The sequence below is a fragment of the Algibacillus agarilyticus genome (genome assembly GCF_003286125.1).
Lineage (GTDB): Bacteria > Pseudomonadota > Gammaproteobacteria > Enterobacterales > Alteromonadaceae > Algibacillus > Algibacillus agarilyticus.
Map to the genome: position 1 here is coordinate 403701 of NZ_QMED01000001.1, position 51482 is coordinate 455182.

General features: G+C 38.7%; 44 protein-coding genes (1 of these 44 only partly in view). 16 read left to right on the forward strand and 28 right to left on the reverse strand.

Annotated elements, in window-relative coordinates:
- Positions 1–1425: the 3' portion of a CHASE domain-containing protein gene (locus DPX34_RS01855; RefSeq protein WP_269815497.1), read on the forward strand. 1305 nt of this gene lie to the left of the window's left edge; the window shows 1425 of its 2730 coding nt (coding positions 1306–2730); the start codon falls outside the window, past its left edge; it ends in the stop codon at positions 1423–1425.
- Positions 1426–1562: 137 nt separating this feature from the next.
- Here the strand turns inward: DPX34_RS01855 and DPX34_RS01860 are convergent, their stop codons facing one another.
- Complete coding sequence (locus DPX34_RS01860) at positions 1563–1901, reverse strand: P-II family nitrogen regulator (RefSeq protein WP_111976697.1); 339 nt, start codon at positions 1899–1901, stop codon at positions 1563–1565.
- Between the two features lie 204 nt (positions 1902–2105).
- Between DPX34_RS01860 and nadE the strand changes: the two genes are divergently transcribed.
- The gene (gene nadE / locus DPX34_RS01865; RefSeq protein WP_111976698.1) at positions 2106–2936 is read left to right on the forward strand and encodes an NAD(+) synthase; all 831 of its coding nucleotides are present in this window, start codon (positions 2106–2108) and stop codon (positions 2934–2936) included.
- Positions 2937–3193: 257 nt separating this feature from the next.
- Positions 3194–3709 carry a GspH/FimT family protein gene (locus tag DPX34_RS01870; RefSeq protein ID WP_157964588.1) on the forward strand — a complete coding sequence of 172 codons (516 nt, stop codon included), beginning with the start codon at positions 3194–3196 and terminating at the stop codon, positions 3707–3709.
- A gap of 18 nt (positions 3710–3727) precedes the next feature.
- On the opposite strand, the gene DPX34_RS01875 is transcribed toward DPX34_RS01870, so the two are convergent.
- Both DPX34_RS01875 and DPX34_RS01880 read right to left on the reverse strand, forming a co-directional pair.
- A complete protein-coding gene (locus DPX34_RS01875; protein ID WP_111976700.1) occupies positions 3728–4459 on the reverse strand; it encodes a UDP-2,3-diacylglucosamine diphosphatase in 732 nt (243 codons plus the stop codon).
- A 499-nt stretch (positions 4460–4958) separates the two neighbouring features.
- The gene (locus DPX34_RS01880) at positions 4959–5453 is read right to left on the reverse strand and encodes a peptidylprolyl isomerase (protein WP_111976746.1); all 495 of its coding nucleotides are present in this window, start codon (positions 5451–5453) and stop codon (positions 4959–4961) included.
- A 167-nt stretch (positions 5454–5620) separates the two neighbouring features.
- Here DPX34_RS01880 and cysS point away from each other — a divergent pair, with 167 nt between their 5' ends.
- Positions 5621–7006, forward strand: a complete 1386-nt coding sequence (gene cysS, locus DPX34_RS01885; RefSeq protein ID WP_111976701.1) for a cysteine--tRNA ligase — start codon at positions 5621–5623, stop codon at positions 7004–7006.
- A 268-nt stretch (positions 7007–7274) separates the two neighbouring features.
- Here the strand turns inward: cysS and DPX34_RS01890 are convergent, their stop codons facing one another.
- The 11 genes from DPX34_RS01890 to ndk form a co-directional block, all read right to left on the reverse strand.
- Complete coding sequence (locus DPX34_RS01890; protein WP_111976702.1) at positions 7275–8168, reverse strand: diguanylate cyclase; 894 nt, start codon at positions 8166–8168, stop codon at positions 7275–7277.
- Between the two features lie 222 nt (positions 8169–8390).
- On the reverse strand, positions 8391–9908 hold the full coding sequence (der, locus tag DPX34_RS01895; protein ID WP_111976703.1) for a ribosome biogenesis GTPase Der: 1518 nt from the start codon (positions 9906–9908) through the stop codon (positions 8391–8393).
- Positions 9909–10130: 222 nt separating this feature from the next.
- The gene (locus DPX34_RS01900) at positions 10131–11123 is read right to left on the reverse strand and encodes a hypothetical protein (protein WP_111976704.1); all 993 of its coding nucleotides are present in this window, start codon (positions 11121–11123) and stop codon (positions 10131–10133) included.
- 211 nt (positions 11124–11334) lie between these two features.
- Positions 11335–12621, reverse strand: a complete 1287-nt coding sequence (gene bamB / locus DPX34_RS01905; RefSeq protein ID WP_111976705.1) for an outer membrane protein assembly factor BamB — start codon at positions 12619–12621, stop codon at positions 11335–11337.
- Between the two features lies 1 nt (position 12622).
- Complete coding sequence (locus tag DPX34_RS01910; protein WP_111976706.1) at positions 12623–13246, reverse strand: YfgM family protein; 624 nt, start codon at positions 13244–13246, stop codon at positions 12623–12625.
- Between the two features lie 3 nt (positions 13247–13249).
- A complete protein-coding gene (hisS, locus tag DPX34_RS01915; RefSeq protein ID WP_111976707.1) occupies positions 13250–14530 on the reverse strand; it encodes a histidine--tRNA ligase in 1281 nt (426 codons plus the stop codon).
- 61 nt (positions 14531–14591) lie between these two features.
- Complete coding sequence (ispG, locus tag DPX34_RS01920; RefSeq protein WP_111976708.1) at positions 14592–15716, reverse strand: flavodoxin-dependent (E)-4-hydroxy-3-methylbut-2-enyl-diphosphate synthase; 1125 nt, start codon at positions 15714–15716, stop codon at positions 14592–14594.
- A gap of 6 nt (positions 15717–15722) precedes the next feature.
- Positions 15723–16703 (reverse strand): RodZ domain-containing protein, encoded by a 981-nt coding sequence (locus DPX34_RS01925; protein WP_111976709.1) that lies wholly within the window; start codon positions 16701–16703, stop codon positions 15723–15725.
- A complete protein-coding gene (pilW, locus tag DPX34_RS01930) occupies positions 16703–17485 on the reverse strand; it encodes a type IV pilus biogenesis/stability protein PilW (RefSeq protein ID WP_111976710.1) in 783 nt (260 codons plus the stop codon). The genes DPX34_RS01925 and pilW overlap by 1 nt, the downstream gene beginning before the upstream one ends.
- A 3-nt stretch (positions 17486–17488) precedes the next feature.
- Positions 17489–18619 carry a dual-specificity RNA methyltransferase RlmN gene (gene rlmN / locus DPX34_RS01935; protein WP_111976711.1) on the reverse strand — a complete coding sequence of 377 codons (1131 nt, stop codon included), beginning with the start codon at positions 18617–18619 and terminating at the stop codon, positions 17489–17491.
- Between the two features lie 219 nt (positions 18620–18838).
- Positions 18839–19264: a nucleoside-diphosphate kinase gene (gene ndk, locus DPX34_RS01940; protein WP_111976712.1), complete on the reverse strand. Its 426-nt coding sequence runs from the start codon at positions 19262–19264 to the stop codon at positions 18839–18841.
- Between the two features lie 424 nt (positions 19265–19688).
- Between ndk and DPX34_RS01945 the strand changes: the two genes are divergently transcribed.
- From DPX34_RS01945 to DPX34_RS21670, 6 genes are all read left to right on the forward strand, one after another.
- On the forward strand, positions 19689–20501 hold the full coding sequence (locus DPX34_RS01945; RefSeq protein WP_111976713.1) for a mechanosensitive ion channel family protein: 813 nt from the start codon (positions 19689–19691) through the stop codon (positions 20499–20501).
- A gap of 19 nt (positions 20502–20520) precedes the next feature.
- Complete coding sequence (locus DPX34_RS01950) at positions 20521–21309, forward strand: DUF481 domain-containing protein (RefSeq protein WP_232824621.1); 789 nt, start codon at positions 20521–20523, stop codon at positions 21307–21309.
- A 454-nt stretch (positions 21310–21763) separates the two neighbouring features.
- The gene (locus DPX34_RS01955; RefSeq protein ID WP_111976714.1) at positions 21764–22075 is read left to right on the forward strand and encodes a hypothetical protein; all 312 of its coding nucleotides are present in this window, start codon (positions 21764–21766) and stop codon (positions 22073–22075) included.
- A 188-nt stretch (positions 22076–22263) separates the two neighbouring features.
- Positions 22264–22773 (forward strand): sigma-70 family RNA polymerase sigma factor, encoded by a 510-nt coding sequence (locus DPX34_RS01960; RefSeq protein ID WP_232824627.1) that lies wholly within the window; start codon positions 22264–22266, stop codon positions 22771–22773.
- Positions 22773–23489 (forward strand): DUF3379 family protein, encoded by a 717-nt coding sequence (locus DPX34_RS01965; RefSeq protein ID WP_111976716.1) that lies wholly within the window; start codon positions 22773–22775, stop codon positions 23487–23489. Before DPX34_RS01960 ends, DPX34_RS01965 begins: the two co-directional genes overlap by 1 nt.
- Before the next feature lie 244 nt (positions 23490–23733).
- Positions 23734–23910, forward strand: a complete 177-nt coding sequence (locus DPX34_RS21670; RefSeq protein ID WP_157964589.1) for a hypothetical protein — start codon at positions 23734–23736, stop codon at positions 23908–23910.
- Between the two features lie 693 nt (positions 23911–24603).
- On the opposite strand, the gene rssA is transcribed toward DPX34_RS21670, so the two are convergent.
- On the reverse strand, positions 24604–25548 hold the full coding sequence (gene rssA, locus DPX34_RS01970) for a patatin-like phospholipase RssA (protein ID WP_111976717.1): 945 nt from the start codon (positions 25546–25548) through the stop codon (positions 24604–24606).
- 131 nt (positions 25549–25679) lie between these two features.
- Between rssA and DPX34_RS01975 the strand changes: the two genes are divergently transcribed.
- Positions 25680–26897, forward strand: a complete 1218-nt coding sequence (locus DPX34_RS01975) for an EAL and HDOD domain-containing protein (RefSeq protein ID WP_111976718.1) — start codon at positions 25680–25682, stop codon at positions 26895–26897.
- Positions 26898–27174: 277 nt separating this feature from the next.
- Here DPX34_RS01975 and pulA read toward each other — a convergent pair whose 3' ends face one another.
- From pulA to pilV, 5 genes are all read right to left on the reverse strand, one after another.
- On the reverse strand, positions 27175–29979 hold the full coding sequence (gene pulA, locus DPX34_RS01980; RefSeq protein WP_157964590.1) for a pullulanase-type alpha-1,6-glucosidase: 2805 nt from the start codon (positions 29977–29979) through the stop codon (positions 27175–27177).
- Positions 29980–30269: 290 nt separating this feature from the next.
- A complete protein-coding gene (locus tag DPX34_RS01985; RefSeq protein ID WP_111976719.1) occupies positions 30270–30722 on the reverse strand; it encodes a type IV pilin protein in 453 nt (150 codons plus the stop codon).
- The gene (locus DPX34_RS01990) at positions 30722–31147 is read right to left on the reverse strand and encodes a PilX N-terminal domain-containing pilus assembly protein (RefSeq protein WP_111976720.1); all 426 of its coding nucleotides are present in this window, start codon (positions 31145–31147) and stop codon (positions 30722–30724) included. The genes DPX34_RS01985 and DPX34_RS01990 overlap by 1 nt, the downstream gene beginning before the upstream one ends.
- A gap of 3 nt (positions 31148–31150) precedes the next feature.
- Entirely contained in the window at positions 31151–32257 is a 1107-nt protein-coding gene (locus DPX34_RS01995; RefSeq protein WP_111976721.1) for a PilW family protein, read from the reverse strand.
- The gene (gene pilV / locus DPX34_RS02000; protein WP_111976722.1) at positions 32257–32790 is read right to left on the reverse strand and encodes a type IV pilus modification protein PilV; all 534 of its coding nucleotides are present in this window, start codon (positions 32788–32790) and stop codon (positions 32257–32259) included. Before pilV ends, DPX34_RS01995 begins: the two co-directional genes overlap by 1 nt.
- A 250-nt stretch (positions 32791–33040) precedes the next feature.
- Between pilV and DPX34_RS02005 the strand changes: the two genes are divergently transcribed.
- Both DPX34_RS02005 and DPX34_RS02010 read left to right on the forward strand, forming a co-directional pair.
- A complete protein-coding gene (locus DPX34_RS02005; protein WP_111976749.1) occupies positions 33041–33601 on the forward strand; it encodes a GspH/FimT family pseudopilin in 561 nt (186 codons plus the stop codon).
- A 253-nt stretch (positions 33602–33854) separates the two neighbouring features.
- Positions 33855–34907, forward strand: coding sequence for a LacI family DNA-binding transcriptional regulator (locus tag DPX34_RS02010; protein ID WP_111976723.1), 1053 nt, complete (start codon positions 33855–33857; stop codon positions 34905–34907).
- A gap of 156 nt (positions 34908–35063) precedes the next feature.
- On the opposite strand, the gene DPX34_RS02015 is transcribed toward DPX34_RS02010, so the two are convergent.
- Together DPX34_RS02015 and DPX34_RS02020 are read right to left on the reverse strand one after the other, a co-directional pair.
- The gene (locus tag DPX34_RS02015; protein WP_111976724.1) at positions 35064–36047 is read right to left on the reverse strand and encodes a Gfo/Idh/MocA family protein; all 984 of its coding nucleotides are present in this window, start codon (positions 36045–36047) and stop codon (positions 35064–35066) included.
- A gap of 164 nt (positions 36048–36211) precedes the next feature.
- Positions 36212–43066: a glycoside hydrolase family 30 protein gene (locus tag DPX34_RS02020; RefSeq protein ID WP_111976725.1), complete on the reverse strand. Its 6855-nt coding sequence runs from the start codon at positions 43064–43066 to the stop codon at positions 36212–36214.
- A 710-nt stretch (positions 43067–43776) separates the two neighbouring features.
- Between DPX34_RS02020 and DPX34_RS02025 the strand changes: the two genes are divergently transcribed.
- Both DPX34_RS02025 and DPX34_RS02030 read left to right on the forward strand, forming a co-directional pair.
- Complete coding sequence (locus DPX34_RS02025; protein WP_111976726.1) at positions 43777–46341, forward strand: cyclic nucleotide-binding domain-containing protein; 2565 nt, start codon at positions 43777–43779, stop codon at positions 46339–46341.
- Positions 46328–46795: a hypothetical protein gene (locus DPX34_RS02030; RefSeq protein WP_111976727.1), complete on the forward strand. Its 468-nt coding sequence runs from the start codon at positions 46328–46330 to the stop codon at positions 46793–46795. The genes DPX34_RS02025 and DPX34_RS02030 overlap by 14 nt, the downstream gene beginning before the upstream one ends.
- Positions 46796–47071: 276 nt before the next feature.
- Here the strand turns inward: DPX34_RS02030 and DPX34_RS02035 are convergent, their stop codons facing one another.
- The 6 genes from DPX34_RS02035 to DPX34_RS02055 all read right to left on the reverse strand — a co-directional run bounded on the left by DPX34_RS02035 (position 47072) and on the right by DPX34_RS02055 (position 50600).
- Entirely contained in the window at positions 47072–47518 is a 447-nt protein-coding gene (locus DPX34_RS02035; RefSeq protein WP_111976728.1) for an ankyrin repeat domain-containing protein, read from the reverse strand.
- Between the two features lie 27 nt (positions 47519–47545).
- A complete protein-coding gene (locus tag DPX34_RS02040) occupies positions 47546–48019 on the reverse strand; it encodes a hypothetical protein (RefSeq protein WP_111976729.1) in 474 nt (157 codons plus the stop codon).
- A gap of 105 nt (positions 48020–48124) precedes the next feature.
- Positions 48125–48505 (reverse strand): hypothetical protein, encoded by a 381-nt coding sequence (locus DPX34_RS02045; RefSeq protein ID WP_111976750.1) that lies wholly within the window; start codon positions 48503–48505, stop codon positions 48125–48127.
- 128 nt (positions 48506–48633) lie between these two features.
- A complete protein-coding gene (locus tag DPX34_RS22225; RefSeq protein WP_269815495.1) occupies positions 48634–48762 on the reverse strand; it encodes a hypothetical protein in 129 nt (42 codons plus the stop codon).
- Positions 48763–48968: 206 nt separating this feature from the next.
- Complete coding sequence (locus DPX34_RS02050; protein WP_111976730.1) at positions 48969–49583, reverse strand: hypothetical protein; 615 nt, start codon at positions 49581–49583, stop codon at positions 48969–48971.
- A gap of 132 nt (positions 49584–49715) precedes the next feature.
- Positions 49716–50600, reverse strand: a complete 885-nt coding sequence (locus DPX34_RS02055) for a DUF4350 domain-containing protein (protein WP_111976731.1) — start codon at positions 50598–50600, stop codon at positions 49716–49718.
- A 381-nt stretch (positions 50601–50981) separates the two neighbouring features.
- On the opposite strand from DPX34_RS02055, the gene DPX34_RS02060 reads away from it, so the two are divergent.
- Positions 50982–51482: IS110 family transposase (locus DPX34_RS02060; protein ID WP_157964591.1), on the forward strand; the 501-nt coding region annotated here is incomplete at its 3' end.

A 51482-nucleotide genomic window follows, 5' to 3' on the forward strand; every position in this document is an offset into this window, starting at 1 on the left:
GAAACAAGCGTCTACAACAATGGGTTTTCTTCTAACGCAAACTTTAGTTATACCACGCAAAATACCTGGTTGAATCAGCAATTAACCTTGAGGTTCTCAAGCGCTCAATCTTTTGAGCAAAGTTCATTAGACTGGGCAAGCTGGTATATCTTAATATTTGGTTGTTTACTGAGTACTTTTGGTATGATTTTCATCATGTTAGTGACCGGTTTTAGTCGAAAGTTAGAAGAACAAGTCAAGCAAAAAACGTATGAGTTACAAAAAACAAATGTAAAATTACAACAAGCGAATAAAGCAAAAGACCAATTCATATCAAATATGAGTCATGAATACCGAACCCCGTTAAATGCCGTTGTGGGTTATAGCCAAATAGGCTTAGCACAAACCAAAGATAAAGTAGCAAAAGGGCATTTTTCGCAAATTATGAATGCATCTGAACATATGTTGAATATTATCAACGATATGCTCGATTTAGCCAAAATGGGCTCTGGACGTATTAAGCTAAAACCAAAAGAGACAAACCTAGACGACATCATTTATCGTATTAGAGATGAATACGAAATTAAAGCATTGCAAAAATCAGTTAATTTCATTGTCCATTACCCCACAACAACATTTCCAACATTCTTGGCCGATGCTTATCGTATTCAGCAAGTTATTGGCCATTTATGCGCCAACGCAATCAAATTTACCAACCAAGGACAAATAAAAGTTACATTCACATTAGAGCCACAAACTGAAACGGAATGGTTGTTAATATGCAGCGTTAAAGACCAAGGCATTGGTATTGATGAAAAGCAGTTGCCCACCTTGTTTTCTGTATTTACTCAAGCAGATGAATCTGCGACCCGACAACACGGTGGAACCGGCCTAGGGTTAGCGCTTGTAAAAGAACTCGTCGATTTGATGAATGGAAAGATTACCGTTAATAGCGAAATCAATCTAGGTTCTGAATTTACAATTAGTTTGCCCTTAGAGACTACAGTAACCTTAAAAACACAACCAACTCAACCGACCTCTAACCAACCGACTAACACAGTCGCACTTAGTGAATTATTTGTTTTAATTGTTGAAGATAACGAAATAAATCAAATTATTGCGCAAGAACAACTGAAATTATTAAACATAAAAAGCGAAATAGCGGCAAATGGTAAAATTGCCTTAGATTACCTAGCCGAGCATACTGTCGATCTTGTTTTACTCGATTTACATATGCCGATTATGAATGGTTTTGAAACTGCAGCCGTTTTAAAAGCAGACCCAAGCAAAGCCAATTTACCGCTTATCGCCTTAACAGCGAGTGTTGCAGAACACGATAGGCTACAAGCGAAAGCGCTTGGCATTGATGTATATTTAACCAAGCCGTTTCAAACAAATGATTTATTAGAAGCAATTAAGCACTATATCAAGATAAAGGAAGATTAATAAAGATTAATAAAGATTAATAAAAATTAACAAAATAACGCTGCTGAACTAAAAAAGTTATTAGTTCAGCAAAAAATAAAGGTAAGACACAATAAACCTGTAACAAACGTATCGCGTTTTACCTTTAGCAAACAGAACTATATAGCACTGTCGTTTTCTTCGCCGGTGCGGATCCGAATAGCACGTTCAACTGGTGTGATAAATATTTTTCCGTCACCAATTTTGCCAGAACTCGCCGCATTAATTATCGCTTCGACACTACGCTCGACATCGTCGTCTGCAATGATGATCTCTAATTTAACTTTAGGTAAAAAATCAACATTATATTCAGCACCACGATATAATTCGGTATGCCCTTTTTGACGACCAAACCCTTTGACTTCGGTTACTGTCATGCCCGTTACACCTAACTCGCCCAAAGCTTCACGTACATCATCAAGTTTAAACGGTTTTATGATGGCAGTTATACATTTCATACCTTTACGTCTCCATTGCCTAAAATTTAAGAATTATTATTTTCATTAGCATGCGTTAATAACGCGTTAAAATAAAGTGTTATTTTTCAATATAAGAACAGTCTATATTGCTTATAAACAATAATAGTCAACTTATTATCGTTTAACGTCAAAAAATTCTATATTATTAAAAATAATTACTCTAACAGAAGATAGTTAATCATGATGGATCAAGCATATATTGTAGAACAGATGAAAGTTAAACCGCAGATTGATACCCAATTTGAAATTGCACGTCGAGTGAGTTTTATCAAAACACAACTTCTAGCGGCTAAACAAAAAAATTTAGTGTTAGGTATTAGCGGTGGCATCGACTCTTCAACGCTTGGTCGTTTAGCACAACTCGCCATTGATGAACTCAACACAGAAAATACAGGCGAGTATCAATTTATTGCCGTTAGATTACCTTATGATGTGCAAGCAGATGAAGATGACGCACAAATGGCCTTAAGCTTTATTCAACCTTCAAAATCATTATCCGTTAATGTAAAACCGGGGGCCGATAGTATTCATGCTGAAACCTTAGCTAAAATGCAAAGCGCCGGTTTAAAGCCCGAATCTGAAACGACGATAGACTTTGTTAAAGGTAACGTAAAAGCCCGCACGCGTATGGTGATCCAATATGAAATTGCCGGCCTTGTCGGCGGGCTCGTTTTAGGTACCGACCATTCCGCAGAAAACATCACCGGTTTTTATACTAAGTACGGTGACGGTGCTTGTGATTTAGCGCCTTTATTCGGCTTAAACAAACGTCAAGTAAGAGAAATAGCACAAGCATTAGGCGCGCCAGACAAACTCGTATTTAAAGCACCAACCGCCGATTTAGAAGAATTAGCGCCACAAAAAGAAGATGAAGCCGCACTCGGGATCACCTATGATCAAATTGATGATTTTCTTGAAGGTAAGCCAGTTTCACCTGAAATTGCGACGAAACTTATCACTATATTTGAGCGAACAGAACATAAACGTCAAGCCATTCCAACTATTTATGATTGATAGCTAAACTGGCTATAAATCATAAAAGATAGAATAGGCTTATCATCTGCCTATTCTATCTTTTAGTGATGAGCGTCTAATTTCTTATCTTGAACCCACATTATACGCCCAACCACTACCCCTTAAAATAAAACTAGAATTTAAGTTAAATAAAGCTACAGTTACAGGTATATGGATTAACATGAGTTATTAGGATGATAACCAAAGGTTTTACTTTACTCGAGTTTTTAATTGTTGCGATATTAGTGATTATCCTAATGACCTTAACAGCACCAACAATGACAAATTTAAGGCTTACCTATAATGTAAAAGCCGTTATGGAACGCTTACATAAAGACCTCGTCTTTAGTCGCCACAGCGCCATTAATCAACAAAGCAGGATCACTTTTTGCCCATTAAACACAGCTAAAAAATGCCAAGGCAATTGGCAACAAGGCTATTCAATATTTATCGATAAATATCCATTAAATGAATATGATGAAAAAACGGATACGCTATTACTAAAATCACAATTAGAGAACCTTGAAGGACGATTAATATTCACCGGTGGGAAAGTGCTAATATTTGATAGTGCAGGTATGCTTGATTCAGCCAGTGGCACTTTTCAATATTGCCATAATCAAGATAAAACAGCGCATTATACCAAGGCATTAATTATTAACCTAAATGGTAGAATACGAAAAAGCCAAGACATTGATCACGATGGGATTGATGAAAAAAATTACTACGATAAAAATTCAGATTTATCCTGCGTCCCCCGAGCTAAAGCTTAATTAATCATCCAGCATAATTTAAGCTTTATTTTTGTTATATTCAAAGAGCGAATATCCATCTTCATCTAACTCTAAAATACTGCCTTGATCATACCAATCCCCTAACACAATCCGAGTTCCTCTATTGGTCGCTCTAGCATGATTGTGAATACGAGGCCGATGGGTGTGACCATGGATAAGTAAATCGACTTGCCAATCATCCATACATTTAGCGACCGCTTGCGTATTAACATCAAGAATAGACATTTGAACCTGACTTTGTTTTTGTTGGCTTTCTTGACGTAATTTTTGCGCAATTTTATGGCGAGTGCGCAAAGGCAGGTGTCGTAAAACAAATAAAACAATCGGATTGCGAATGATCCGTCTAAACTTTTGATAACTCACATCATCAGTACACAAAATGTCACCATGCATGAGTAATATCCGTTGCTGATATAACTTAACAATACTCGGATCGCTTAATAACGTCATGCCACAAGCTTTACAAAAACGTTTGCCAATCGCAAAGTCGCGATTACCCACCATAAAATAAATCGCAATACCGTCATCAGACACCTTTTTCAAAGCTTGTTTAATCGGGAGCAACCAAGTTGAAGGGTCATCATCACCAATCCAGTAATCAAAAAAGTCGCCTAAAATATATAAGGTATCGGTTTTCGGGTTAAGCGAGGTTAAAAAATCAACAAACATTGCCGTGATGTCTGGACGGTTTTCTGATAAATGCAGATCAGAAATAAAATAGTAAGACATAGTTATACCAATCCGTAATAATAATTGCCCACTCAGCGAGCGTTTAAATGCGCTTAATCAAGGCGCTTGAATGAAAGAATAGCGGTGCTCTTTTGAGTTCGAGCAACACAGAGTAAGCGTATTTAAAACTCGCCTGAAAGGAATGCCCCAGCGGCTTTTGACCTGCGTTATCGGTATTTGACCATTCCTACACAAAAATGTCTGGAACATTTTTGAACAGCTTTGCTGGCTTTAGCGAAAGGCAGGATGCCTGAAGTACACCGACGCCTTGTTCAAAAACCGCTGGATGCATTTTGAGAGATCACTTATTAATATGAATTGGTATTAAATTCTATGAGGGCTTTTTAATGAATAATATGGAAATGGGTATCAGGATGAAACAAAATACAGCATAAACACATTCATTAATTGACCAAATGAAACATTCAAAACAAAAAGAGTAAGCACTAAGCTTACTCTTTAAACATAATAAAAAGTGACGCTCAAAATGAGCTGATAGTTATTCTGCTACCGTTACTTTTTCAACAATAATATCTTCAACCGGAACATCTTGATGATAACCAGCGTTACCCGTTTTAACTTGTTCCATTTTTTGTACGATATCTAAACCTGCAGTTACTTTACCAAATACCGCGTAACCCCAGCCATCTTGTGTTTCAGAGCGGAAGTTCAAGAACGCATTATCAGCAACATTAATAAAGAATTGCGCACTCGCTGAATGAGGTTCCATTGTGCGAGCCATGGCCAACGTACCGATTTCATTTTTTAAACCGTTGTTAGCTTCATTTTTAATTGGGTCACGCGTTGTTTTTTCTGCCATGCCCACTTCCATGCCACCGCCTTGGATCATAAATCCTTTAATAACACGGTGAAAAATAGTGCCTTCATAATAGCCTTCTTGACAATATTGTAAGAAGTTTTTAGCTGAAACAGGTGCATTATCAAAATCAAGTTCAATTTGAATATCGCCCATATTAGTAGAGAAAGTAATCATCGTTATAATCCGTATTAAATTTAAGGCCGTTATTCTATACCCAAAACCATTAAAATTGTATGCCACAGCCAGAAAAAACATATTAAGGCCTTAGAAAGGCCATGACGTAAGTTTTGTGAATTGTTATACTCGCGGCGATTAAAATTAGCTAAAGCAGAGACTTTTATATGTTGCATATTTACAATACCTTAAGCCGTCAAAAACAAAAATTTGAGCCTATTCATGCCAATAAAGTAGGTTTATATGTCTGCGGTGTTACTGTATATGACTTATGTCACATTGGTCATGCTCGCACTTACATCGCGTTTGATAACATGGTGCGTTATTTACGTTTTATTGGTTATGACGTGAGTTACGTGCGTAACATTACTGATGTAGACGACAAAATAATTAAACGCGCGTTAGAAAACCAAGAATCATGTGAAGCATTAACAGAACGTACAATCGCTGACATGCATCAAGATTTTGATTCACTTAATTTATTACGCCCTGATATTGAACCTCGTGTAACCACGCACATGAGCGAAATCATCGATATGGTTGCCACCTTAGTTGAGAAAGAACACGCCTATGTTGCCCAAAGTGGTGACGTGCTTTTTGATGTGAGTAGCTTTGATAACTACGGTCAATTAAGTGGTCAAGATTTAGAACAATTACAAGCGGGTTCGCGAGTTGATGTTGATACCACAAAGCGAAATCCGCTTGACTTTGTACTTTGGAAAATGGCAAAACCAAGTGAGCCTAGCTGGCAATCACCTTGGGGTCTAGGCAGACCAGGCTGGCATATTGAATGCTCAGCGATGAATGCTAAAGAATTAGGCGCTCATTTCGATATTCATGGCGGGGGCTCAGATTTATCATTTCCTCATCATGAAAATGAAATAGCACAAAGCTGCTGTGCATTAAACACACCTTATGTTAACTACTGGTTGCATTCAGGCATGGTCCAAGTTGATCAAGAAAAAATGTCTAAATCATTAGGTAATTTCTTTACGATAAGAGAAGTGCTTAAGCAATACGATGCTGAAACCACACGTTACTTTTTAACATCAGGCCAATATAGAAGCCAACTTAATTATTCAACCGATAATTTAGATCAAGCGCGTACCGCACTCGAGCGTATCTACACCGCTTTACGCGATGTAGACCTTAATAATGAAACAGAACTCGCCAAAGATGATGCATTTGTTACGCGCTTTTGTGCTGCGATGGATGATGATTTTAACACCCCCGAAGCCATTGCTGTCTTATTTGATTTAGCACGAGAACTTAATATTGCTAAACAGACAGATCAAGCCAAAGCGCAGCAATTAGCATCTACCTTGAAGCAGCTCGGTAGCATTATTGGTTTATTACAGCAAAAACCTGAAACCTTTTTACAAGCGGGCAGTGACAATGACGAAGTAGCAGTCATTGAAAAATTAATTCAGCAAAGAATTGATGCACGAGCAGCCAAAGATTGGGCTTTAGCAGATCAAGCAAGAGCTGAATTAACCAGCATGGGCATCATTTTAGAAGATGGCGCTAACGGCACACAGTGGCGTAAAAAATAGATATAGTCTTCTCGCTCAGGTTTTATGGTTCATTGTCAACGCTTACTCGCCCCAATCACATAGTAGAGCATATGCTCATGGGGTCTCGAAGCTTGACGGCTTCCCATAAAACCCGATCGCTTTGACTATAGAAACATGATCAGTCTAAATTGTTTTAGGCTGATCATTAGGTTGAGCGTAAATGCGGATTAATGCTTGTTAACGATATGCTTTAGACCAATTAATATAAATAAGTGATCTCTCAGTTATTATTACGGATTGGTATTACTTATCTGTTTTCTGGTTTTTTAGTCAAAAAGTCGATTAGATCGGTTGTTGCAACTAATTCATCTTTTGGTGTTAACGCTTGTAGGCCTGGAGAGAAATAAGGGTTTTCAACACGGATTATTTTCCGTTTTTCAAAATTAGCGTATTTAATTACAGATTGGATCATATCTGAATGATATAAAAGCTCATCGTAACTACCGTCTTTTAAAGCTAATGTCATACCTTCAATTAACGCTTCATACAAGGCCTTATTTTTGTGACTCACATAAAAGTAAAACGCAGATGGATAAACCAACATTAAATTTTTCTCAACAGCCAATTCAAGTTCTTGCCGTTGAGATAAGTCTTTCCAGGGTTCATGAACAGCCAAAGGCATAAAATCAAAACGCTTTAAATTAAGCATCTGCCAAAGCCGACGCCCCTGAGAAGACGTAATAACATTAATACCCGCAGCCCTTAATACTTTAGTGTCCCCCCAAAACAACCCCTGCCCTGCTGTAAACTTTTGCAAATCTTGAAGCGTTTCAACTTGATCAAAAATAGGTTGATCACGTTCATTAATCACAAAAATTCGATAACCCAACAAGCCTTTGAAGATTGGAATTTTGATTGCTTGAAGATCACGCTCAGCAATAGAAGATGCACTCGCCCACACAACGCTGATCAAATTATTATCAATATAGCGAGTTTTACGCCCATCTGTAATAATTTCATTAATGCTTGTTATACAGGTACTATCAATAACTTTACCAATTGAAAGCTTAAATAAAGAGACAATAAGTTGATCTTTACTGGATTCAATTTTAGGTAATGAAACCGAAAGTTCACAACAAAGCACACTGAAACTTAATAAATTAAAAGATAAAAACCAAGCTAGCTTTATATTTTTTGACAACTTAAACCTCTGAAATGTGATATGGGCAAACCGTCTATTAGGGAATACGAGCGATTAATTCAAAAAAGTCACAAGCGCAATACACTTGCGAGCAACTTAAACAATAGTCATTATAGTTGATGTTTTGTATTTAGTCGCAAGCTTAATATTAAGATCAAAAAAGCCACGGTAAAGTGGCTTCTTATGCTTATATTTATATCAGGCTAAATAAAGCAAATAATGTTATTTATCTCTATTTTTATTTTCATGAAATTTAACTAAACGCTTACGTTTACGCGCTTCACTTAACGTCATTTTATTTGATTTATCTGCAAATGGGTTATCACCTTCTTTAAACTCTATCCTTATCGGTGTACCCATCATTTCAAGCGCTTTACGGTAGTAATTCATTAAATAACGCTTATAAGAATCAGGTAAATCTGTAACTTGCGTTCCATGAATTACCACTATCGGCGGGTTATGGCCACCCGCATGTGCATATTTAAGTTTAACTCTTCGGCCTTTAACCATCGGTGGCTGATGATCATCTACGGCCATTTTCATGATACGAGTCACCAGTGATGTGGTTAATTTTTTATTCGCAGACAAGTAGCCTTCATCAATTGATTCATATAAGTGCCCCACGCCGGTACCGTGTAATGCCGAGATAAAATGTAACCGGGCAAAATCAATAAAGCCTAATCGGCGATCAATTTCTGATTTAATTCTTTCTTTAATATCATTATCTAAGCCGTCCCATTTATTAACAGCGACAACAATAGAGCGGCCCGCATTTAATGCAAAACCAATTAAGCTAAGATCTTGATCACTTATATTTTCACGTGCATCAATCACAATTAAAACCACATGTGCATCTTCAATTGCTTTTAGGGTTTTAATAACCGAAAACTTTTCGATTGTTTCATTAACTTTTTTACGTTTTCTGACACCTGCCGTATCAATGATTATGTATTCTTTACCTGCGCGTTCCATCGGGATATAAATACTGTCACGCGTTGTACCAGGCATATCAAATACGATAACGCGATCTTCGCCCAACATACGGTTGGTTAAAGTCGATTTGCCCACGTTAGGTCGGCCAACAATAGCAAACTTTATTGCGCGTTTAGTTAATACCGCGTGTGCTTTTTCTTCTTCACTTAAATTAGCATACTCTTCAGCATTACTTTTTTCATCTTCAGGTTGAACCAACAACTCACCAAACTCGTCAAATTCTTCCTTCTCTTCAATAACCATGTCAGGAAAATTATCAGATAAAGGAGATAAAACAGTTTCAATTAACGAAGTAACGCCTCGGCCATGTGCCGCGGCAATTTGATGGCAATCGCCTAAAGCTAAGGTATAAAATTCAGCTGTGTAAGAATCGGCATCAATACCATCTGTTTTATTAACAACTAAGTTAACTTGCTTATCAAGACGGCGTAAATGATTAGCCAACGCCGTGTCATCTGCCGTGACACCCGCTCGGGCATCAACAAGAAATAAAACAACATCAGCTTCTTCAATCGCCAGTAACGATTGCTCAGCCATTTTGGCATCAATGCCTTCTTCATCACCGGTAATACCGCCAGTATCAATAACAATGAAATTATAACCATTATGAGCCGCTTGACCGTATTTACGATCCCGCGTTAAACCAGGGAAGTTAGCCACTAATGCATCGCGGCTGCGGGTCAAGCGATTAAATAGTGTCGATTTTCCAACATTAGGACGACCAACCAGCGCAACAACAGGAACCATGACTACCTCAAAAACGAACAAATAAAAACGAGCGGAGCAAGCAATAACTCAGCCAAAAAATGGGCGCAAATTATAGCACAGCATTTAACCTACTGATATACCCAAGTGATTGACATATGCTCAAGTGACTTGGGTGTATGTCACATATCAAGCGATTTAAAATATAAAAACACCAGCATTTGCTGGCATTATTTAATTAATTTTAACAGTCATTATCGAGGCTTAATGTCGCCAATTTAAACCGATAAAATATTGCATGCTTTGATAAGTAATATCTGGTAACGTTTGTGTACCGCCATTATCCAACGTTTTTTCAAGCTGATCGCGTTTTTTATAAATACCACGTAAACCTAAATCAAATGAGACGTTTTCAGTAAACAAATAACGAGTACCCGCATAAGTATGCAAGCCAAAGCCCTCTGACACGCTGCCAGTATGCTCATTACCTTCACTTGACGAATTGATCACTCGATAATAAAGCGGTACAGAAATTTCAGCCCCCGCATACCAATGCCAATTGCCATTTTGTGCAAATTCACTGTCATAGGCATAACCAACACCAATCTCAATATTATCGCTTGATTCTGTAATCGCGCCCGTCACTATTTTTAAGCCTGCTTTTGCGACTTCTGCTTCAATGACTTCAGGCGAGTCACCAAGTTCGGTATGTTTTTGACGGATAAAATCTTTTAATACTTTATTTAACGGTGCAGAGCCGGTGCTCTCTTTTAAATGATAACGGCTGTAATCATAGGTATTAAACATCGTCCCAATGATAAATTGTCCACCAGGGTACAACTGGTATGCCGCTTTGATTTCAAGCTCTGAAGAACTAACTTTAAAATCATTTTCTTGGATCGAGCCAAACGATCCCAATTTCCAGTCTTCTTTTTCTACATTTTGAATCAAAGTTGATGAGGTTCCAATATAAACACCCCAATCATCTGAAAGTGTACTGTATGACTTAGAACGATGCATCGGGTTCATCACGCTTGTTTTGGTTTTTAAATTTTCACTTTCTTGAATTCCCCCTAAAAAATTGGTAATCGATTCTTGATAACTAACCTGCTCAAAACCAATAGAAATAACACTATAATTAATTTCTTTCTTCTTGTTTTGAGCTGACTTTTGCGTTGAGGAGTCAGCAATCGCGACACTTGAAACAGCAAGGCAAGATAAACCCAAAGTTGTGATCGCGGTGAAACGTGTAAACATAAAAATCCCTTAAACTTTAACAGTAACAATAACAATGATTAACCATTTATAAAAAGGGTTAAATATCAATCAATTATCGAGTTATATTATGCAAAATGGGATGAAATAGCGAGCGAGAAGTTAAGCTAAAAAGTAAATAGAGGAAATATGAAATATTTATAAATAAACGGTAAGTAATGCGTTTTGCAGTGACTTACCGAATATATGAGTACTAAAAAGATCGACTCTCAAAAATATAGCGTTCCGGCGCAACAAAACCCGTTGTTTGATTCATTGGTTTACTTGATGCATTTTCGTCAAAAGCCACCGCTGATATCTCACCTGAGCTTGCTTGAACAATAAGCGTTTTATCATCAATAACACCAGGACTGTACAAGCCTTCACGATCAATTAATAATTGCGCTTCAATTGCCCCCGTTTCAGTGTTTAACCAATGCACATAGCCTTCAAAATCGCCAACTGCGATTCGACCATCATGAATAATAGGTGCCGTTAATTGACGATTAATAAGCTCGGCACTACTCCATTTCTCGACACCATTGCGGCGATCGACAGCTAAAATATTACTTTTTTTATCAACTATATACAGGTCATTGCCTAGAGTCGTCATATTAACGTAGCCTGCATACTCACGTTTCCATACAATGCTACCATTACGATAATCCATTGCAGTCAAAGTACCGCCATACGACAAACTATAAATCAAACGACCAATAACCAGTGGTGTCGAATCAATATCAACAACACGTTCAAGTTCAGTTGATCCTGAAGGGGTGGCGACAATTTCTTCCCAAGCTAATTGACCGGTTTCAGCTAAATAAACCGATAACTTACCGTTAGCACCACCAACCATAATCCCGCCATTAGCAAAAACCGGAGCAGAAGAGCCGCGTAAGGTTAAGACAGGGACTTCAGATTCAGTATGCCATTTTTGCTCGCCGGTTTGTGCGTCAAGCGCAAATATATGACCTGCCGTTGTATGAACGTAAACCTTCCCCGCTTCAGCAACAGGTGAAGAAACCACTTCACCTTTTACTTTTACACGCCAAGCAATTTCACCTGTGGCTTGGTTTAACCCGATAACTTCACCGTCTTCCGTACCCAAATAAACATGGTCGTAAGAGGCAACTAGGCCGCCCGCAACACGCGCAATTTTTTCATCATCAAAACCAAATATCTGCCAAAACGAATTAGGCACTTTGCGCACATCGGCACGCCATACTTGTTCACCCGTTGATTTATCTAATGCATAAATATCGCCGCTACGAGAAGCGACAAACACTTTATCGTAAGCAACCGTAGGCGATAACGATGAATAAAAAGAGTCAATACCCGAAGAAACGCTAAAATCCCATTGCTCAGTTAAAGGCAATGGCGCCGATAAAACCGGCAAAGGTGCCGGCAGATCCGCTATATCATCATTACTAGCACAGCCTTGTACACCGAGTACAATAGCTGAAATCAGTAATAATGGCTTCAAACCGCAATGTTTTATCATATTACGAAGCAACCAATTGAGAGTTAACCGCTAAGTCATCTAATTTCATTTGTAACACAGGGTTACCGTTAAGGCCGCCATTATCAGCTGCCGCTTGATAAGCATCACGTGCTTTATCATTTTCGCCTTTCTGTAAGTAGATATCACCTTTTAACTCATCAACTCGCGCTTCAAAAGCGGCCGGAAAAGTTTGATTAGTGATCGCTAAAGCGTCATCACTTTTATCTTGAGCAACAAGCACTCTCGCCAAACGGTAATTAGCCAGTGCTTTAATTTCGACTTTATCCGCGTTAGCAACAACCCAAGCTAATTGCTTTTCGGCTTTTGCATATTCAGATTCTTCGGCAAATGTTTTAGCAAGCATTAACGCAGCGAGTTCAGCATAACCTGAGTCACTATTAGCCTTAATAAATGATTCTGCTTTTTCAGGTGAAATAGATTCAACGACTTCATTATAAGCAACAGATTGTGCTTCTTGTGCTTTAACGGTTTCTTCTTGGTAATAATTGTATCCACCAACACCCGCTAAACCCGCGACAACACCGACGACAATGGAAATACCATTTTCACGCCAAAATCGTTTAATTGCTTCTACTTGTTGTTCTTCAGTTGTGTAAGTTTCCATTTTCTACCTCTGGAGTGCATTTTCTAGCTCTGCCGTGACAGAGTCTATTGAAATTGTTGTTTGTTCTTGTTGAGTACGTAAATATTTTAATGTGACTTGATTATTTTGTACTTCATCATCACCAATAATAATGGCTAATTCTGCACCACTTTGGTCCGCTTTTTTAAATTGCTTTTTAAAGTTACCACCGCCGCAATTTAATTGAATTCGACAATCAGGTAAAGCATTTCGAATTTGCTCCACTATCACAGGGGCTTTTAATAACGCACTATCACCTTGCACAATAACATATGCGTCAACGGCACCACGAATATCTTCAGTTAACCCTAACGTTTCAAGAATAAGCACTAAACGCTCTAATCCCATGGCAAAGCCAACCGCAGGTGAACCTTTGCCACCTAATTCAGCGACTAAGCCATCATAACGACCACCAGCACAAACGGTACCTTGTGAGCCTAAACAATCCGTTACCCATTCAAAAACAGTACGATTGTAATAGTCTAATCCACGCACTAAGCGTTCATTTACTCGGTATTGGATACCTAAAACGTCTAAACGTTCACATAATTGTGAAAAATGTTGTTCTGATTCTTCACTTAAGTAATCTGGTAAGCGTGGGGCGCCCGCTAACATTGCCTGTACTTCTGGATTTTTACTGTCCAATACACGCAGAGGGTTAGTTTCCATACGTCGCAAGCAATCGTCATCTAATTTGTCTGTATTCGCTTGTAAAAACGCAACTAAGGCTTCTCGATGCGCTGCGCGATCTTCACTTGAACCCAGCGAGTTTAATTCAAGAGTCACTTTATCTGCAATACCAAATTCACGCCAAAAACGTGCAGTCATCGCAATCACTTCAGCATCAATATCGGGGCCATTTAAGCCAAATGTTTCAACACCAAATTGGTGAAATTGGCGGTAACGACCTTTTTGTGGGCGCTCATGACGAAACATCGGTCCCATATACCATAATCGCTGAATTTGGTTATAGATAAGACCATGTTGATTACCTGCACGCACACAACTTGCCGTACCTTCAGGACGCAAGGTTAAGCTATCACCGTTACGATCGTCGAAGGTATACATTTCTTTTTCAACGATATCAGTGACTTCACCGATAGACCGCTTAAACAATTCGGTTGATTCAACAATCGGCATACGTATTTCACTATAGCCATAGCTCGCAACCACTTTACGTAAAACAGATTCGACTTTTTGCCAGACGGGTGTTTGCGATGGCAAACAGTCATTCATGCCTCGGATGGCTTGTATATTTTTTGACACAGAAATTAACTCTTGTTATGCGTACTTTATTTAACTAAAAGTACATTTTATTTAATAATCTTTAAGATTGGCTTAAATCAGCCACATCTATTCGTTTACTTTCATCTAAGATATTAGCTTTAGCGCGAATATGTCGCTCAAGTGTATCGACTATATTGGTATTATCAATTCGTTCTTTCTGCCTTTCACCGCCCAGGTAAAAACCACTGTGCCCTTTAGCACCGGCGAGGCCAATATCACTAGCTAACGCTTCGCCAGGTCCGTTGACGACACAACCAATAACCGAGACGGACATAGGCGTAACAATATCTTCTAATCGCTCTTCCAACGCATTCATTGTGCTGATAACATCAAATTCTTGGCGTGAACAACTCGGGCACGCAATAAAATTGATGCCACGTGAACGAATACGCAATGACTTGAGGATATCAAAACCAATTTTAACTTCTTGAACAGGGTCGGCTGCCAAAGAAACGCGCAAGGTATCGCCAATACCATCATTAAGTAACATACCTAAGCCAATGGCTGATTTCACCGCCCCAGCTCTCGCACCACCAGCTTCAGTAATACCTAAGTGCAATGGATTATCAATTTGTTTTGATAATAAACGATAAGCTCCAACAGCTAAAAATACATCTGATGCTTTAACGCTAACTTTAAATTGATCAAAGTTAAGGCGGTCTAATATATCCACATGACGCATTGCGGATTCAAGTAAAGCCTCTGCTGTGGGTTCACCGTATTTTTCTTGGATATCTCGCTCTAATGATCCGCCATTCACACCAATCCTGATAGGGATATTTTTATCGCGAGCACAATCAACAACCGCTCTAATACGCTGTTCATTACCAATATTCCCGGGGTTAATGCGTAAGCAATCAGCACCATACTCAGCGACTTTTAAAGCGATGCGGTAATCAAAGTGAATATCAGTGACTAGCGGCACATCAACACGTTGTTTGATGATTTTAAACGCTTCCGCAGCTTCCATAGTCGGAACAGAAACGCGGACGATATCAGCACCAGCGTCAGCTATCTGTTGAATTTGTGCAACAGTTGCGTCAACGTCGGTTGTTTCAGTATTTGTCATTGACTGTACTGAAATAGGAGCATCGCCGCCGACTGCAACCTTGCCAACCCAAATTTTTTTAGTCAATTTTCGTTTGATGGGCGATTCATGAAACATGCTTATTTACTCTTCTGTCATCGGTAAAGAAAATCGCGCAACATGCCCCAATTTAATAAAAGGCGTCATGTCTATATCTTTACCCTCAAAATTAATATTAACATTAGCGGGTGCACCCAAAACAAAGCTAAAAGGTGATTTACCCTTAATCGGCATAGTATAACCTTTTTTCTTAACGCCATTTGCGACTTCATTGCCATCACCATCAGTAATGATTAACCAACAATCGTCTGAAAACGTTAAGACTAATTCACTATCAGTTTTAACATTTGGCGTATTATTTTTTGAAGGCGTATCGTCTGGTGTTATCGTTTGCTTAAGCACTTGTGTCACGTTTTCTTCAGGCACTGAAGCTTGAATATCAGAAGGCGAGCTTATAAGTTCATTATTTTGCTCATTATTAAATGACTCATCCGGCTCTTCTGAGCGCTCATTATTGACGATTACACTCTTCGTTAACTCAATGCGAGGCGTAGTCGATTCATCATCCATATTATCGGGATCAGTCGCCTCACTAATCGCAATAGATAAATCATCAATATTTGATGTGATCGCTTCAGAGAAGTTATCTCGTTGCCACCACCACATAACAACAAAGATAATAAAAATACCAACAATAACGTAGGTTGCTAGCATTAATCTATTATCATGCGCTTCGCGCTTAGTCCGACGAGAAAAGCTCGTCATTTTAACAGGAGCCTGTTTAGGTGCGCCCGTTAATGTGTTGTAAAGTACAATAACACTTTGCTCATCGACACCATATAATCGGGCACAAGATTTTAAATAACCACGAACAAATAAAGGAGAGCCTATTTCATCAAATAAGTTGAGTTCTAATTTTTCGATAATATCGGGGCGTAAATTAAGACTATCCGCTACATCCTTATGAGACAGCTTCTGCATTTCCCGTAACTCACGCAACATCTCTCCTGGTGTAGGAATGGCTTCGGTTGTTTCAGTGGGTACATCTACATTTAATTCAGTCATTAGCGAGTTAATTCAATATAGGCTTTGGTTTGAGAAGAGTTAGGATGGTATCGAACCAATGTTTTACCGTATTTCTCAGCGGCTAAATCATCGTTCAACTTGCTTTCAATTTGAAAACCTAACCATAAGCTACGAGGTGTTAAACGGCTGGACTTTTCATAACGTTTTATATAGTTTCGAGCTTGCTCATATTCAGAAGTTGACATTGATAACTCAGCTAACTCGAGTAATGCTTTACCGTTATACGGGTCGTGATCTAATGCACGAGCAAGATAAACCAGTGCTTTATCCCGTTTGTTATTTTCGAGCATGCAAACACCTAAATTAAGATACGTTTGTGACTCTCTGATATAGGCATCTTGCTCTAAGGCTTTTAGAAAATAGATTTCAGCTTGTTCAATTTTCTGGTTTTGACAAAGAAATGCACCATAGTTATTTAATGCGTCGCCATTTGTCGGGTCTATTTCTAGCACTCTTAAATAGGCTTTATCGGCATTATCAAATTCATTAACAACCTGGTAGTAATAAGCTAAACTATAGTGAACTTCTGGCATTTCGGGCTGATGTTGCAAGGCTAAATCTAAATTATATTTAGCCTGTGAATAATTACCCGCTTTTAGATAACGTAAGCCTAAAGCCACTCGATTATGCGCAATTTCACTGGGTTTTGTTTCACGTTTAATAACACGTTCACCCGACTCCGCATAAGTTGTTTCAGTAACACAAGCAACTAAGTTTTGTAGGCAAAATAAAATTAATAAAACGGATAAAATTCTCATCATTTGTTAGTGCGCTATTGTTTTAACCGTTATAGTCTCGCCTTTTTCACGCTTTTTCAATAATCGCTTAGTTCTATCTTTTACATCACCCACTAATTGACCACAAGCCGCGTCAATATCATCGCCACGGGTTCGTCTAACAATAGTAATAATACCATGCTCTATTAGCACTTTAGCAAAGCGATCAATACGCGAGTTACTTGAGCGTGTGTACGGACTTTCAGGGTAAGGATTAAAAGGAATTAAGTTAACTTTACTAGGCGTACCTTTCAAAGTTTGAGCTAATTGGTGTGCTTGATCCATACTGTCGTTAATACCGTTGAGCATAACATACTCGACCGTAACATTTTTATTTGCTTTTGATCCATCAATATAACGGCGTGAAGCCGCTAAAAAGGCTTCTATATTATATTTTTTATTGATCGGGACGATTTCATTTCTGAGTTCGTCATCTGGTGCATGTAAAGAAATAGCTAATGCAACATCAACCTGTTCTTTTAACAAGTCGAGAGCAGGAACAACACCAGACGTGCTCACCGTAACACGGCGTTTAGACAAAGCAAAACCTAAATCATCAAGCATTAATTTGAGCGCAGGTACTAAGTTTTTCAAATTCAGTAAAGGCTCGCCCATTCCCATCATCACCACATTCGTGATAGGCCGCTCATTATTAGTGCGAACAGGACCAATATCTTTTGCTACACGCCAAACTTGACCAATGATTTCAGCAACAGACAAATTACGGTTAAAACCTTGTTGTGCAGTTGAGCAAAATGTACATTCTAATGCACAGCCCACTTGGCTAGACACACACAACGTTGCACGTTCGCCATCAGGGATCCAAACTGTTTCAACTTCTTGGCCACCCGCTAACATCATTGCATATTTAATGGTGCCATCTTCAGCTTCTTGGCGGACGCTTATTTCTGGGCCTTTAATTTCACAAAGTTCACTTAACTTCACGCGCAAATTTTTGCTTAAGTTGTTCATTTCTGAAAAGTCATCCATGCCGAAATGATAAATCCATTTCATTACTTGCTCAGCTCTGAAAGGTTTTTCACCTATGCTCGCAAAAAATGTTTTTAAACCTTCTCGGTCAAAATCGAGTAAATTTACCCGTTCTACAGATGCACTCATGAACACTCATTACCTATAAAAAAATCGCTGCAAATTGTACAGTTTTACGCCAAATTTGCAATCTTACTACGTACGACAAGAACAGAATGGCAAGGAATACGTTATAAAATGATAACGCTATGCGACTCAACCTATCATAAAAACAAAAAGGCTGCGCAGTATACCCTGCACAGCCTTTATTAGAAATTAGATTTAACAAATACTCATTGCATAAAGCAATTATTTTGTGCAAATTTCACTATCAGCAAAAAAGAAAGCGATTTCACGTGAAGCTGACTCGGGAGAATCAGAACCGTGAGCGCAATTAATTGAAACATCCTGTGCAAAATCTGCACGAATCGTTCCTCTCGCGGCTTCAGCCGGATTAGTTTTGCCCATTATTTCACGGTTTGCAACAATAGCATTTTCACCTTCCAACACTTGAACCATCACAGGCCCGGATGTCATGAAATTAATTAATTTTTCATAAAATGGCTGACCTTCGTGCTCTGCATAAAAACCTTCAACTTGCTCTTGCGTTAACTGCAGCATTTTAGCCGCAACTATCTGTAAACCGGCTGTTTCAAAACGATTATAAATATTACCAATGATATTTTTGGCGATAGCGTCTGGTTTAATAATAGATAAAGTACGTTGTATTGTCATGAGTATAAAGTCCTGTTTTCTTTATAATAAAGAGTATGCAGCAAGGGCTACTGAATTCCCTCATTCCTGATTGAACAAGTATATAGAGATGAAGTCTCTTATAAGTATAAATTTATAAAAGGCAAAGTAATTATACCGAAAACATCTAAAGATGCTAGAAACGATTTATGCTTAGCCAACCACTGAACTAACAGACTAAGCATGTAAAATATTTGTATTGGTATAAATTAGATTGAATAACATTTAACTCACATTGATTACAAAAAATAGGTGAGGTTAGACCAGAAGTAATTGAGCTAGTAGAAATCGTTCTAAGTTAGCCGTTCGAATTAAAATGATTCGGGTTCACAATATAATCTTATAGCTTTATCATTTAGTTATCTAACAATCCGCTCCACCACATAATAATTAACAAGGATTTACCATGGAACAAATCACACAATGGTTCACTAATCATCAAGATGTATTTATTGAATATGGTTTAAATATACTCGCCGCATTTGCTATTTTTATAATCGGTAAAGTTATTGCAAATGCCTGCTCTAAATTAGCACATAAAGCATTTGAACTGCGTCAAGTTGATAAAGCCGTATCTAGTTTTTTAGCTAATATCGCTTATTCATTAGTCTTTGTTGCTGCGGTATTAATGGCATTAAGCCAAATAGGGGTTGAAACAACCTCGTTTGTCGCCATTTTAGGTGCTGCCGGTTTAGCCATTGGTTTAGCGTTAAAAGATTCATTATCAAATTTCGCGTCTGGTGTTTTAATTATTACGTTTAGACCATTTAAATCAGGTGATTATATTGAAGCCGCGAGTATTGCGGGTGTCGTTGAAAAAATTGAAATATTCAGCACCACATTAAAATCACCAGATAATAAAGTCATTATTGTGCCAAATGCATCAATCACGAGTAACCCGATTACTAATTATTCACAACAAGCAACGCGCAGAATAGACATGGTCATTGGCGTTGGCTACGATGCAGATTTAAAACAAGCTAAACAAGTTTTAACTGAGCAATTAGAGAAAAACGAGAAAGTTCTTAAAGATCCAGCGTTTACCGTTGCCGTTAAAGAGCTTGGCGACAGTTCGGTCAACTTTGTTGTTCGCCCATGGGTAAACACACCTGACTATTGGCCGGTTTATTTTGAGTTAACAGAAAATATTAAACTCGCTTTAGACGAAGCAGATATCACTATTCCTTATCCACAAATGGATATCCATATTCAAAAGTAATGCTACGAGGATCGACATTATGAAACTTACCACCTTTAAAATTAGCGCATTAGCCGCTACGTTACTAGCCGCGAATGTATGTGCTGAAACTGAAGCGGAACAAAGCCCTTGGGAAGCAAGTGCTGAATTAGGCGCGATATTTACATCAGGTAATACTGAAACAACATCTGTAAAAGGTAAATTAGATGTTAAACACGAATTAGAATCGTGGAGTAACCAATATATTTTAGATGCTTTGTTTAAAGAAGATAAAGTAGATCAAGATGGCGAAAAAGTAACACAAAAAACCGCTGAACGATATTTTGCTTCTGCGCAAGGTAATTACAAATTAAATGAACAAGGTTCATCGCTATTCATTTATGGTTCGCATACCGATGATAAATTTGCGGGCGTTAGTAAATACACCACGCTTTCTGCTGGTTACGGACAACGTCTTTATAAAGATGAAACAAGCTTATTAAAAGGCGATATTGGTCCTGGTTATGTTTGGAGTCAACAACAAGATACGGTTGATGATCAAGGCAATGTTATTTCGGCCCCCACCGACACAGCAGGCATCATTCGTGCTTCAGTCGATTATAAATGGAAGATAAATAAGTTTTCTACTTTTACTCAAGCAGTGAGCGTAGAAGCCCCATTCGATAGCGACAAAAACCGACGCACAAAATCAGAAACGGGTTTTAGCGCTAAAATTAGTAATGACTTAAGCATGAAACTCGGCTTAACAATCACTAATAACTCAAAAGTTTCGTTAGGCACTGAAAAAACAGATACTGAAACATCTGTCACTGTTGTCTACGTATTCTAATTGATGACGAGCTAACCTTTTATTTGGTTAGCTCGTTTATAGTCTTCTCGCTCAGGTTTTATGGTTCATTGTCAGCGCTTACTCGCCCCAATCACATAATAGAGCATATGCTCATGGGGTCTCGAAGCTTGCCTGCATGGATGCAGGTAAGGGGCGAGAGCAGGACGCGGTAGCTTTGACGGCTTCCCCTAAAACCCGATCGCTTTGACTATATTTATACGTTACCACCCATTATATTTACCATCATCATTTTAGATCTAAGCGCTACACCAACCACGATAAAACATATCTCAAATTCACCGACAGCTAGATTAAATCAGCTAAACTATGCTGACAGCTGGCCATGCTAGTAGGCACAAGCTATTTAAGCCATCATGACCTGGTTGAACATTAACATGCAAAAAAATAGTGATGGGTAAGAGACGATACGCAAACTTGCTTTAAGGGAATTAAAATGAAGAAAATGATAAAAAACACTCTAATTTGTAGCTTAGCAACCTTACTTTCAAGCTGTGTTGTTTATCCAGAAAAAGTACATTACTTTGATAAAGATTGCGGAGTTGAATCAAAAAAATACGTACTCAAAAATGATTTAGACAAAATGCCAACGTTGAATCAATGCTCAGGCCAAGCTTGTATAGCTCAAACCTTAGGCTTAATGGGTATTTTGTCTGTTGAACTTGTCGTATCAGGCACCATTGTATTAGCCGGTAATACGGTTTACTGGGTAGAAAAACAACAAAACTGTAAAGAGAAAACAGAGTAATCAACGTTTTATTCTTACGCTTGTTTGTCATCAATTTATTGAATAATGAAATTTTTTTTTACCTGTCAGGTCTTATTATATAGCGACCTGATATATAGTAAAAAAAGCTATCTCTTATAAGGTTTTATATGACCCCTAAAGTAGCTCGTCAGGTTATTGAAAAATCAAATAATCACAGTAAGCAAACTATGAGTAATAAACAAGTAAGATACGAAGCGTTAGTGGGTGCTTATCACAAAGATATGTATCGTTATGCTTATTGGTTAACTCAAAATTCAGCCATTGCTGAAGACGTAGTGCAAGAAACTTTTTTAAGAGCATGGAAATCATTAGATAGTTTGCAAGATGAAAAAGCCGCAAAATCATGGTTAATCACCATTTTACGCCGTGAAAATGCACGCCGTTTCGAACGTAAACAATTTGAAATGGCGGAATATGAAGAACAACACATAATCGATAATAAGAGTACCTCTACAGAACAAAACATTGAGAATTATTGGTTACGTAAACAAATAGCAGCCTTAGAACCAGAATACAGAGAACCTCTATTAATGCAGGTTATTCAAGGGTTTAGCGGCGAAGAAATTGCCGACTTACTAGGGTTAAATAAAAATACTGTGATGACTCGACTTTTTAGAGCTCGTAACCAGCTTAAAGAAGCCTTAGAGTCAAAACCCAAAAATGTGAGGTTAGGATAATGGATGATTTAGAGTTTCGCCGCCAAATAATTGCCGATCCTCAATCGGCAAATGATGCACTCCAACAAGCAGCGGATCAAGACCCTGCAAAACAGCAATTGCTCGATGAAATGCTCGGTTTAGATAATAAAATACATCAAGCTTTAAATATTGATGTGCCTGAGGGGCTCGCACAACGGTTAATTTTAAAACAATCGATTGAATCTTATAAGCAACAAGAACAAAAGAAACACCGCTGGTCTTTAGGTATTGCCGCCTCAATTGCTTTTACCGCCGCATTAGGTCTAAGTGCTTGGATTTATCAACCCATTAACACATCATTTGCAGGACAATACGCCTTAGATCATTTGCACCATGAATTAAGTTATTCGGGCGTAATAGATGAACAAGTCACCCTTAATCAGGTTAACAGTAAGTTGGCTAGCTTTGGCGGTAAGTTAAAGCAACAGTTTACTCATGTGTCGTATGCAAATTTTTGCGAATTAAACGGTTTAAAATCATTACATATGGTATTAACAGGCCAACATGGACAAGTAACCGTTTTTGTTTTACCAAAAGATAATACATTAACCGAGTGGCGAGATTTCTCTGATGAACGGTTTCATGGTATTACACAACGCTTATCTCAAGCTGATTTAATTGTGATTGGTGAAAAAAATGAAAACCTTGAACAGATTAAAACTAAATTGTCAGACAATATCAGTTGGTCTATCTAATACTTGATCATAGCCGCGTCAATCTAATCACTTGATTGGCGCAATGCTTAATTCTGTTTTAACCGCCATTCTTATCTCACCACGATCAAAATAATATGATTACTCTTCACCCCAACTCAAATTAGGATCTAAACTGAGACCTAACGCACATATAAAACAAAAAGCATACATTTTTCATACAAAATAGACACCAAAAGTACATTTTTTGAACTAAGATTAGTTTAATAACCTGATGGAGGTTTATATGAGTATTACAGATGATCTCATACTAATGGGCTTAGGCGACACAGATACCGACTTTGATTTAGATGAAAATCAAAGTGAAATAGGCAGTTTATTAGAAATGACGCTTAATGATGACACACTAGATAGTACGACTAAAGCGCATATAACTGAACTGCTCAGGCAATTAAATCATTAAAGATTAAATGACTTTAGTGAGTAGCCGGAATGAATTATGTAATTATGTAATTATGTAATTATGTAATTATGTAACTATGTAACTATGTAACTATGTAACTATGTAACTATGTAAATCTAATGGTATTAATCGAACCTAGGCAGCGATCAAGCGATTTTATATAGCCAAATCAGCAAAGGTTGTTCAGTCAAACCAAATTAACTGAACAAATATGAGCTTAATTTTACTAATCGAAAAGCCATCGCATTTACAGTGTATAAAGCTTATACGGCTTTATCACGATAAACTATCTATAGTCTTCTCGCTCAGGTTTTATGGTTCATTGTCAGCGCTTACTCTCGACTTTGGCTCCTGCGTCGTTCTAACACCTAAATCCATTTAGGCGGCCCCAATCACATAGTAGAGCATATGCTCATGGCGTCTCGAAGCTTGCCTGCATGGATGCAGGTAAGGGGCGAGAGCAGGACGCGGTAGCTTTGACGGCTTTGCTTACATGGATGTAAGTACTTCGGTTTCGTCTGGAACTAGAAACCTGCCCCTAAAACCCGATCGCTTTGACTATATTACACAAGATCTCAGTTCACTAACCATATTAGGTTTGTATGACCTCAACGATACAACAATAGGCCACAAGGCCTCTTTTTACACTCAATCAATTCAGGTTCATTTTAAATAATCTGTCGTTGTAGCGCTTTACTCTATCCAGCTTTCAAGTATGGGTTTAAAAGGGGCAACCGCTTTTTCACCTATCTCAATTAGTTCTGCCGCTCGATTAAACTCTAAAATGCCGATGTGCGCTAGATTAGGTTGAATTAAAACTTCAGGCGGCTCTCCAGCTAATCTCGCTCGAGTTAACCTATCTTGCATAATATCAATTGAGCCTGCAACAACGCCCCATACATTAGGAGCAGATAAATCATGTTGCGTTTTACGTGTACGGTTCGCAAACCAATTTTTACCCGAGCCTAATAAATTAGAAAACGCGGTATGCCGATCTTTCATTTCAGGGTCAACCTCGGCGGCCATTTGTGTTTGTAACACTTGCTCAAGTGGTGATTTACCATCAGGCCGCATTTTTTTAATACCACTATTCACGTTAACCGCAATAATATGAGTTGCACCCATTGCACGGCATAAAGAAACAGGAACGGGGTTAACAACGGCACCGTCAATCAACCAATGGTCATCCAACAAATAAGGCGCTAGCACACCTGGCATTGCACATGAGGCACGTACGGCATCAACTAACCTACCCGATTGCAACCAATGTTCTCGTCCGGTGTAAAGTTCAGTCGCCAGTGTCGCAAAAGGAATATCACAATCTTGTATATTAAGATCACCAATCATTTGTTGGAAATGGCTAAAGACTTTTTCACCTGCAACTAATCCACCGCGGTTAACACCCCAATCTAATAACTTAACAATTCGCCAAGAGTCCATAGACGTCGCCCATTGCGATATCTCGTCAAATTTTCCCGCGGCAAGCGCACCTCCAACCAAAGATCCCATCGAACAACCCACAATCACATCAGGTTTGACCCCCATTTCATGTAGAGCATTGATAATTCCGATGTGAGTCCAGCCTTTAGCAGCCCCACTTCCTAAAACTAAACCAATTTTTTTTGTTTTATTTGTCATAACTTACTAAGCTTGTATTAACAATTACGCTATGTTTTTACATATCTTTTGTGTATCTTACAATAAATGATGTTTCGTAAACTTAGATTTACGGTATTTTTTACAACGATGTAACAAGGTCAGGTCTATTAATGTTTTTTTACGCCGCTCGGCAGCCTATATTTGATCAAAATAAGCAATTATATGCCTATGAATTGCTATTTCGTGACAGCCTAGAGAATGTATTCCCGAATGTAGATGGTGATCTAGCGACTTCAAAAATAATAGAAGCCAGTCAATTCAACCTTGGGTTAGAAGATTTCACCGGCCAATACCCTGCTTTTATTAATTTCTCACAGGAATTACTACTCAAAAACTTTCCGTTGTTATTACCTAAAGAACAGGTTGTTATCGAAATATTAGAAACAGCCAGGCCCACTAAAAGCTTATTAAGAGCGGTGCAAGATCTAAAAGAAAAAGGCTACACAATTGCCCTAGACGATTATGAACACGAATCGGTTTGGTTACATTTTTTTCCATATATCGATATCATTAAAATCGACTTTAGAGCCTGCACTAAAGAACAAATGCTAACCACATTTAAAGCCGCATCAAAATACTCAATCGAGATGCTCGCCGAAAAAGTAGAAACGTATGAAGAATACAACGACGCCATCGAAATGGGCTTTACCCTTTTCCAAGGGTACTTTTTCAGTGAACCTGAAGTCATGCAAAGTAAAGCGCTCGCACCTTCACAGATGAGCTTAGCTGAACTACTTTACGAGTCATCTAAATCTGAAATGGAACTAGATGGAATTATTACTATTTTTGAGCGAGATGTAACGCTCTCTTATAAACTACTCAGATATGCAAACTCAGCCATATTTAAACGCAGTAAAGAAATATCAACTATTCGACAAGCTTTAGTTGTATTAGGGCAAGAAGAGCTCAAACGATTTTTAGCGTTATTATTTACCGCTCAAGTAAACTCAAATAAACCGGCTGAATTAATTCGCCTTTCAATGTGCCGTGCTAATTTTTGTGACGCTATTGCTAAATCGCATAGCCAACTACTTGATCCATCAACCGGATTTTTAGCCGGCATGTTATCTTTAATGGACGCAATATTAGATGAGCCCATGGATAGCGTGATGACAAAGCTGCCACTGGCTCAAGATATAAAAGACGCCTTAGTAGATCGTACTGGCTTATTAGCAGAATATATCGATTTAATTTGTCATTATGAAAAAGCAGAATGGGTTGAAGCTAATGAAATTGTTGAAAAATTAAAGCTTGATGCCAAGAAGATCCCCGATTTTTATCATCAATCAGTACAATGGGCAAACGAACATATGAGCGAATTACAGTAACTCTAAAGTTACGATTAAAGGCTCTAAACCTTTAATCGTATGCACCCTTAGACTTTATAAATCACTCTCTAAACATAAAAAAGTGGGAGGGGTTTAAAATAATAAAAACCGATAATCATTCCTGAATATCGGTTTTTTTTATGTTTAATATTAATTTTTGTTACTTGGCTTATTGTGCAAATTCCAGTTTCGCCTTTTGCTATTTTTGCTTATTTAAAGCCAATATACTTAAACAATCTGCACTCTGGATAACAAATCGGCACATGCGTTGAAACACCTACATCACAAATACGGCCGTCGTTAATGCCGGTACAGAGACGTGCTGACCATTCACTTGATGCTTTTCAATTAAACGCTTATCAACCCCTTGCTGCTGAATCGGATGCAACCGATAACCAGAGTTACCCACATCGACCGTTTTACGTTCTGCACTATTATTAAAAATAACAACGATTTTTTCAAAATTAGCATCCAAATCAAGCGCAAAGTCACTATCATCCAACTGCATCGCGATCACGCCAATTTGTTGCTCTGGCCCCGTATTTAAAAAACTAACTCGCTGGTTAATATCTTCTGCGGTGCGTAATCTAAATAAAATAGAGCTCATGCGCACCGAAATATACTCAGCAAAAACATCTGAAGAATATTGAATTTGCGCCGGCGTAACGTGATCTCGGCCTTCATTTTTCTTTAATAACGTTGAGATCATTGGCCAATTATCTTTATCTTTCACAGCAGGCGGTAAACCTACGTCATAGTTGTTAGTTTGCTTACTAAAATCGACTGCATTAAACCAATCACCGTAATCGTAACTATCTCGCAAAAATGATTTTGAACGCAGTAACTCTTGCCCCATATGTAAAAATGGAATCCCTTGCGACATTAATGGATACGAAATTGACAACAGCTGCATACGAACACGATCTTCACTCGAGACATGATAAGCAATCCGATATTGATTATTATCCCATAAACTCTGATTATCATGCTTCGATACATAATTAATAGAATCAGCAGGGTCTAACGCATAACCCGTCGGCGCTCCGCCATAATTAATATCAGCCCCTGTTACACGTTTGCCCTCAGCATTTATTAACGGAAACGTAGCTAAATTAGCCGCCAACCCAACTCTAGCTTGATCCATTGATAAATAATATTCACTTTTAGAATCTACCGCTTTTGATAGATCATTTGGGATCGTATACAAGCCATTCGATATTCCTTGCCATTTACGCAACCAAACACCACCATCAAACGGTGCTCCACCTCGAATAGCATCACGCATTCGGTCCGTAAACGTACCTATTTCAGAGCCAGCGAGCTGTAATTGTGCCGCTTGCTCAAATTGTTTATCGTTCGCAACTTCACCAAAGTTCCAACCTTCACCATAAAAGTAGTTATCGGGATCAACAGCAAGCACTCGCTCACGAGCTGCTAGCATGGCACTCTTAGGCTGATGCCCCATTAAATCAAATCTAAAACCATCAATTTTATACTCTCGGGCCCAAACTTCGAGTGAGTCAATCATGAGTTTAGCCATCATAGCGCGTTCAGTTGCCGTATTATCACAGCAGGTAGATTGCTCAATCGCACCTGAATCCGGATTTAAGCGGTAATAATAATTAGGCACTAATTTATCTAAAACAGATTTAGAATTTAATCCTGCTTGAAAAGTATGGTTGTAAACCACATCCATGATCACTCTAAAACCCATACCATGAATACTTTGAACCATTTCTCTGAATTCAACGAGTCGGCTAATCCCGTCAGAATCAAGTGCGTATGAGCCTTCCGGTACCGTATAATGAAATGGGTCGTAGCCCCAGTTATAACCATCATGCTGACGAATATCTTCAATTACAGCTTGAGCATCTGTCCCCCGAACATCATAACGGGCTAATAATTTAGCCACCGATTGTTGCTTATTAACTTGAGGATCGTGACACACCGCTTGCTTAGGTACAATTGCACATAACTTGCTAACGGGATCAAGCAAATCAATCACTTGTTTTGGATCTTCATTAACCGACCCTATATCAAAAGTAGGTAATAAATGAATGTTATTTAAACCCGCTTTTTTAAGCATTTTTAAATGCTTGATGCCATCACTATTTTGTTCAGAAAAGGCTTTATATTTACCTCGATAATCCACCGATGAAAGTGCCTTGTCGGATGCACTGAAATCACGAATATGTAATTCATATAATAAATTATCTTCGGGGGCATCAATATCCGGTACGTGATGTTGCACCCAACCTGGCGGTTGAGTGTCAATGTCAGCTAAGTTGACTACCTGACTGTAAAGACTATTGGTCGATAAGCTTAATGAATAAGGATCGGTAGTAATTAAAGTTTCAATTTTTTGCGTTTCAGGATGCCAAACCGTAACACGATATTGATAAAAAGCCCGATTGAGGTTTTTACCCCCCACCGCTCGCCACACTCCCGATTTAGGATCTTCTTTCATCGGTAAACGCGAAGGTGAGTTAAGCGCTTGTTTATCTTTATCAAATAACAGCACTTCTACATGTTGTGCCGTGGGTGCCCATACCGCAAAAGAAACAGAATCAGCCAAAACCACAGCCCCTAAATCACTGACTTCATCAGCATCACTTTGCCCTGCAGTATATAAGTCGTCGATGACACCACCGGTTTGCAAACGAGATACCGCAATCACCTGGTTTTGCGCATTAGTTTGCACCAATAAAGCCGAACCTTTTAAAATCGCTTTAGCTTGTTCAGCCCGCAGATCTAATTTAAAAGCCTTAAAATCATTTAAATGCGTTAATGTATTTAAAAAAAGCGGTCTATCTTCAATTGATTCTAACCGAATAACCTTGTCGCCTTGATTGGCTGTTTTTAGTGAAGATAAGCTTAAAGCTTGTTCAGTATCATAAAACAAAGCAATGTGCTTGGTTTCCGCTTTAGGTTTTAACAAAACGAGCTCGCGTTGTAACCAATGGGCATCGGTTTTGATACTTAAATCATCGGTAACAAAATGAGCAGTAAATAGGTTTGAGGTTGAGTTTTCACAAGCCGTTAATGGCGTGAGTAGCATTAACAAGATAGCAGCAAATCGCATGCAACTATGCTCCATAAAATAAATGAGATACCAGAGAATGGTAGATAATGGCAGGAAACGCAAAACACATACGTATGCATGCTGCAAAATTGTTAATAATAGTAATCACCGTTAATAAGTGATTAAAGTTAGCGTGGGAAAAGCGTGAAAAAAAAGCAAAAAATTGAGCTAAATTTTGACTCTAGCCGTTAATTTTTGTCCTTCCCTGTTAGCGGAACGGTTAGCGTAAACCGTTATTAACAACATAATGCTATCGCCTCCTGATTTGCATTGTACTTAATCATTAAAATTTAGTACCAACACGTTTGCGTTACATCAACTCCGGTGTGCGTTTTTGCCGATTTTTCACCTAACGAAGTTAATTGAATTTTATAACACGCATCATCATGTTTTTGCGCATGAACAGCCGTTGCGTATAAATTAAAAGACCGCTGCAAATCATCAGATTCAATGCTAATGGTATAAAACCCATTATTTAACACATAACTATTTTCGATTTTAGTATCTGCACCAAAAACACTTTTTAACTTCAGCGTATATTGATAATGCTCGCTGTAATACTCTTGTTGTAAATTGGCTAACCGCGTTAGCTCTCTTAACGCATCCGTACGATAAACCTGTAACCAATAATGTTGATAAGAGGGTATAGCCAACGTTAATAATATAGACAGAATTGCACATGAAACGAGTAATTCAACCAACGTAAAACCCGTTGGTTTTATTCTATTTTTAAATATTTTCATCACGGTAAATACTTAATGCTGATTTGAGCATGAGATTGTGATTGCAGATTATTTAATTGAGTTTCGACCATCATATTATACTGAGCACAGGCAACCTGAGTATCATTTGCATATTTTGTATGCGGGCAATGAGAAGGCGAATCTGAGATAGGATCTAAATACGATTGGCTATTAGACTGCTTAAGGTTAATGACATCAATCGGTTTTAATTGCATTATTAAACGACTGTATTCGTTAGTTTGTACTTCAATAATACTTTCATTAATTGCGCCATGTGAGACCGAGACGAGTTGAGCTTGCTTAGCAAAAGCGGTCGCAATTTTATTATCCAACACCGTATTTTGCATCAACGTAACCGAAAGCGTAGTCAGCACAAGCATCAACACCAAAGCTAAAACTAAAGCAGCTCCTTTTGTATTTTTCATTCATCATCCTTGATGGTTAATAATATTCACCGTTTTAGTCAGTAATAAACGACGATAAGCATTTGCTAAAAAGCTACCCGCTTTAAAACGTATTACTTTGCTGCCCAAGTCATAAGATAAATGAACCGAGTCTCCGATTCTGGGTTCCGCTAAAATCGTACGCGCCAAGACAAAAATTTTAATGGCTTTTATACGGCTGTTTGCATTTTGCCAATCATTCCAAGTTAGGTTTTCCGCTTTATAAAAGCTATTAATATTGCCATCCGCATCACTATCAATGCCATACAAAAAACCAATATGTTCGATACCTTCAACTAAAGGCTGCGCTTTTAACATCCCCTTAGCACGTGACGATTTCTCCGCTTTATATAAATACTTACGTTTAAGTACCGGAATTACCACATCACGATTTTCAGCATACGGTAGATGTTCATTTTCAACGTAATAAACATAATGTTGATATTCACCGATGCGCCCATTTATTTGAGTATCATCATAAAATAAAGGTATTGTATCGTTACCCGCAAAAATAATAGCCTCATTGCTTTTTGCTAACATGTAAAACCGACTCGGCATTAATTGCTTTTGAACCGCAAACGATGCAGACCAATGATGGGCTATCATGCGTTTAATTTGAATCACATCACTTTGAGGTTTCGCTTTTTTAATACAGTTATTCAGCAATTTATCTCCGCGCTTTTTTTCAGCCCCCCAAACCGTGATAAATCCATTTTCACTTGCTGAGTTAACAAAAGTTCCATGAGGATTAACAAGGTGAGGTAAACGAATACAATCATTTTTAACGGCTTTCATCGCCACTTTATGATTGCCATTTAAAGCACTTAACAAACGAACCGGTTTTCCGCCAGCGGTCGCCTGTAAATTCAGGTCATGCCCCGTATAAGGCCCCCAATACCCGATCATTTGAATATCTTGACTTAAAAAATTCAGTGCTAACTGCGCATTTTCTTGCAGCTCGGCACGTTGGGTTGTTTCGTTGATCGTTTCATCCGAAACAATCAACACATTAATAATGCCAATAAACACTAAACTAGAAATAACTAAACTGACTAACAATTCAGTTAAAGTAAACCCACGAAAATAGCGCATCAAGATAAGCTTAAATAAGAACGAATCGCGACATGCCGACGATAAGGCAAATCAACATCAACTAAGTCACAAGCCTTAACATCTTGAACTGCAGAATTCATTTTAAAACTGCCACGCCAACTCACAACAATGGTGACTAACGCATTTGATTTAATGTGAATACAAGCTCTGGGCAAAGCGAGCCCGGTTGCACGACCAAACTCACCTTGGCCAAGCAACAAATTATTCCATAACGCTTTATCATAAGCGGTCATTTGATCAGCGCTACAATTTTCATTTACACAAGAGTAAGTCACAGGCATGGCTTGTAAGCCATAATCGACGGCTTGATAATTATAACGTTGTGTAACATTGAGCTGTATGCGAGCAAGCATGTCTTGAGCTAACTGCATCGCAATCACGCGTTGAGTGGCATCTAAACTTTGTTGTTTAGCCGTTGCTTGTAACGAAATAGTGCTGATTAAACCAACAGCCGTTAGCATCAGCGCAATAAGCAATTCGATCAGTGAATATCCTTTCACATTTACATCCATTCATTCATCCGTTGAAAGTAAGATCAACTCTAGACAGTAATTAGCACTTTATCCACTTACAATAAAAAATATTATTTAGACTCGATAACACTTTAAGATTTTAGTTTATTTAATTGGTTGTTTTTTAGACTATTTCACTTTCTAAAATCACTAAGCTGAACCATACTTAAAATATCTTATTTATTAGATATTCAAGTCACTTCAAGGTAAATAATGAAGTGACAATGGCATAACCTATGGAGTTCAATTAATGAAATTTCGCAGTTTAGGTTTTAGCTTAATCGAGCTAATGGTAACACTCGCTATTATGGGGATCGCTATCACGTTAGCTTTACCCTCTTTAAGCGCGACATTCACACAAAGTTCAGTCAATTCAGGCACCCGAGCACTCAGTAAAGATCTTATTTATGCACGCGGCATGGCGATTAGCAATCAATTACCCGTAGTGGTTTGTCACCTATCGGGCACCACTTGTAGTGATGACAATTGGAAAGAAGGTTACACCATTTTTTTAGACAACAATGGTGATGGCGAATACGACTCGGCTACTGAAAGCAAACTACGCATTAATGAAGATTTTACTTACGGAACTCTTAGCATCAGCAACGGTGCAAACGAAGTTGTTTTTAATGCCGCAGGGCAAGTTAACACCAGTGTTATTTTTACTTACTGCCCTAACATTGAAAAAACCTATGCAAGAGGTGTGGTTATAAACCAAATGGGCCGCGCAAAAATGACACAAGATTATGATGGTGATAGTTTAGATGAAAGCAGCCCCTCTAATAATGATTCACACTTAACCTGCACTTAACCTGAATCAGCCTCTTTTTTCCCTCTACTCCCTAATGACTGCAACGTGTTTATGCAACTTGTTGCAGTCATTTAGGCACGGCTAGTCAGCCATTAATACTGAAGTGTATTAACCGTAATGATAAATTATTACCACCAAGTATAAAGTCTCGTAGATAATGACTAAAAAGGTGTGATAGATTAACCCATGTTTTATTCATGAATGCCCTAATCAATAGGGATAAATCACAACAAGCAAAGTAGAACAACAATCAATGAGCACTTCTGATAAAAATAAAAAACCAACAATAAAAGATGTAGCGGCTCTCGCAGGAGTTTCTGCCATGACGGTAACCCGCGCACTTCAGCCAAACAGCAGTATTAGTGAAAAAACGAAAACGAAAGTACTTTGGGCTGTTAAAGCGCTTAATTACAAACCGAATATCTCTGCTCGGCGCTTATCGAGTTCTCGTTCATATTTTGTTGGTTTACTTTATATAAAACCGGACGGTTCTTATGTGGGTGAATTCATTATTGATGCGCTTAAAGCCAGTCGTAAACATGGCTTTCATTTAATCAGTGAAGAATACAGCAGTTCTGGCGGTATGAGTCCGTTGTATTTAGTGGATAAATTAATAGAAGATACTAATTTAGACGCTGTTATTTTAATTCCGCCATTATGTGACGATCTTGAACTTTTGCATCATTTAAAGCACAAAGAAATGCCTTTTGTTCGTGTATCCCCTAATGTTGAATTAACCTTAAGCCCTTTTGTTTGTATTAACGATTATGATGCCGCTTATGAAATGACACAATTTTTAATAAACCAAGGGCATACCCAAATTGCATTTATTCAAGGCGCGAGTAGTTTAAAAAACAGCTTGTCACGGCAACAAGGTTTTTTAGATGCGATGCAAGCGAACGAACTATCGGTGCCAGCTGAATTCATCCAACCGGGCAACTTTACTTATCAGTCTGGCTTTTCTGCCGCACACAATTTATTTGAATTAACGAATAGGCCAACGGCAATTTTTGCGGCAAATGATGATATGGCATCGGCAACAATAGCCTGTGCTCATAAATTTGGCATTACCGTGCCAGACGACTTATCAGTTGTGGGTTTTGATAATACCTATATCGCTAAGCAAATGTGGCCAGCCTTAACCACAGTAGAGCAACCACTCGACTTGATTAGTGATAAGGTACTTGAACTTATAGCCCATCATGATTTAAGCAGCGATGGCGAGACACTGCAAAAATTTGAGCTACCGTTTAAACTTATCGAGCGCGATTCTGTGCGTAATTTAAAAACCGTCCCGTCATCATAAATAAAAAAGAGAAAAAAGAGCTTTTCACACTAACATCTATCTCACTTCAACGATGCTTAAACACAAAAAATTAAGCTGTCATTAACTCAATAGTTAACGACAGCTTTATACTCAAGACACGATAAAATGCAGGTTCCTGCGGTAATTTAAATTGCTTTATTCATTTGGATAAACCACGCCCAATTTAGCACGAATCGTATCCATAACCTTTAAGCTCGATAATGTGCGCTGATGCGTCATCAAACTGCTTTCGAGCTTGCCTGCGCGCAAACAGGCTTCCACTTCTTTTATTTCATATTCAAAACCATTAACTTCAAACGGCTTGTCTATCGTTACATTTTCACTCTCAGTCTGTAAGGTCGCTGTTGCTGTATCCCAAAACATCGGGTGAATACGTATATGGCCTTTAGTGCCGTATATCGTTAAATCATTGATCGTTTGCGTATTAAAGTTACAAACAAATTGGGTTGCAGTGCCACTTGGGTATTTCAAATTAACGAGGCACATTTCATCAACGCCCGTCTTTGCAACCAAACCATCACACGTGATTTCACAATCATCTTGCTGATGAAACCACTGGCTCGTCGCAACATTATAAATACCCATGTCTAATAACACACCACCGGCGAGATCCGGGTTATAATAACGATCGGCTTCATCTTTTGGCACATTAAAACCAAAACTAGACGTGATAAGTTTCACATCACCTATTTTATTATCACTTAACCATTGATTAACTTGCTCATAAATAGGCAAAAATAGAGTCCACATGCCTTCCATTAAAAAGACACTTTTTTCTCTGGCAAGCTCAATTAACGCTTCACTTTGTTTAACGTTAATTGTCATGGGCTTTTCAACTAACACCGCTTTACCGGCCATGATGCATTGCTTAGCCGTTTCAAAATGAAACATATGAGGAGTTGCAATATACACAACATCCACTAATGGGTCGGCTAACAAATCAGCATAAGATTGATAAGCAACAGCGGCATGATATTGCTGAGCAAAAGCCTTGCCCCGATTAACATCACGACTCGCAACCGCATACAACTCGCCAACGTCTTCTGCCTCTAAAGCTTGTGCAAATCGATGCGCTATACGCCCTGGGCCAATGATTCCCCATTGTGTTTTTTGTGTCATAACAACTTTACCTTAATATATACTCAAGTCACTTGGGTATGCATAACCTATTGAATACTAATTTAATCATAAATTGAATGATGATTCTTTTTTTTCATATATCCAAATATTACCGTGACCATTAATAATCCAATTTCACCTTTTCATTACGTTTATATCCAAGGTTAATTAAGTAACACAGTAGGATAACGCGCATTAACTCTAAAAAAGCCAATATCAAGTAAACCGGGGTGCGATGCTAATCCCATTAGTTGGGTAATTAAGCCATCGAGCTCAACACGCGTTGCTTGCCATGTGGGATCTTGCTCACTAAAACGCCAAGGTATCGTTGCTAACGTTGTTTGATGTGTTATGGCCCCCGTAGCCAGATCTTGCCATATTAAAAAATCTTCTAACTGGGTGATATCCGTTACAATAGCACCGGCAATCGTCGGGGCATGTGCAATATTACCTGGGTGTAAAACCAATGAATCCATGTGGGGATCCGCGCTCGCAAAACTGTTTTCACCATAACCAAAGCCCCAAATATGACTCGCTTCAACAAAATTATTTTGCCAAAAAGCTTTCTCGGCAAAAGCTTGCTCGCGCAATAATGTTCGATAATTAGCGGACGATAACGCGTCTTGAATAAGATAAAAGTTTTGTTGTTGAATAGTTGCCGATATCGGATTGCTGTTTTCATCTGCAGGCATATTAAAGCCATCATAAACATAACGCTCAAACACTTCGCCAGAACTATAATGATTTTCCCAAACCGTTTGAGCAGTAGTCTCGCCGGCTTTATTAGCAAACCACACACTCAACATTTGGCTATTGTAAGGCAACTGTTCAGAAAGCACTCCCGCATCAACATCTTGGGTTACGGCAATGCTACCCGTATTACTATTTACAACAATACTTTGCCAACGAATACTGCCCAGTAATGTATCGACCGCTTCAATCAAATCAATACCACCAATAACGTTGCGCACAAAAATAGCGCCAGCCACAAGCTGACTGGTCGCGGTGACCGAGAATTCATCAGCCCCTATAAAAGTGCCATCGTTTTGGATGTGATCACGATAAAAACCCGCACTATTTCGGTCTAAAGTGATATTAGGGTTTTGACCGTTTAAGGCATTTATGGTGGCTAATGCGTCAGCTCTAGCGGTGTTTGTCCATTCCATTTCATGCGCAATCGCTAAAGCAACTAAACCAAAACCAGTAGAGCGTAAAGATAAATCAGCGGTTTGGTCGCCGTTTAAATCATAATATTCTCGATATAACCCCGTAGATCCATCTCGCATACTCGCGATAAAATCATAAGTATCGCTAGCTATTTCACTCGCTTGGGCAACTTGCTGAGCATTCGCAATAGGGGCATTATCAGCACTCCAACTAAAGGTTGCGACTGAATTAGCCGCCAGCACCGTATTAAAAAACTGCCCTTGCCAATTTAAATCAAAAGATAATTCAGCATCTGTCCGATTGACCGCAACAACCACAACCGTGTTATCCGTATTTTTAAATGCCACCGTTTCAAGCTGATCCGCAACACTTTGTGCATCAATACGCACCGCACCGGGTTTAATAAATTGGCTAAAATGCGCTAATGCATAATATTCAGCGTTAAATGTTACGCTGTTATCGAGTGTTAACAGCGCTCGACAATTATCGCATCCCCCCTGATGGGGGCCATTATTTGTATCTAACGCTAACAAGCCATAATAAATGGCATTAACCGATTTATGTAAAGCCCCGATAAATAAATCCCCGACATCTTGCGATAACACCTGAGCAAATGTGCGACCATCATCTTGATTTATACAATCGGTTAAATATATTTTTTGGCTATTGCTCACCATCGCATCAAATGCCTGACTGTAATCGTCAACACCATTATCGGCTGCATAACATTGCCATGCAGTGGCTTTAACAAAACGTTCGGTATCGGTATTCGACAAAACCGTATTAACTAATAAACCAATATCCGCCGGTAACTGACTGTTATTATCGGTCCAATTACCATCCCAAATTTGGTAATCTAAATTGTAACTATTTTGCCGTAAAGTCGATTCTAAATGATTAATTAAAAAATCAGTGTAGTTATCAGCCGTCCAGCTCATGCTCGGATAATCGCCCACCGTATGGGGCTGATTCTGCAAACTAATGCCATCAAAATTGATATCAAGCGCATCATAAGCTTCGATAAACTTAAGGAAATAATTCGCATAACTTGCATAAAAATCAGTCCGTAACGATCCACCCTGTAACGAACTAGAATCTTTCATCCAAGCCGGCGCGCTCCAATTAACAGCCGTAGTGTGCACATTAGGGTTTTCAGCCAATATCCCTTGCAAAGTAGGCAGCAAAAAGTCTTCATCTGCTTGAATGCTGAAAAAATCCAAATCAGGATCCGTTAAACCAGCAGGACGGTCGTTATAGCTATTAGCCACCCGTGAAACATAAGATGACATACCCGACATATGATAGCGTAAACCACTAATACCAATGCCGGTATCAGCATTAAATAATTGCGTTAATAGGCTGTTAGTCGAAGTCGAGTTTTGAATTAAAGCCGCAGATGTATCTGAAAGATTAACACCAAAATGCTCCAGTGTTTGATACGTGATTTCGTCGGTAACATCAATTTGCAACGGCGCATTACCGGCTCCAATTCTTAACGCTTGGTCATCTTGTTGGCTCAGCAACACACTTTGATCACCTTGGGTTAACCAATAGCTCACCGTATTGGTTAACGAAGCATTCACTTTATGCGTAAAACCTGAACTGGTTGTTTGGATCCCACGGCTATCATTTACAATTTCAAATTCAGTTATACCAAGTTCACTACAATCTAATGTAAATTCACTTTGTGCCTCAACACCTAAATCAGCAATCAAATCATTCGTTTTGCTATTATAAACTTGTAAATGATGTGCATCGCCTTCGGTATCGGCAGGCACTAAAACCGCATACCGTAATGCAGGCTCGTTCAATGTACATTCAGACGAAACCGTAACAGGAGCTTGAATTGTATCAGTGTGTATTTCGCCCAAGCTTTCAAATACCGTAGTTTCAATTTGACCATCATCAACAAACACTTGTAACACTAATATATTGCCGCCTTGCCCTGTCGTGTTAATACTGCCACACCGACTACTGTTTAAAGATAATTGAGTAAACGCACCGTCATCAAAACGATAACTCGCTCGTATACTGGTGGCATCGTTATCAGGGTCGGTGCCAACAAAGCAAAGCGCTACATTTTGATTGTCTCTTACTTGCTCATTAAATATTTCAGCACTTTGAATATTAACGGTCGCATTAGGCGCCGAATTAAGCGTATCGGTAACAACATGGCTATATAGCAATGATTGGGTAATTTGCCCTCGGCCCGTGGTGCGTATCGCAAAGTTTATCGCATTCGCTTCAGCGCAAGATAAACTAAAATTACCAGCGGTTAATTGGCCTAAACTAGCGAGTATCTCATCGGTATTTTCATCATAAACATCCACACTATAAATATCGCCCTCAGCGTCACCCGCAATAGAAACACTGTATAAACGAGGTTCATCACCTACCCGACAACTGCCACTCGAACTCACCGCGACATTTAAGCTATCTAAGTGCACTCTTTGTGTTAGCGTTGAATTCGTCGTGGCCGTACCATCAGACACAAACCCCTGCAACACTAAGCTTTTATTACCTTGATTTGTTAAATCAATTTCACCACATAAGTTAGCGTTTAAACTGACCTGCTGCTCAGTTTCACTGTTAAATTGATAATAAATTTGCGTTGTTAACACATCACTGGTTGGCGTGTTATTAACATCGTCATCACTAACCGTCGCACACACTTCAATAATTTGATTATCACGTAACTGACCTGAAAATAATTCAGGCGTGGTTAAGCTCAAATTAATACTGGGTTGGTTGTTTACCGTATTACTAACCAAATGTTGATAAGTAATAGAACGGCTGCTAATACCTCGGCTGGTGTTGCTAATATAAAAATTAATTTCACGGGCAGATGAACAGCTCATACCAAAATTTGACGCAGTCGTATTATTAAAATCAAACAGAATATCGCCTGTATCAGCATTAATAACTTGAATATCGGTTTCGTCGTTCTCAACGTCAGGCTCAACCGTTACCGCATAAATACGATTACTATCGCCAATTCGACATGATTGGCTCGATGTGTAAGCAAATTGCAAGGTATCGCGATGAATTGATAAATCAACCGTTTGAGTCACCGTTTCAATTCCGTCATTAACCTGAGCGAGTAAAGTGAGGGTTTTGCCGCCAAGCCCTTGAGTGCTCATATCGGCACAAAAATTATTAAGATTTAGCGCTTGTTCAGCCCCTCCATCAACTTGATAGCTCGCGCTAACAACCAGGTTATCGCCATCAATATCACTTGCGGTCAGGCAAACTTCAAAATCTTGATTATCTCGAACTTGCGCTTCAAACATTTCAGCACCGTTAAGCGTGATGGCTAAAGTGGGTGCATTATTAATAGCCGCCTTAACCGTATGTGTATGATTAAGCGAAAATGAACCAATATTGCGGCTACGATTAACAATATAAAACGAGCGTTCACTTACGTCAGCACAACTTAATGAAAAACTAAAAGGCGCCGTCGCGCCTAAAGCACTAATTAATCGATTATCAGCAGAATCAAATACCGATAAGTCAATGGCATCACCTTCAATATCATCAGGGATCAATACGGTATAAGTTAAACTACCTGCCCCCGTAAAACAGCTATTAGATGAAGTAAAAGCGGTTTGTACGGTATCTAAATAAATAACACCAAAGTTTGCACTTTCAGCATCTAAACTGGTTGTAACAACCCCATCATTGATTTCAGCTTGTATAGTCAACGTCTGATTACCACGATTTAAGGTACTGATTTGGCCACAAAAATCATTATCTAATGTCAAAAACTGCACGGCAGCATCGCCACTAAATCGATAAAACGTATTCAACGTGAAAGGCTGGTTCTCGGGGTCATCAGGTGTAAAGCAAACCGTTAAATTTTGCTGATCACGAAATTGCTCGTTAAATTGCTCACCCGTCACACTTACACTCAACGTTGGCGCTTGGTTAGGCGCTTCAATCACCGTGTGGCTGTAATCAATCGAATTAACGATTAAACCACGGCTACTATTTAACAACGTAAACCGAGTGGTGCCTAATGTATTGCAAGGCAGGCTAAAAGAGCCATTAGTCACCGCCCCCAGTGTTGCGATTAATGAAGCGGTATCACTATTAACCACCCTTAAAGCATGCGCATCACCTTCGCTATCATTAGCAACCGTAGCGGCATACGTTTTATCACCCGAATTAATAACACAACTACCACTTAACGATGTCGGAAATTGAATGGTATCACTATGAATAACCCCTAAACTGCGTGATTCAGTGACTTGCAGTTCACCATCACTTGCTGTCGCAATTAACGTTAGTTTTTGCCCGCCACGACCTTGAGTAGAAATGTCGGCACAATTGTTTAATAAATTAAGCATAACAAGCGGTTCACTCGCAAACTGATACACTAAAGTTTGGCTTAATACCGCACCTTCAACATCCGTCGCGTTTACGCAGGCTTTCAAGGTTTGATTGTCGCGGTAAGCTAAACCCACGAGCGCTTCCGTTTCGGGTAAAGTAATGGTTACAACCGGCGGATTATTCGCGATCTCATTTACCGTATGTGAATACAGCACAGAATCTTGTACCCGTTCACGACTTAGGTTTCGAATATAATATTGCGTTTGGCCTAATGTTTGGCAAGGTAAAGCGATCGTCGTCTCGGTTAATTGGCCTAACGTTTGCGTGATCGCGCCACTATTAGCATCAACAATTTGCAAATTAAATGCATCATATTCTTTATCTTGAGGTATTTGCACACTAACGGTTTGGCTACTTTCGCCAACCGTACATTGCGAATTATTACCTGTTGCTTGCTGAATAGTATCGGCGTGTATAACGCCCAAATCGCGAGTGAGCATGGTAGTAGAATCCAGATCGCTCACACGTGCAATTAACGTTAAACGCTGCCCGCCCCAATCATCAACCGATAAAGACGCACACTTGTCGCTCAATACTAAAGGTTGTTCTTCACCATTGTTGAGTTGGTAACTTAAATTTGCCGTTAAAGTATCGCCATTAGCATCAAAATAACTCAGGCAAGGCAAGAGCGTTTGCTCATCACGAATTGCCCCCGAAAATCGTTGTGCAGTTAAAGGCAAAATTTCAAGCACTGGCGGGGTGTTTTGTGGCGTTGTTGTACTCGTTTTAGCAATAATTAATGAGCCAGTCGCGTTAGCCGTAACCTCATGATGACTCACAGCCGCGGGCAAAATATCGCGACAACGCGCATGAATCACCATACTGTCGGTGACCGTATTAGCTTGTAAAATTAATTCAGCTTGTGGTTTTTGCACAAACCACAAAGCAGAGTTGCGCAGCACTTCAACTTCAGTTTCATCACCGTCAGGGTCAATACATGCAGGTAAGCTTAAATTAAACGTTTCTTGTTGCGGAGTAATAGCCAAAACAGCTTGTTGAGTAAAGCTTCCTAATGCATCATCTAATGCAACTTGATTAGCTTGAATGGTTAAATTAATAACAGGAGAAACAAACTGTTCAGCACCTTGCTGAGCCAAACCACGTAACTGAATAGCGCCTTGAACACTGGCAACATTTAACGTAAAAGTAAAATCGTTGGTTGTCGATACCCCAGACCAACTCAAACCATTATCAGTAGAGAATTGCCCGACAACCGAAGCATCATTCGCCAACGTGCCGGTATGCGATATATTAAAAGCCAAGTTACATGCCGGTGCTAGCGCTCGTAGTTGGTTTTGTGAAAACTGGCACAACGTCGGCAACTCGCTGCCGTTATGGCTCAATGTAAGGCTAATATTACCCGATCCACCAATAGGATCTGTCGGGGTTGAGGGTTCAGAACTGCCACCGCCACAGGCGCTAACAATAATTGATATTAAAACAATGCAGGTAATTCTAAACACTTAAGACTCCGCGTACCGTTACTCACAACGATCAGCCATTGACAAAATATTGGCTACAAACATCTAGTTATTCAATATAAATGCCAAACACGCAGTCAGCGCAAAGTTAAGCCATATAAATGCATTTTATTTTGCAACAGTAGCGTGTTCAAGCAAGCACACGCATCAAAATATTAAAAAGAGGGTAATGTTGATGTAACCTAGCTTGGCTGCCAGTTTGTATTAATTTATAAAAATGTGCATATTTATAATCAATGCATGCTCCAGAGCTCAAGCGATGAACCTCTTCGTTTCATTAAAGCATTACGCGCTCTCGAGTGCATCCAACGCTTATCTTTGGTTAACCAAACCATTTTATCCATGTTTTTAAAACGGTCTTTACGATTTAAAACATAACGTCTCATTAAAAATTCTATCTATTAATTCAGTATTAATCGTGTGAAGCTAGCTTCATTAACCCTATTTTAATCAATACTTAACCCAACGGGTTCTCGACTATAAAAGCAATAAACTCAAACTCTTCATTGAACATAAAAGGTAATGGTTTATTGTAAAATTCAAGCCAACTTAAACAAGGGGATTTTGAGTTTATTCACCAATAAGCCACTAACCGCAAATCAATAGCTTATAGTCGCGCTCAGGTTTACTTGACCGCTCATTTTATTCTGTCAAACTCTCCCGCATAATTATAGAAACAATCAAGATGACATATGCTTAGGCTCACTTACATTTTAACCACGTTAACCCTCTTAATTTTTATGCCCGACGTAGGGGCGCATGAAGGCTGGATTTTAACCCCTAGTGAAATGATGGAGTGGAACAACAAACCTAAACCGTTAATGTTCACCCAATGGTCATTAGCAAATATTCTGGTACTAACCTTCGCGTTTTTATTTACCTTGGGTTGGGTGAGATTAGGCCAAACGGGCGCTAAAGAATTATTTCCTGATTTACAAGTTCGACTTCGTTCATACGGCCACTACGCCGCGCTGATTTTACGCTTTACCTTATCTTGGGCACTCGTTACATCCGCTTTAGGATTAGAGCCTCGTGTTGGCAATAGCCTTTTTTCAAGCCCGACATTGTTTGCACCCGATCTTGAGTTACGCCTATTAGCCGATCATTGGATGATTTTACAACCCATACAATTACTACTAGCCACGATGTTTTTCTTTGGTATTTATGTGCGCTTTGCTGCCATTATTGCCATTGCGGTTGCGGTTCTCGGCTTATTTTTATTTCAGTTAGCAATGTTCACCTATTTTACCGCTATTTTAGGGATTGCCATTTATTTGCTGATGCAAGGTGCCGGTAGCCATTATATTCCTATGCCAGTCATAAACTCATCACGGCCTATTATCAGTTACCTCGAAAACCTACCACGACAAAGAGCACAATATTTGTTACGGGTATTAGCAGGGTTAAACTTTCTTTATGCGGGTGTTTATTTTAAGGTGCTGCAGCCTAACTTAGCCCTCGGTATTATTAATATATATGACGTGCCCATCTTAAGTGCAAACCCCGAGTTATTTGTATTAATTATGGCCGTTGTTGAAACCCTCGCCGGTATATTTTTATTGCTGGGAATTTTAATGCGCCCCATGTCTTTATTTTTACTGAGCGCGTTTTTCTTCTTTGCCGCGATGTTGCCCGAAAGCTTTACCGCACACATGTTGTTTTACGGCGTTATGCTCACGTTTTGGTTCAATTCAGCGGGTTACTGGCCAAGACCCATCGCTAAAGATAAACAGGCTGATATTGTCATCATTGGTAATAGCTTTAGTGCGATAAGCGCTGCGCTCAAACTCAATGCATTATTGGGCCAATATACCAAGGTTACCGTCACTATTGTTACGCAAAGCAACCAGTTTGAATTTAAGCCCTTATTTGCTGAGGTATTAAGTGGCTCCATACAACCAGGAACGGTTGTTTATTCTTTACGAAGAGTGCTAGAACGCGCCAACGTGGTCGTCGGTAAAGTTCGGTCTATTGATAGCATTAATCAAGTTGTTCATTATGAAAATAATACCTCAGAACAACAACTACCATACGACCAGTTAATTTTGGCTCAAAACTCTGAAGTTCACTTGTCGATAGCGCCTGGCGCGGCTTTGCATGGTTTAGCTTTTAATTCGATGGGTGATGCATTACATATCAGACAAGCTATCGTAAATGTACTTGAAGAACGCATTCAAAATAATAAACAAGGTAACATTTCATTTATCGTATTAGGTAATACCTATTTAGGCGCAACGGTTGCGTTAGAACTTGGCCAGTTTATAAAAGTGTTGTTGGTCGGCTATGACAATATCAATCTAGAAGACATACGCATTCAATATATTGACAGTAACTCACAACAAAGCGCCTTAGAAGACGAACGTAATACATTACTCAATAAACATGGAATAGAAGTAAGTCATCAATCGATTGAATCGGTTGCTAAAAACAAACTCCGTACGGCAGATAAAGAACTCGCATATGATATTTTAATCAACTGTGTTGAAAAAGAACCTTTATTAGTCATAGACGGACATGTTCACCAAGGTGAAATAGCCAGTGATAACCGAGGGTTAATGTTAGCAAAAAATCATATCTATGTTGCCGGTGTTCACAGTGTTTATGCACAAGGAGATAACTCTTCTGCCCCAGTATCAAAACTGCTGGGAGATCAACTTGCTTATAATGCGTGGGCAAGCTCACAACAATATTTGATGAAACCAGTGTCTATTAAACCAGACCTATTTCCTTCTTACTTTTTAGCACGAAATACATTTATTAAGGTTGGCCCATTAGTCATCGGCAATGTTTTTGGTTGGTGTATTAGCCGGTATCAATGTATACGCATGTTGCCAGGGTTAGAGAGAAACTTGCGGATGATATTAGACTGGCTACTCGATATTCCTTTTCGTAATGATACCGCCGTACTCACGCCAGAAGTTTCAAATCAATTAGAGCAAGTCCGTTATATGGAAGGCGACGTGCTGATAAAACAAGGTGACCAAGCCGACTGCGCTTTTATTGTGCAATCAGGTAAGTTAAGTGTTTGGGCCAATGGCAATCAGGTTGCTAAATTAAAAGAACATGATGTGGTGGGCGAAATGGCGCTAATCAATAATGCACCACGAGCCGCAACGGTTATTTGTGATACTGATGTGATTGTAACCAAAATAAGTCCGCAACAATTCGAAGCGCTTTATTCAGGGTTCTCTGTCATTAACAATGCAATAATGAATCAAGTCAACAGCAGACAAGAACAGTTGAATGTTACGCAATAAACAGATTAAAAAAACTTTACCTTATCTGAGTGTAACAGCGGCTTTTGGCCTATTGGTTGTGCTGATTAACTACCAGCCAACCCATAGTTTGCTTAACGAAAAATTTTTATTTTATGATCTACCCGCAACAACTCCTACGCCTAAATTAACTCTTTTTGTTGAGCATGTACCCGCCGGCACCCTGTTGCGTCTAACGTTAGAAAACTATCAGCTTAGTAACGAGTGTAAAGCCAAGGGGGCTGACGAAATATTGTCTGGGCATGCGCATTTGTACCTAGATGGCAAAAAGCTATCAAGCTTATTTTCGTCCTATTATTTATGGCCAAGAGATGAAACAAAGCTACAAGGCCTACATAAGATATCGGTAAGCTTGCACCTACTACCCGATCACCGCGCCATCCGCGTTAATGGTCAAGTCATTCAACAAGACATTATGGTCGATTTTTCTCGTTAGCCTCGATACGTTAGTTGACTATCACGCTCGAAAAACATCGAATGAGACAGGCCTAATTACCACTGCAATCGATTAGTTAAGTAACCTGATGTATTATCCTTCAACCTGCTTTACCTTGTGTCGGTGTGTGCAATACTGCCGCAATAAGCGGAAATTTATTGTTGGCTAAAATTTGAAGCGAAGCGGAAAAGCCAACTGTAAATTTTCGTTTAATTGCCTTGTATGGGTAACTTTGACAAATACTCTATGATATTAGGCTCTTTCGTAGCGACTCTTTTAGCATACTCTAGGTATGCTTATTTCCCCATATTTTTCAGCGGCATTACCATTTAATAATAAATCAGTGTTAGCACCTAATGATACTACTGCTTTGACGGCAATCATATCTGAATAAAGAATTGCCGCATGTAAAGGGGTTAATCCTACATCATCTCTTCGATTAATATCATAACCACACTCACCGAGAGTATTCATAATTAATTCAAATTTATCACGAAGCATTTTTCTACCAGCTACTACAATACCAAATGCAGTGTTTGGCTCTACAGACTTTTGAGTTATTTCGGGGCAAGATTTCAACCAAGCCTCGCTCAAGTCGGCACGGAGAGTGTTTTTTTGAGATATATAATGTATGTGGTAACCAAAATCTTGCTTCGTATATGTATACGTTATGCCTACAAGAACTAAAATCGCAATAATGAATACGATATAAAATTTTTTCACCAAACTATCCTTGTTACCCTAACGCCGTTATATTTTTTGTACCACATAATTAGGAACATCTACTTTTTCACCACCATTCATAAAGTGAGAATCAAAGCCGTAAGCCATTTTCTCTAAAGGGGCTTCATTATACCCCGATGTTTGAATTTCGATTATATAGCGCTCTATAAATGGTATTGCACCTAAATGCGCCCATTGCGCAACATGAACAAGTTCATGAAAATGTAAGCGCAAATCTGATGCCCATTGAGGGAGAACATAATAAGTGTTTTTGTACGTGATTGCGCTTACTTCCATATCGATAAAATCGCCCAATCCCATTTCGCGCAGCTCAGGAAAATTAGGCTTAGGAATTTCATCTGTAATCACAAAATATGACTTCTGCAGAAACTCTAAAGAATAAAAACCTTTGAATTCATCAAAGAACTTAGAGCAAGATATTTTTTTATCTTGGTAGTCAATATTCGTCTGATCAATCCAACTTTCAATCTGATGCAACATACGAGACTCCAAAAAAATATAACGTTTTGCTAAGCGGCGAAAAATTGTTGGCTAAAATAGCGAGGAACGAGCAAAAGCCAACTGTTTTTTGTCCGTTTAAGCAACTTATGTATCTGTTTCGCCTGAGCTTTTGTTTGTTTTACTCTGTTCCATTTGTGCTACTTTATCATTTAACTCATTAAGAGATTTTTGGATTTCCATTAGAACAGGATTAGATCTAGAGTGATTTCTAATTTCTTCTTCACGGAAGCCAAGCCTCGAATCTAAGTAACCGAGAAGTAAAGAAGCTATGACAAATATAACTAGAATAATAGGAACAGCAATCATTGGGCTATTGAACACGAATTCGGTTACAAGGTTATCACCTAATGACTTGATGAATACGAAAATAATAAGCAAAAACTGTACATAACCAATATACATTTTTGAACGATCAATATAGACCTTCCAGCGAATCAATGACTTTTTATTAAATCGAGAACTCAAGACTACTCCTAGATACATAACACCCCACTAAGGGGCTTAAAATTATTGGCTATAATATTGAGCGGAGCGAAAAAAGCCAACTGTTTTTAGTCCCGCTTAAGTGGCTTATGTTTATATTGAAGGCATTGTTACAAGAAATAACCTTTACCAAACGAAAAACCAAAATAAACTGAGATAGCAAAAGCCATAAAAACTCCCATGACTAAACAAACATCATTAATTGTTAATTCTTTCTTTTTTAATTCGTCGTTACCCATATTTAACTCCATTTAAAATTTTATAAATAGTTTACACAAAATTGATTATGAATTGTAACCGCTTAAATCACCTACAATCTTGCCAATAAACATAACGCCTCATTCAGAGACAATAAAATAGTTGGTTAAAATAAGCGAGGCACGAGCAAAAACCAACTGTTTTTTGTCCTGCTTTAATGACTTGTTATAAGCCACTTACCCTACACTTATTTCTTAATGTTTTTTGGTATAAAACCAAGTAGTTGTTCAGTGCTTTGAATCGTTAGCCGTTGCTCTGGAAACTGGTGCAATTTAATATTTAAGTACTCAGTGCCAGAAATTAATTTACCTACTCGTTTAAGAAAACTAGGCGTTTTATCCGAAAACAAACCACTTTCCGATGTAATAGCTTCAATGTCTTGCCAAGGAATAAACAAGTTTTTATGACCAAACTTAAAAGGAAAAAGTACTCTTAAATAAACTCCTTTGCTGTTTGATGCAACTTTCAAAATACCATTATGTCTTGTTTTGCCGATATACCCATTTCCAGTTTGGAAATTTTCGTCTGGATTATCGTATTTATTATTTCCATACTTTTTAGCTAAATTTTGCCAGCCACTTTCTTTCCCTAACGTATAAGAGACACCAAACCAACCAGCTATAAAAACGATAAAAAACCAGTGGGAGGTTAAAAAAGACTCTAATAAGTCCTGAAAATTGATTACATACTCTTGAGCGATAGGAGGAATTTCACCACCAGTGCCAGAATAGAAAGAAAGGATGAGAAATGAAAAAAATGAAACAGCCCAAATTAATCCAATAAACTTTAAAACAATCTTCATACTATCCTTGTGGCTTATAACGCCTCATTCAGAGGCAAATAATTGTTGGCTAAAATAGCGACGGAGGAGCAAAAGCCAACTGTTATTTGTCCTGCTGAAATGACTTGTTAGCATACTGGCTACACCTGTCGTTTAAATTTCCTTTGACAGCCAATGCATGACATTGAGAAGAAACTGTTCATTTTGTTCCGCACCATCAGAGACTAAGCCATATTTTTTACCCGTTGAAACCGTAACTTGCGATGAGAACGTCATCCCCTCAGAAAACACTGCAACTCGACCTTCTCCAACTTCCAAAACTGCTCCTTGATACCAGCCATTCATTGATACTCTTGGAGTTTTGCCATTTACTTGAAAAGGTATCTCGGGCACAACAGATGTGGCTCCTTTACCTAGAGTCAAAAGGGGCTGTGCACTTTCAGGTATTTGAAAAGCGGAACCACCAAATGTCTTAACTTGAGTGATACCTTGGGTTATTGAATGTTCTATAAGGGATTTATTATCTAGGCGAAATAAAGCGTCACGGACATGTCCATTACTAAACACAAAACCAAAAGCAGATGATAATTTTTCTATAACTTGTGGAAAAGGTGTGTGATCTGCAACTAGAAAAAGAGAACCACCTTGTGATACCCATTGCTTAACGGCTTCAACTTCTCCTTTGTCAAATGCATCCCCGAATGGAGGGTTCCAGTCCTGTCTATTTTTATCTAGTGCATTTGCGACTACCAATATATCCGCTTGTTTTAAATAAGTTAAAGTGAACTTTTCTTTACTAGATTTTACAGTAAAACCATCACTAGACAGAACTTGAGAAAAAGGCTTGTATCTGCCCTTTTTTGTAAGGAAGTTATTATGAGCCTCATCAATAAGAACAACAGGGCTATTTAATTTAGAAAAGGTTTTGTTGATATTTTTGGGAACAAAATCAGGATCTGGCTGTTGATCACTATCAGAACAAGACAACACTCCAATTAAAAGGAGTCCTAAAAGAATAGTTTTACAAATTGATTTCATTAAAATGTTCCATATTGATTACCACGATTCCAGTTAAAGCATGCTAACACCCTGTTAAGGGGTAAATTATAGTTGGCTAAAATGTGAAGCGGAGCGGAACCAGCCAACTGTAATTTGTCCTGCTTGAACAGCTTATAGTTGCTCCGTTCCATTAATTAATCAGTTTACCTAACTTATTAATAGGTGGAATATGCTTCTGTTGCTTACGAATATTTGAGCGAAAACATTCGATGCTTATAACAAGACTTTCGGAGCAACAGAAGTCACTTGTTTCAATACGCATACTCAGGGATTGCCGTCTATATCGACTATCTATAAGACCTGCGAGAAACAATACCACTGCCATATTCCATGGTTAACTTTACGCTTTGGAGGTCAAAAATGAAAGTTTTTAATCCTACTGATTTTGCCGCCCTTATCGCTATCGATTGGGCAGATCGTAAACACGACGTTTGTGAACTCGAACAGAAAAGCGACAAACCCATTTTTACCGTTATTTCCTCAAAACCAGAAGCTATTAATGCTTGGGCGAATACTTTAAAACAAAAATATAATGGTCAACCCGTTGCTGTCGCTTGTGAATTAAAAAAAGGCCCTTTAATTTATGCGCTCAGTAAATTTCAGCATATCGTATTGTTTACTATAAACCCCTCTACCGTAGCAAAATACCGAAAGGCATTTACACTCAGTGGGGCTAAAGACGATCCAACAGACGCGGCTATCCAATTAGAAATATTACAGCAGCATATGCCTAAATTGAGCGTCATTACACCCGATACCGAAAGTGTCAGGTCGCTTGCCCAACTGGTTGAATATCGTCGTAAACTCGTGCAAGACCGTGTAGATTTAACAAATAAAATCACCACAACGTTGAAGAATTAT

Bases quoted from the DNA above. Each gene is read 5' to 3' on its own strand.
- DPX34_RS02050 (WP_111976730.1), bottom strand. From the start codon at position 49,583: ATGAAGATTGTTTTAAAGTTTATTGGATTAATTTGGGCTGTTTCATTT.
- DPX34_RS01945 (WP_111976713.1), top strand. From the start codon at position 19,689: ATGGAACAAATCACACAATGGTTCACTAATCATCAAGATGTATTTATT.
- ndk (WP_111976712.1), bottom strand. From the start codon at position 19,264: ATGACAATACAACGTACTTTATCTATTATTAAACCAGACGCTATCGCC.
- DPX34_RS01900 (WP_111976704.1), bottom strand. From the start codon at position 11,123: ATGTTTACACGTTTCACCGCGATCACAACTTTGGGTTTATCTTGCCTT.
- DPX34_RS01990 (WP_111976720.1), bottom strand. From the start codon at position 31,147: ATGAAAAATACAAAAGGAGCTGCTTTAGTTTTAGCTTTGGTGTTGATG.
- cysS (WP_111976701.1), top strand. From the start codon at position 5,621: ATGTTGCATATTTACAATACCTTAAGCCGTCAAAAACAAAAATTTGAG.
- DPX34_RS22225 (WP_269815495.1), bottom strand. From the start codon at position 48,762: ATGGGTAACGACGAATTAAAAAAGAAAGAATTAACAATTAATGATGTT.
- DPX34_RS02010 (WP_111976723.1), top strand. From the start codon at position 33,855: ATGAGCACTTCTGATAAAAATAAAAAACCAACAATAAAAGATGTAGCG.
- DPX34_RS01955 (WP_111976714.1), top strand. From the start codon at position 21,764: ATGAAGAAAATGATAAAAAACACTCTAATTTGTAGCTTAGCAACCTTA.
- nadE (WP_111976698.1), top strand. From the start codon at position 2,106: ATGGATCAAGCATATATTGTAGAACAGATGAAAGTTAAACCGCAGATT.
- pilV (WP_111976722.1), bottom strand. From the start codon at position 32,790: ATGGATGTAAATGTGAAAGGATATTCACTGATCGAATTGCTTATTGCG.
- DPX34_RS01995 (WP_111976721.1), bottom strand. From the start codon at position 32,257: ATGCGCTATTTTCGTGGGTTTACTTTAACTGAATTGTTAGTCAGTTTA.
- bamB (WP_111976705.1), bottom strand. From the start codon at position 12,621: ATGATAAAACATTGCGGTTTGAAGCCATTATTACTGATTTCAGCTATT.
- DPX34_RS01975 (WP_111976718.1), top strand. From the start codon at position 25,680: ATGTTTTTTTACGCCGCTCGGCAGCCTATATTTGATCAAAATAAGCAA.
- rlmN (WP_111976711.1), bottom strand. From the start codon at position 18,619: ATGAGTGCATCTGTAGAACGGGTAAATTTACTCGATTTTGACCGAGAA.
- ispG (WP_111976708.1), bottom strand. From the start codon at position 15,716: ATGTTTCATGAATCGCCCATCAAACGAAAATTGACTAAAAAAATTTGG.
- DPX34_RS02015 (WP_111976724.1), bottom strand. From the start codon at position 36,047: ATGACACAAAAAACACAATGGGGAATCATTGGCCCAGGGCGTATAGCG.
- pilW (WP_111976710.1), bottom strand. From the start codon at position 17,485: ATGATGAGAATTTTATCCGTTTTATTAATTTTATTTTGCCTACAAAAC.
- pulA (WP_157964590.1), bottom strand. From the start codon at position 29,979: ATGCGATTTGCTGCTATCTTGTTAATGCTACTCACGCCATTAACGGCT.
- DPX34_RS01950 (WP_232824621.1), top strand. From the start codon at position 20,521: ATGAAACTTACCACCTTTAAAATTAGCGCATTAGCCGCTACGTTACTA.
- der (WP_111976703.1), bottom strand. From the start codon at position 9,908: ATGGTTCCTGTTGTTGCGCTGGTTGGTCGTCCTAATGTTGGAAAATCG.
- DPX34_RS02025 (WP_111976726.1), top strand. From the start codon at position 43,777: ATGCTTAGGCTCACTTACATTTTAACCACGTTAACCCTCTTAATTTTT.
- DPX34_RS01965 (WP_111976716.1), top strand. From the start codon at position 22,773: ATGGATGATTTAGAGTTTCGCCGCCAAATAATTGCCGATCCTCAATCG.
- DPX34_RS02040 (WP_111976729.1), bottom strand. From the start codon at position 48,019: ATGTTGCATCAGATTGAAAGTTGGATTGATCAGACGAATATTGACTAC.
- DPX34_RS02030 (WP_111976727.1), top strand. From the start codon at position 46,328: ATGTTACGCAATAAACAGATTAAAAAAACTTTACCTTATCTGAGTGTA.
- DPX34_RS02005 (WP_111976749.1), top strand. From the start codon at position 33,041: ATGAAATTTCGCAGTTTAGGTTTTAGCTTAATCGAGCTAATGGTAACA.
- DPX34_RS01910 (WP_111976706.1), bottom strand. From the start codon at position 13,246: ATGGAAACTTACACAACTGAAGAACAACAAGTAGAAGCAATTAAACGA.
- DPX34_RS21670 (WP_157964589.1), top strand. From the start codon at position 23,734: ATGAGTATTACAGATGATCTCATACTAATGGGCTTAGGCGACACAGAT.
- DPX34_RS01870 (WP_157964588.1), top strand. From the start codon at position 3,194: ATGACCTTAACAGCACCAACAATGACAAATTTAAGGCTTACCTATAAT.
- rssA (WP_111976717.1), bottom strand. From the start codon at position 25,548: ATGACAAATAAAACAAAAAAAATTGGTTTAGTTTTAGGAAGTGGGGCT.
- DPX34_RS01880 (WP_111976746.1), bottom strand. From the start codon at position 5,453: ATGATTACTTTCTCTACTAATATGGGCGATATTCAAATTGAACTTGAT.
- DPX34_RS01925 (WP_111976709.1), bottom strand. From the start codon at position 16,703: ATGACTGAATTAAATGTAGATGTACCCACTGAAACAACCGAAGCCATT.
- DPX34_RS01860 (WP_111976697.1), bottom strand. From the start codon at position 1,901: ATGAAATGTATAACTGCCATCATAAAACCGTTTAAACTTGATGATGTA.
- DPX34_RS02055 (WP_111976731.1), bottom strand. From the start codon at position 50,600: ATGAAATCAATTTGTAAAACTATTCTTTTAGGACTCCTTTTAATTGGA.
- DPX34_RS01875 (WP_111976700.1), bottom strand. From the start codon at position 4,459: ATGTCTTACTATTTTATTTCTGATCTGCATTTATCAGAAAACCGTCCA.
- DPX34_RS01985 (WP_111976719.1), bottom strand. From the start codon at position 30,722: ATGAAAATATTTAAAAATAGAATAAAACCAACGGGTTTTACGTTGGTT.
- DPX34_RS01960 (WP_232824627.1), top strand. From the start codon at position 22,264: ATGAGTAATAAACAAGTAAGATACGAAGCGTTAGTGGGTGCTTATCAC.